Annotated in this window: 49 protein-coding genes (1 of these 49 running past the window's edge); 34 read left to right on the top strand and 15 right to left on the bottom strand. The window is 70.0% G+C overall.

The features are described from left to right. From ACFVXA_RS20695 to ACFVXA_RS20680, 4 genes are all read right to left on the bottom strand, one after another. Positions 1-582, bottom strand: the 5' portion of a protein-coding gene (locus ACFVXA_RS20695; RefSeq protein ID WP_390025946.1) for a hypothetical protein. Its footprint begins 1107 nt before the window's first position; only the first 582 of its 1689 coding nucleotides appear in the window; it begins with the start codon at positions 580-582; its stop codon lies off the left edge, out of view. Beyond that, positions 564-1301: an ATP-binding cassette domain-containing protein gene (locus ACFVXA_RS20690; protein ID WP_362030446.1), complete on the bottom strand. Its 738-nt coding sequence runs from the start codon at positions 1299-1301 to the stop codon at positions 564-566. The genes ACFVXA_RS20695 and ACFVXA_RS20690 overlap by 19 nt, the downstream gene beginning before the upstream one ends. Before the next feature lie 303 nt (positions 1302-1604). Then, positions 1605-2987 carry an aspartate aminotransferase family protein gene (locus tag ACFVXA_RS20685; protein ID WP_362030444.1) on the bottom strand — a complete coding sequence of 461 codons (1383 nt, stop codon included), beginning with the start codon at positions 2985-2987 and terminating at the stop codon, positions 1605-1607. Beyond that, a complete protein-coding gene (locus ACFVXA_RS20680; RefSeq protein ID WP_362030442.1) occupies positions 2972-3487 on the bottom strand; it encodes an Lrp/AsnC family transcriptional regulator in 516 nt (171 codons plus the stop codon). The genes ACFVXA_RS20685 and ACFVXA_RS20680 overlap by 16 nt, the downstream gene beginning before the upstream one ends. A 165-nt stretch (positions 3488-3652) precedes the next feature. Here ACFVXA_RS20680 and ACFVXA_RS20675 point away from each other — a divergent pair, with 165 nt between their 5' ends. The 4 genes from ACFVXA_RS20675 to ACFVXA_RS20660 all read left to right on the top strand — a co-directional run bounded on the left by ACFVXA_RS20675 (position 3653) and on the right by ACFVXA_RS20660 (position 8355). Next, positions 3653-5092: a gamma-aminobutyraldehyde dehydrogenase gene (locus ACFVXA_RS20675; protein WP_362030440.1), complete on the top strand. Its 1440-nt coding sequence runs from the start codon at positions 3653-3655 to the stop codon at positions 5090-5092. A gap of 270 nt (positions 5093-5362) precedes the next feature. Beyond that, positions 5363-5734 (top strand): hypothetical protein, encoded by a 372-nt coding sequence (locus ACFVXA_RS20670; RefSeq protein ID WP_362030438.1) that lies wholly within the window; start codon positions 5363-5365, stop codon positions 5732-5734. 239 nt (positions 5735-5973) lie between these two features. Beyond that, entirely contained in the window at positions 5974-7164 is a 1191-nt protein-coding gene (locus ACFVXA_RS20665; protein WP_390025944.1) for a spermidine/putrescine ABC transporter substrate-binding protein, read from the top strand. Positions 7165-7437: 273 nt separating this feature from the next. Continuing rightward, positions 7438-8355 (top strand): endo-beta-N-acetylglucosaminidase H, encoded by a 918-nt coding sequence (locus ACFVXA_RS20660; RefSeq protein WP_390025942.1) that lies wholly within the window; start codon positions 7438-7440, stop codon positions 8353-8355. A 241-nt stretch (positions 8356-8596) separates the two neighbouring features. Here ACFVXA_RS20660 and ACFVXA_RS20655 read toward each other — a convergent pair whose 3' ends face one another. Both ACFVXA_RS20655 and ACFVXA_RS20650 read right to left on the bottom strand, forming a co-directional pair. Continuing rightward, positions 8597-9550 (bottom strand): 5'-nucleotidase, encoded by a 954-nt coding sequence (locus tag ACFVXA_RS20655; protein WP_362030432.1) that lies wholly within the window; start codon positions 9548-9550, stop codon positions 8597-8599. A 29-nt stretch (positions 9551-9579) separates the two neighbouring features. Continuing rightward, the gene (locus ACFVXA_RS20650) at positions 9580-9825 is read right to left on the bottom strand and encodes a TerD family protein (RefSeq protein ID WP_390025940.1); all 246 of its coding nucleotides are present in this window, start codon (positions 9823-9825) and stop codon (positions 9580-9582) included. Positions 9826-10611: 786 nt separating this feature from the next. Here ACFVXA_RS20650 and ACFVXA_RS20645 point away from each other — a divergent pair. The 5 genes from ACFVXA_RS20645 to ACFVXA_RS20625 all read left to right on the top strand — a co-directional run bounded on the left by ACFVXA_RS20645 (position 10612) and on the right by ACFVXA_RS20625 (position 21449). Further along, the gene (locus tag ACFVXA_RS20645; protein WP_390025938.1) at positions 10612-13800 is read left to right on the top strand and encodes a discoidin domain-containing protein; all 3189 of its coding nucleotides are present in this window, start codon (positions 10612-10614) and stop codon (positions 13798-13800) included. A gap of 352 nt (positions 13801-14152) precedes the next feature. Further along, positions 14153-17713, top strand: a complete 3561-nt coding sequence (locus tag ACFVXA_RS20640) for a choice-of-anchor D domain-containing protein (protein WP_390025936.1) — start codon at positions 14153-14155, stop codon at positions 17711-17713. A gap of 153 nt (positions 17714-17866) precedes the next feature. After that, the gene (locus tag ACFVXA_RS20635) at positions 17867-19840 is read left to right on the top strand and encodes a discoidin domain-containing protein (protein WP_390025934.1); all 1974 of its coding nucleotides are present in this window, start codon (positions 17867-17869) and stop codon (positions 19838-19840) included. A gap of 166 nt (positions 19841-20006) precedes the next feature. Further along, positions 20007-20510: a LuxR C-terminal-related transcriptional regulator gene (locus ACFVXA_RS20630; protein WP_390025932.1), complete on the top strand. Its 504-nt coding sequence runs from the start codon at positions 20007-20009 to the stop codon at positions 20508-20510. 210 nt (positions 20511-20720) lie between these two features. Next, entirely contained in the window at positions 20721-21449 is a 729-nt protein-coding gene (locus ACFVXA_RS20625) for an alpha/beta fold hydrolase (protein ID WP_390025930.1), read from the top strand. A 154-nt stretch (positions 21450-21603) separates the two neighbouring features. Here the strand turns inward: ACFVXA_RS20625 and ACFVXA_RS20620 are convergent, their stop codons facing one another. Then, positions 21604-21954, bottom strand: a complete 351-nt coding sequence (locus tag ACFVXA_RS20620) for a hypothetical protein (RefSeq protein ID WP_390025928.1) — start codon at positions 21952-21954, stop codon at positions 21604-21606. A 429-nt stretch (positions 21955-22383) separates the two neighbouring features. Here ACFVXA_RS20620 and ACFVXA_RS20615 point away from each other — a divergent pair, with 429 nt between their 5' ends. From ACFVXA_RS20615 to ACFVXA_RS20600, 4 genes are all read left to right on the top strand, one after another. Beyond that, on the top strand, positions 22384-23082 hold the full coding sequence (locus tag ACFVXA_RS20615; RefSeq protein WP_362029299.1) for an SDR family oxidoreductase: 699 nt from the start codon (positions 22384-22386) through the stop codon (positions 23080-23082). Between the two features lie 260 nt (positions 23083-23342). Further along, positions 23343-24317: a zinc-dependent alcohol dehydrogenase family protein gene (locus ACFVXA_RS20610; protein WP_390025926.1), complete on the top strand. Its 975-nt coding sequence runs from the start codon at positions 23343-23345 to the stop codon at positions 24315-24317. A 242-nt stretch (positions 24318-24559) separates the two neighbouring features. After that, on the top strand, positions 24560-25177 hold the full coding sequence (locus ACFVXA_RS20605) for an NADPH-dependent F420 reductase (protein WP_390025925.1): 618 nt from the start codon (positions 24560-24562) through the stop codon (positions 25175-25177). A gap of 45 nt (positions 25178-25222) precedes the next feature. Further along, complete coding sequence (locus tag ACFVXA_RS20600; RefSeq protein ID WP_390025923.1) at positions 25223-26230, top strand: zinc-binding dehydrogenase; 1008 nt, start codon at positions 25223-25225, stop codon at positions 26228-26230. A gap of 252 nt (positions 26231-26482) precedes the next feature. On the opposite strand, the gene ACFVXA_RS20595 is transcribed toward ACFVXA_RS20600, so the two are convergent. Both ACFVXA_RS20595 and ACFVXA_RS20590 read right to left on the bottom strand, forming a co-directional pair. Then, positions 26483-27115, bottom strand: a complete 633-nt coding sequence (locus ACFVXA_RS20595) for a TetR/AcrR family transcriptional regulator (RefSeq protein ID WP_383906431.1) — start codon at positions 27113-27115, stop codon at positions 26483-26485. 70 nt (positions 27116-27185) lie between these two features. Next, complete coding sequence (locus ACFVXA_RS20590; RefSeq protein ID WP_390025920.1) at positions 27186-28166, bottom strand: aldo/keto reductase; 981 nt, start codon at positions 28164-28166, stop codon at positions 27186-27188. 200 nt (positions 28167-28366) lie between these two features. Between ACFVXA_RS20590 and ACFVXA_RS20585 the strand changes: the two genes are divergently transcribed. From ACFVXA_RS20585 to ACFVXA_RS20575, 3 genes are all read left to right on the top strand, one after another. Continuing rightward, positions 28367-28993, top strand: coding sequence for a TetR/AcrR family transcriptional regulator (locus tag ACFVXA_RS20585; RefSeq protein WP_383740095.1), 627 nt, complete (start codon positions 28367-28369; stop codon positions 28991-28993). A 235-nt stretch (positions 28994-29228) separates the two neighbouring features. Then, positions 29229-29873, top strand: coding sequence for a DUF2975 domain-containing protein (locus ACFVXA_RS20580; RefSeq protein WP_362029279.1), 645 nt, complete (start codon positions 29229-29231; stop codon positions 29871-29873). Continuing rightward, the gene (locus ACFVXA_RS20575) at positions 29873-30100 is read left to right on the top strand and encodes a helix-turn-helix domain-containing protein (protein WP_390025918.1); all 228 of its coding nucleotides are present in this window, start codon (positions 29873-29875) and stop codon (positions 30098-30100) included. Before ACFVXA_RS20580 ends, ACFVXA_RS20575 begins: the two co-directional genes overlap by 1 nt. Positions 30101-30215: 115 nt before the next feature. Here the strand turns inward: ACFVXA_RS20575 and ACFVXA_RS20570 are convergent, their stop codons facing one another. After that, positions 30216-31127: a serine hydrolase gene (locus ACFVXA_RS20570; protein ID WP_390025916.1), complete on the bottom strand. Its 912-nt coding sequence runs from the start codon at positions 31125-31127 to the stop codon at positions 30216-30218. A gap of 407 nt (positions 31128-31534) precedes the next feature. Between ACFVXA_RS20570 and ACFVXA_RS20565 the strand changes: the two genes are divergently transcribed. The 6 genes from ACFVXA_RS20565 (at position 31535) to ACFVXA_RS20540 (ending at position 34670) form a co-directional block, all read left to right on the top strand. Next, positions 31535-31936: a sortase-dependent protein gene (locus ACFVXA_RS20565; protein ID WP_362029272.1), complete on the top strand. Its 402-nt coding sequence runs from the start codon at positions 31535-31537 to the stop codon at positions 31934-31936. Continuing rightward, positions 31933-32640: a class F sortase gene (locus tag ACFVXA_RS20560; protein WP_390025914.1), complete on the top strand. Its 708-nt coding sequence runs from the start codon at positions 31933-31935 to the stop codon at positions 32638-32640. Before ACFVXA_RS20565 ends, ACFVXA_RS20560 begins: the two co-directional genes overlap by 4 nt. A 160-nt stretch (positions 32641-32800) precedes the next feature. Further along, the gene (locus ACFVXA_RS20555; RefSeq protein ID WP_362029266.1) at positions 32801-33298 is read left to right on the top strand and encodes an RNA polymerase sigma factor; all 498 of its coding nucleotides are present in this window, start codon (positions 32801-32803) and stop codon (positions 33296-33298) included. Further along, complete coding sequence (locus tag ACFVXA_RS20550; protein WP_383740083.1) at positions 33282-33803, top strand: hypothetical protein; 522 nt, start codon at positions 33282-33284, stop codon at positions 33801-33803. Before ACFVXA_RS20555 ends, ACFVXA_RS20550 begins: the two co-directional genes overlap by 17 nt. Positions 33804-33858: 55 nt before the next feature. Next, positions 33859-34386 (top strand): hypothetical protein, encoded by a 528-nt coding sequence (locus tag ACFVXA_RS20545; protein WP_384398916.1) that lies wholly within the window; start codon positions 33859-33861, stop codon positions 34384-34386. 140 nt (positions 34387-34526) lie between these two features. Further along, positions 34527-34670, top strand: coding sequence for a hypothetical protein (locus ACFVXA_RS20540; protein WP_383740077.1), 144 nt, complete (start codon positions 34527-34529; stop codon positions 34668-34670). A 62-nt stretch (positions 34671-34732) separates the two neighbouring features. Here the strand turns inward: ACFVXA_RS20540 and ACFVXA_RS20535 are convergent, their stop codons facing one another. Continuing rightward, the gene (locus ACFVXA_RS20535; protein ID WP_362029256.1) at positions 34733-35416 is read right to left on the bottom strand and encodes a glycerophosphodiester phosphodiesterase; all 684 of its coding nucleotides are present in this window, start codon (positions 35414-35416) and stop codon (positions 34733-34735) included. Positions 35417-35441: 25 nt separating this feature from the next. Next, positions 35442-36557 carry an adenosine deaminase gene (locus tag ACFVXA_RS20530; protein ID WP_383906480.1) on the bottom strand — a complete coding sequence of 372 codons (1116 nt, stop codon included), beginning with the start codon at positions 36555-36557 and terminating at the stop codon, positions 35442-35444. Between the two features lie 488 nt (positions 36558-37045). Between ACFVXA_RS20530 and ACFVXA_RS20525 the strand changes: the two genes are divergently transcribed. After that, positions 37046-37975 carry a DUF4190 domain-containing protein gene (locus ACFVXA_RS20525; RefSeq protein ID WP_390025912.1) on the top strand — a complete coding sequence of 310 codons (930 nt, stop codon included), beginning with the start codon at positions 37046-37048 and terminating at the stop codon, positions 37973-37975. A 195-nt stretch (positions 37976-38170) separates the two neighbouring features. On the opposite strand, the gene ACFVXA_RS20520 is transcribed toward ACFVXA_RS20525, so the two are convergent. Then, positions 38171-38791, bottom strand: a complete 621-nt coding sequence (locus tag ACFVXA_RS20520) for an NADAR family protein (protein WP_384398912.1) — start codon at positions 38789-38791, stop codon at positions 38171-38173. Between the two features lie 177 nt (positions 38792-38968). Between ACFVXA_RS20520 and ACFVXA_RS20515 the strand changes: the two genes are divergently transcribed. The 8 genes from ACFVXA_RS20515 (at position 38969) to ACFVXA_RS20480 (ending at position 48832) form a co-directional block, all read left to right on the top strand. Then, complete coding sequence (locus tag ACFVXA_RS20515; protein WP_389513950.1) at positions 38969-40495, top strand: gamma-aminobutyraldehyde dehydrogenase; 1527 nt, start codon at positions 38969-38971, stop codon at positions 40493-40495. A 76-nt stretch (positions 40496-40571) separates the two neighbouring features. Next, positions 40572-41819 (top strand): spermidine/putrescine ABC transporter substrate-binding protein, encoded by a 1248-nt coding sequence (locus ACFVXA_RS20510; RefSeq protein ID WP_383906462.1) that lies wholly within the window; start codon positions 40572-40574, stop codon positions 41817-41819. Beyond that, positions 41816-42976: an ABC transporter ATP-binding protein gene (locus ACFVXA_RS20505; RefSeq protein ID WP_362029242.1), complete on the top strand. Its 1161-nt coding sequence runs from the start codon at positions 41816-41818 to the stop codon at positions 42974-42976. Before ACFVXA_RS20510 ends, ACFVXA_RS20505 begins: the two co-directional genes overlap by 4 nt. Further along, the gene (locus tag ACFVXA_RS20500; RefSeq protein WP_383740059.1) at positions 42976-43899 is read left to right on the top strand and encodes an ABC transporter permease; all 924 of its coding nucleotides are present in this window, start codon (positions 42976-42978) and stop codon (positions 43897-43899) included. Before ACFVXA_RS20505 ends, ACFVXA_RS20500 begins: the two co-directional genes overlap by 1 nt. Continuing rightward, positions 43900-44700, top strand: a complete 801-nt coding sequence (locus tag ACFVXA_RS20495) for an ABC transporter permease (protein ID WP_384020141.1) — start codon at positions 43900-43902, stop codon at positions 44698-44700. Between the two features lie 30 nt (positions 44701-44730). Beyond that, on the top strand, positions 44731-46158 hold the full coding sequence (locus ACFVXA_RS20490; protein ID WP_362029235.1) for an FAD-dependent oxidoreductase: 1428 nt from the start codon (positions 44731-44733) through the stop codon (positions 46156-46158). Positions 46159-46429: 271 nt separating this feature from the next. Further along, a complete protein-coding gene (locus ACFVXA_RS20485) occupies positions 46430-46882 on the top strand; it encodes a hypothetical protein (RefSeq protein ID WP_362029232.1) in 453 nt (150 codons plus the stop codon). A 129-nt stretch (positions 46883-47011) separates the two neighbouring features. Beyond that, a complete protein-coding gene (locus ACFVXA_RS20480; RefSeq protein ID WP_384398908.1) occupies positions 47012-48832 on the top strand; it encodes a chitinase in 1821 nt (606 codons plus the stop codon). A 170-nt stretch (positions 48833-49002) separates the two neighbouring features. On the opposite strand, the gene ACFVXA_RS20475 is transcribed toward ACFVXA_RS20480, so the two are convergent. Together ACFVXA_RS20475 and gabT are read right to left on the bottom strand one after the other, a co-directional pair. After that, complete coding sequence (locus ACFVXA_RS20475; RefSeq protein WP_362029227.1) at positions 49003-49851, bottom strand: phosphatase PAP2 family protein; 849 nt, start codon at positions 49849-49851, stop codon at positions 49003-49005. Positions 49852-50041: 190 nt separating this feature from the next. Next, positions 50042-51376 (bottom strand): 4-aminobutyrate--2-oxoglutarate transaminase, encoded by a 1335-nt coding sequence (gabT, locus tag ACFVXA_RS20470; RefSeq protein ID WP_362029224.1) that lies wholly within the window; start codon positions 51374-51376, stop codon positions 50042-50044. A gap of 380 nt (positions 51377-51756) precedes the next feature. Here gabT and ACFVXA_RS20465 point away from each other — a divergent pair, with 380 nt between their 5' ends. From ACFVXA_RS20465 to ACFVXA_RS20455, 3 genes are all read left to right on the top strand, one after another. Then, positions 51757-53904: an ATP-binding protein gene (locus tag ACFVXA_RS20465; RefSeq protein WP_362029221.1), complete on the top strand. Its 2148-nt coding sequence runs from the start codon at positions 51757-51759 to the stop codon at positions 53902-53904. A gap of 226 nt (positions 53905-54130) precedes the next feature. After that, positions 54131-55789, top strand: a complete 1659-nt coding sequence (locus ACFVXA_RS20460; RefSeq protein ID WP_389469488.1) for a PucR family transcriptional regulator — start codon at positions 54131-54133, stop codon at positions 55787-55789. Positions 55790-56100: 311 nt separating this feature from the next. Then, positions 56101-57546, top strand: coding sequence for an aldehyde dehydrogenase family protein (locus ACFVXA_RS20455; RefSeq protein WP_362029216.1), 1446 nt, complete (start codon positions 56101-56103; stop codon positions 57544-57546). The last annotated feature ends 125 nt before the right edge of the window (positions 57547-57671 follow it).

Here is a 57671-nt window from a genome sequence, read left to right as displayed (position 1 = left end):
GTGCCGCGTCGCGCTCTGTCGCGCGGCCATCCAGGTGCGGCCGTACGACCGCACGGCGCTCCGCGGCTTCCCGCCCCGGGGCCGCAGGGCCGTCGCGACCGCAGCGGAGGCCGCGATCGGGACCAGGGCCAGCAGCGTGAGGGCCGCGGGCAGGGGGAGGGACTCGTCGACCGCGAGGAACTCCGCCGCCGCGCCGTCGAAGGGGATGCCCGTCAGGTCGCCGCGCAGGTGGAGGAAGAGCAGCAGGGCGAGCAGGGAGCCGAGGGTGGTGGAGAGGGCCGTGGTGGCGGCGGAGATGGCCATCAGGCGACCGTTGCCCAGACCGATGGCCGACAGGCCGGGGCGGGGGCGGGTGCCGGGGTCGGTGCGGGCGACCGCGAGCGCGAAGTAGACCGTGGCGGCGAGCGGGACGACGCACCAGGCCAGGCGCAGGACGCTGGCGGCCGAGGCGTCCGGATGCGACATCGCGTACCCCAGCGTGCACAGCAGCAGGAACCCGGTGCCCCCGGAGGCGGTGGCGACCAGGAGCCGGCGGAGCTGGACGAGGGGCTGGGCCCCGCGGGCTAGGCGGAGAGCGAGCACGCGGCCCGGCCTTCCGTCTCGACGACCGGGGGCAGGTGGACGGTGTTCACGCGCCGTCCGTCGAGCAGCGACACCGTGCGGTCGGCGAGCGCCGCGGTGTCGGCGTCGTGGGTGGCCAGGACGACCGTGATGCTGTGCGAGCGGGCCGCCGTGGTGAGCGTGCGCAGGACATGGGCGCGGTCGGCGCGGTGCAGCGGGGCGGTCGGCTCGTCGGCGAAGAGCACGGTCGGGGCGGGGACCAGCGCGCGGGCGATGGCGACGCGCTGCCGCTCGGCCTGGAGCAGGGCGTGCGGGCGTTTGCGGGCGCAGCCGCCGATGTCGAGGCGTTCCAGCCATTCCAGGGCGGCGGTCTTGGCGGCCCGGCGGGCGCAGCCGCGCAGCATCAGGGGCAGCGCGGCGTTCTCCCAGGCGTTCAGCTCGGGGACCAGGATGGGCGCCGGGTCGATCCAGCCGAAGCGGTCGCGGCGCAGCCGTTCGCGGGTGAGCGGGCCCATGGTGTGCACGGGCGTGCTGTTGAACCACACCTCGCCCTGCTGCGGCAGCAGCTGGCCCGACAGGCACCGCAGGAGGGTCGTCTTGCCGCTGCCGCGCGGGCCGCCGACGGCCAGGATCTCGCCCTCGCGGATGCCGAGCGAGACACCGCTGAGCGCGGGCGAGCCGTTGTGCGTGACGTGCAGGGCGCGTGCCCAGAGCACGTCGTTGTCCGGCGGGGCCACCATCGCGTACACCTCGTTCAGATCTGATTTGCCGAGCCGAGTCCCCCGGTCGGGGGAACGAAGGCAGGGCCGATCGGTCACTGGGCACGCTAGGGAGTCGGGGGCGGGAGGCCGGACAGCACGCGGCCCCGGGCCGCCCATTCTCACTCGAACGGGCGGCCCGGGGCCGGTGTCGATCACAGGTTCAGCTCATCGGAGCGTTGCCGGAGCCGCTGTGTACGGAGCCGCTGTGTACGGAGCCGCTATGTACGGAGCCGCTATGTACGGAGCCGCCGTGTACGGATCCGCTGCGCACGGCGCCGTGACTCAGAGCTTGGTCCACGCCTCCGTCAGCACCTGACGGACGATCCCCTCGATCTCGTCGAAGGTCGACTGGTCGGAGATCAGCGGCGGCGACAGCTGGATGACCGGGTCACCGCGGTCGTCGGCGCGGCAGTAGAGGCCGTACTCGAAGAGCTTTTTGGAGACGAAGCCGTAGAGCACGCGCTCCGACTCCTCGTCCGTGAAGGTCTCCTTGGTGGCCTTGTCCTTCACCAGCTCGATGCCGTAGAAGAAGCCGTTGCCGCGGACGTCGCCGACGATCGGCAGGTCGTGCAGCTTCTGCAGCGTCGAGAGGAAGTTGGCCTCGTTGTCCAGCACGTGCTGGTTGAGGTTCTCGCGCTCGAACAGGTCGAGGTTGGCCAGACCCACCGCGGCCGACACGGGGTGGCCGCCGAAGGTGTAGCCGTGCAGGAAGGTGTTGTCGCCCTTGTAGAACGGCTCGGCGACCTTGTCGGAGACGATGCACGCGCCGATCGGGGAGTAGCCCGAGGTCATGCCCTTGGCGCAGGTGATCATGTCCGGGACGTAGCCGAACTTGTCGCAGGCGAACATCGTGCCGAGGCGGCCGAAGGCGCAGATGACCTCGTCCGAGACGAGCAGTACGTCGTACTGGTCGCAGATCTCGCGCACGCGCTGGAAGTAGCCGGGCGGCGGCGGGAAGCAGCCACCGGCGTTCTGCACCGGCTCCAGGAAGACGGCCGCGATCGTCTCCGGACCCTCGAAGAGGATCTGCTGCTCGATCTGGTCGGCGGCCCAGCGGCCGAAGGCCTCCGGGTCGTCGCCGAAGATCGGGGCGCGGTAGATGTTGGTGTTCGGGACCTTGTGGGCGCCCGGGACCAGCGGCTCGAAGGGGGCCTTCAGGGCCGGCAGGCCGGTGATGGACAGGGCGCCCTGCGGGGTGCCGTGGTAGGCGACCGCGCGCGAGATGACCTTGTACTTGGTGTGGTGGCCGCGCAGCTTCCAGTACTGCTTGGCGAGCTTCCAGGCGGTCTCCACGGCCTCGCCGCCACCGGTGGTGAAGAAGACCTTGTTCAGGTCACCCGGCGCGTAGTTCGCGAGGCGCTCGGCGAGCTCCACCGCCTTCGGGTGGGCGTAGGACCAGATCGGGAAGAAGGCCAGCTCCTGCGCCTGCTTGAAGGCGGTCTCGGCCAGCTCGGTGCGGCCGTGGCCGGCCTGGACCACGAACAGGCCCGCGAGACCGTCGAGGTAGCGCTTGCCCTTGTCGTCGTAGATGTAGGTGCCCTCACCACGGACGATGGTGGGAACGGGCGCGTTCTCGTACGAGGACATGCGGGTGAAGTGCATCCACAAGTGGTCGTACGCGGTCTTGCTGAGGTCCTGGGTGCTCACGGCTATCGGGTTCCCCACATGTAGGTCTGCTTCTTGAGCTTCAGGTAGACGAAACTCTCGGTGGAGCGCACCCCGGGCAGGGCCCGGATGCGTTTGTTGATGACGTCCAGCAGGTGGTCGTCGTCCTCGCAGACGATCTCGGCGAGGATGTCGAACGAGCCCGCGGTCATCACCACGTACTCGACTTCCGACATGGCCGTCAGCGTGTCCGCCACCGGGTCGAGGTCGCCCTCGACATTGATGCCCACCATCGCCTGCCTGCGGAAACCCACGGTGAGCGGGTCCGTCACGGCGACGATCTGCATCACGCCCTGGTCGAGCAGCTTCTGGACGCGCTGGCGCACGGCCGCCTCGGAGAGGCCGACGGCCTTGCCGATCGCGGCGTACGGGCGGCGTCCGTCCTGCTGCAGCTGCTCGATGATGGCGAGGGAGACGGCATCCAACTGGGGACTGCCGTTCCTGGACTCGCGGGAGTCCCTGGGGTCTGCGCTTCGACTGGCCACGACCTCACTGTGCACGACGTCTCGACAGTTCCGCAAGGCCATGGCGATGAAATTCGTTGTTTACGGGTACGCGTCTTGCGGATTTCGCAGATCTGGGGCGTGCGGGGGTGTTGAAAACGTGGGAGCACGGATTAGGGTGGGTGTCTCAGCGATTGGACATCTCTACTTGGAGGGCCGGCAGTGAGCACCGAGCTGCGTCGTCTGCGCAACTACATCGATGGCGAGTTCCGGGACGCCGCCGACGGGCGGAGCACCGAGGTCGTCAACCCCGCGACCGGTGAGGCGTACGCGACCGCGCCGCTCTCCGGCCAGGCGGACGTCGACGCCGCGATGGCGGCCGCCGCCGCGGCCTTCCCCGCCTGGCGCGACCAGACCCCGGCCGAGCGCCAGAAGGCCCTCCTGAAGATCGCGGACGCGTTCGAGGAGCGGGCCGAGGAACTCATCGCGGCCGAGGTGGAGAACACCGGCAAGCCGATCGGGCTGACCCGGTCCGAGGAAATCCCGCCGATGGTCGACCAGATCCGCTTCTTCGCGGGCGCCGCCCGCATGCTCGAGGGCCGCTCGGCCGGCGAGTACATGGAGGGCATGACCTCGATCGTCCGCCGCGAGCCGATCGGCGTCTGCGCGCAGGTCGCGCCATGGAACTACCCGATGATGATGGCGGTGTGGAAGTTCGCCCCGGCGCTCGCCGCGGGCAACACGGTCGTCCTGAAGCCGTCGGACACCACTCCGGCCTCCACCGTCCTGATCGCCGACATCATCGGCGGCATCCTTCCCAAGGGTGTCTTCAACGTCATCTGCGGCGACCGTGACACCGGTCGCGCGATGGTCGAGCACCACACCCCGGCGATGGCCTCCATCACCGGCTCCGTGCGCGCGGGCATGTCGGTCGCCGAGTCGGCGTCCAAGGACCTCAAGCGCGTCCACCTGGAGCTGGGCGGCAAGGCCCCGGTCGTCGTCTTCGAGGACACCGACATCGCCAAGGCCGTCGAGGACATCTCGGTCGCGGGCTTCTTCAACGCCGGCCAGGACTGTACGGCCGCCACCCGCGTCCTGGTCCAGGAGTCCATCCACGACGAGTTCGTCGCCGCCCTCGCCAAGGCCGCCGCCGAGACGAAGACCGGCCAGCCGGACGACGAGGACGTGCTCTACGGCCCGCTGAACAACCCCAACCAGCTCAAGCAGGTCGCCGGCTTCATCGAGCGCCTGCCCGCGCACGCCAAGGTCGAGGCGGGCGGCCAGCAGGTCGGCGACAAGGGCTACTTCTACGCCCCGACCGTCGTCTCCGGCCTCAAGCAGGACGACGAGATCATCCAGAACGAGGTGTTCGGGCCGGTCATCACCGTCCAGTCCTTCACGGACGAGGCCCAGGCCATCGAGTGGGCCAACGGCGTCGACTACGCCCTCGCCTCCTCCGTATGGACCAAGGACCACGGGCGTGCGATGCGTCTGTCGAAGTCCCTCGACTTCGGCTGCGTGTGGATCAACACCCACATCCCGCTGGTCGCCGAGATGCCGCACGGAGGCTTCAAGAAGTCCGGCTACGGCAAGGACCTTTCGGCGTACGGCTTCGACGACTACACGCGCATCAAGCACGTGATGACGTCGCTGGACGGCTGATCGCCGAGGCGTGAACCGCGCGGCCCCGGACGGAATCACCTCCCGTCCGGGGCCGCGGTGTTCCCCCCTCCGTGGTGGTGTCTCCTCCCTCCTTGGTGGTCATCCCTCCGTGGTGGTCGGGCGTGGGTGGGCGGATGCTCTCGATGGCGTGTGCCGGACGCCGGCGGCGGCCAGGTGCTGATGCCCACCGCGCCCTGGGCGGTGGTCGGTCCGGTGGTGGGGCGGTGGTCGGTCCGGTCGTGAGGCGGTGGCCGGTCCGGTGGCGGGGCGGTGGTCGGTCCGGTCGCGGGGCTCGGGCTCGGTGCCGACGACTGTCTCTCGGAGGCGTTCGCGTTCGCCGAACTGGTCGCGCGGTTACGGGCGTTGGCGCGGCGTGCGCGGCTCGCACTGCCTCCTGCGCCGGTCCGCGGCCAGCTGCGCCTCGACCCGGCGCGGTGGCAGGCGACCCGGTTCGGCGGCGGACTCGCCCTGAGCCCCAGGGAGTTCGCCGTACTCGGGCTCCCGCCGCCCGCGCTGGGTGCCGTCGTCTTCATCGGGCAACTCCTGGAACGGGCCTGGGGCGAGGCGGCCCAACCCCTTCGGGCAGACCGTGAACGTGACCGTGAGCCGCCTGCTGCGCAAGCCGGGGGGAGCCGCCACTGATCGTGACGGTGGACCGGGCGCGCTCGGCCGTGAGGCCCCGCACCAACCGCTCGGCCGACTGGTCTACAGGCCGATCGTGAGGCCTTGTGCCCGCTGCTCGGCGGACTGGTCGGCAGGCCGGCCGTGAGGCCTCGTGCCCACCGCGCGACCGACCTGGTCGACAGGGTGTCGGGTCGCGGCGGCACCGCTCGACGCAGCGTCCATTGCCCGTCCGTGGGCAGGGGCGGCAAGCTGCCCGCGTGCCAGTGATTCGGAACGCCTCGCCTCTGTCCCGCCGGTCCCTGCTGCGCGCTCTCGGCGGTGGTGCCGCGCTCGGCGCGCTGGCCGGATGCGGGGTGCCCGCCGCGTATGTGTCGCCCGGCGACCGGGCCGGGGCCGACCTGTCCGCCCGCGACAAGCGGCTGACCTGGGCGAACTGGCCCCTCTACATCGACACCGACGACAAGGACCACACCAAGCGGCCCACGCTGGAGGCCTTCGAGAAGCGCACCGGGATCTCCGTCGACTACATCGAGGAGATCAACGACAACGACGAGTTCTTCGGCAAGATCAGCCCGTCCCTGATGAACCACCAGCAGACGGGCCGCGATCTGATCGTCATCAGCGACTGGATGTGCGCGCGCTTCGTCCGCCTCGGCTGGGTCCAGGAGATGGACCGGGCCAATCAGCCGAACGTCGTCAAGTACCTCGACCCGCTGCTGAGTTCGCCCGCGTTCGACCCGGGGCGCAAGTCCAGCGTGCCGTGGCAGTCGGGGATCACCGGCATCGCGTACAACCGCCGCAGGGTCGGCCGCGAGATCCGGCACGTCTCCGACCTGTGGGCCGACGACCTCAAGGGGCGCGTCACCCTTCTCTCCGGCCTGGACGAGGCGTTCGCGCTGCTCATGCAGGGCAATGGCGTCGACATCACCAAGTGGCAGGCGGACGACTTCCACAAGGTCTGCGACCAGGTCGAGAAGCATGTCCACAGCGGCCAGATCCGTCGCTTCACGGGCAACGACTACATCAAGGACCTCTCCAGCGGCGACGTCCTGGCCTGCCAGGCGTACTCCGGTGACGTGATCCAGCTCCAGGCCGACGACCCCGACATCCGCTTCGTCGTCCCCGAGGAGGGCGCCGAACTGTGGGCCGAGTCGCTGATGATCCCCAACCTGGCCCGCCACAAGGCCAACGCGGAGAAGCTCATCGACTACTACTACGAGCCCGAGGTCGCCGCGGAGCTGGCCGCCTGGGTCAACTACGTCTGCCCCGTCCCCGCCGCCCAGGACGTCCTCGCCTCCTCCAAGGACAAGGACACCGCCGCCCTCGCCGAGGACCCGCTGATCTTCCCCGACGCCACCATGCGGGGGCGCCTCGCCATCGCCCGCGACATCACGTCCACGGAACGCACCGAGTTCGCGAAGCGCTGGAACGCGATCGCGGGGCTCTGACCTCTCATGCCTGGTTCGTCCGCGCCGGTGGTGATCGCGTCGATGTCGATCTCCCATGGGTTCTGTTGGTCGCAGGCCTGGGACAGTGCGGCAGCGCGGCGTTCCAGTAACTCCTTTGCCCGGGCTCAGGGTTACCGCGCGAAGTGCGTGGGAGTCGTGAAAAGTTCTCGCATGGTTCTGGGGATTCGGTCACGGGAGCGGAAAGATCGGGGGCTCACTCGGCGCTTGCGAACAGGTCGGGCGCCGCTCCATGCGATGGGAGACCGATCAACGATGTTCACTCCGGTGCGGAGCAGAGTACGGACGGCCGCGCTCGCGCTCTCGGCCCTTACGGCCCTCGCCTTCGGCGCGACCGCCACGACCGGCGCGGCAGCGGCCCCCGCTTCCGTAAAACAAGGACCAACCTCGGTGGCGTACGTCGAGGTGAACAACAACAGCATGCTGAACGTCGCTAAGTACACCCTCGCCAACGGCGGCGGCAATGTCTTCGACGTCGCCGTGATCTTCGCGGCGAACATCAACTACGACACGGGCACGAAGGCGGCGACTCTGTACTTCAACGAGAACGTACAACGCGTCCTCGACAACGCCGCCAACCAGATACGGCCGTTACAGCAGAAGGGCATCAAGGTCGTCCTCTCGGTGCTCGGCAACCACCAGGGCGCGGGCTTCGCCAACTTCCCGTCCCAGCAGGCGGCTTCGACGTTCGCGAAACAACTGTCGGACACCGTGGCCAAGTACGGCCTCGACGGCATCGACTTCGACGACGAGTACGCCGAGTACGGAAACAACGGCACCGGCCAGCCCAACGACAGTTCGTTCGTGTACCTGGTGTCGGCACTGCGCGCCAACATGCCGGACAAGATCATCAGCCTCTACAACATCGGCCCGGCCGCGTCGCGCCTGTCCTACGGCGGTGTCGACGTCTCGTCCAAGTTCGACTACGCCTGGAACCCGTACTACGGCACCTGGCAGGTCCCCGGCATCGCACTGCCCAAGTCGAAGCTGTCGCCGGCGGCCGTCGAGATCGGCGGGACCTCGCAAAGCACGGCCGCCGACCTCGCCCGCCGCACGGTCGGTGAGGGGTACGGCGTCTATCTGACGTACAACCTCGACGGCGCCGATCGCAGCGCCGATGTCTCCGCGTTCACCAGGGAGCTGTACGGCAGTGACGCCGACTACGCGCCGTAGGCCGACCACACTCCCCGGTGGCCGGTGCTCCCTCGGGGCTTGCCGCATCCCGTAGGGCCGCGCCTGGGGCGGCCACGCTCTCGACAACGATGTCGAACGCGCGGTCGCCATAGGTACCGTGACCTGCGCTGTACCGAAGTGCCAACCATCTCTCTGATTCCGCGCTTCCGGCCGCTGAAGCAGTTGGCATCAGCGCAGGTCACGAACGAGGCCTGACGCGCGGCTTTACTTGCCGAGCAAGCTACTCGGACGTCTCGGTGCTCTCTCCTTGGTTGACAACCCCGAAGGGAATGTGGACGCTCGGGGTCGTCTGGGAGGTTCCTTCAAGATGGATTTTCTGGTCGTCGAAGAAGATGTGCGGCCTCAGTACATCCATGATCGAACTCTTGTCGATGCCCCCCAGGAAGAACGCGTCATTGACTGTCACTCCCCAGTTTTGCAAACTCATTATGGCGCGCTCATGTGCCGGCGCATTGCGTGCTGTGACGATGGATACGTGAACCCGGATCGTGTAGTCCTCGTTCTCCCTGCGACGTTCTTCCTCTCTTCGCTGCAGCTTGTTGATCTCGCGTAGGAAGTCCCGGAGGGGGCCTGCATCGTGAGGAGTGGCAACGTTCAGGGTCTCGTGAGTGCGGAATTCCTCTATGCCGTTCTGTTGGAAGACGCGCTCCGATTCATCGCCGGCGAGGACGCCGTCGAAGTCAAAGGCAATCCGTAGGTCCCTGTCCTCGGGGTCGTCGGCAACGGCGGAACCGAGGACCCGACCAGCAGGTAGCCCTGAGATCACGGCCTCTCGGACGTCCTTTTCATCTGCGGACAGGAACAGTGACATGTGTAGGGCGCGCATAAACTTGTACGGTGCCCGACCTTGCATGAAGATGGCGCGGCTTATAGGTAGGTCGTGTGATTTTATGGACCGCATGACCCGAAGTCCCGTGTCGGGGTCGTTGCGGGAGAGGATAATTACTTCGACCAAAGGGTCGCCTTCTGGGTTCAAGTCATTCAGCGATAGAATGCGGCGGATAAAAGAAAAAGCCACGCCGGGTCGGAGGGTGTTTTCCAGGTTCTCTCGCTGATAGATGCGATAGCCTTCCTCGCCTTCTTGTCGGAACACACCATCGGACTCTTTAAGGTCGAAGAGTGCGCTGGAGGCTATTCCGATGACCAGCCGGTTTTCGAGGCTATAGGTTGGCATGATGACTTCCCTTGCATGCGTCGGACCAGCTATTCGACGTTGACTCCATAGGCGCGAGCGAGGCCGTCGAGGCCGTCTGCCCAGCCCTGGCCGAGGGCCCGAAGCTTCCACACCGGATGGCCGTCGGCACTGTGCCGGTAGAGCTCGGCGATGACCATGGCCCGGATGGCGGGGTCGGCGGGAGGCTTAAACGTCCAGGCGGTGCCGCTCGTGTAGTCCAGGTCCAGGGCTGCGTGAGTGAGGGATCCGCAGGTCAGGCCGGTTTCGACGTCCATGGTGATGGCGACGGCCACCCGGTCCGCACACCGCGTGTGGACACACGCACACTCAGCCCAGGCACACCGACACGGAAACCGAACCCCATGGCCCACCCCCTTTCCCCGGGGGCACAGTGTGGCACTAACAGACGCTTCGAGAGCAGGTGCGAGGCTCATCCGCCCCTGGGACATTCGTCATCCGGGGCCGGGAGGTAGCGACTGCGGGCGGCTCAGGGTGCAGACCTGGTCTTCTGCAACCACCCAGCCCAAGACGCCGTGTCAGTCGCCGGGTCTGCGGTCACGGCCGGCCTTGGGCGCGTGCCGACCGACGTACACCGGGTGATCGTGGTGGCGAGCGCTGATCCGCTACAGCGGGGTGGAGTCTTCACTCGGGCACCTCTCTTGACGATTACGCAGGCCGTCACCACAGGTCCCGCGCGGCCGCCGGAGCGGGCGCCGCGGCGGCCGCTTGCGCGACACCCATCGTGACCTGCGGTGACACGGCGAGGTAGGGCAATCGCGGCAGCGCGGTCCGCCCGCCTGACGCGCCCACCCCGCGAGCACGGGCCGTTCGCGACCTTCTGCAGGTGCAGTCCTTGGACGGGAGTTTCCGCACCGGCACCGGCACCGGCGAGGTGCCGCGGGACCGTGCCACGCTTGTTTCATCTGAGATTTGCGGATTTTGGCCAGAAAGTTGCATTGATCTGCATGATTCATTCTTTGCTTCGTCAGAATCTAGCGGGGTGGATGTCGGCTCTGTACGGTCGGGGCGCCGGTTTCCCGTACTCCTTGAAGGAGCATCAGATGCTGACGATCCCCAGACCCCGGCGCGGCATCCGCAGCGCCGGGCGCCGACTGGCGGTGGCCGCCGTCGTCGCGGTCGGTGCGATGTGCGTGTCCGTCTTACCGGCCGCCGCCACACAGGGGGCGCCGCCGTCCAAGGCGCTCCGGGCCGGCCCGACGGCCCACGCTCTCCGGCAGGCGCAGGCGCAGGCGCAGGCGCAGGCGGCAGCGAGCGCGGCGGTGGGTGCGACGACGCCGTTCTCGGTCTACGAGGCCGAGGCGGGAACGCCGGGCGGGGGTGCGGCCGTCCGGTCGCTGTCCTCGGCGCCGACGACGCAGTACTCGAGCGCTGCCCTGGAGGCTTCGGGCCATTCCTATGTCCACCTGGGCGGCACGGGTCAGTCGGTGCAGTGGACCAACACGACCGGGCAGCCGATCTCCTTCCTCAACGTCCGCGCGAGCATCCCGGATTCGGCGTCCGGCGGCGGCATCACCGGAACGCTGAACCTGTACGTCAACGGGGTGTTCCGGCAGGCGCTGAACCTCAACTCGAAGCAGACCTGGGTGTACGAGGGCAACGGCAACTACAACACGAGCGACAACCAGAACCCGGCCGACGGCGACCCGAGGGTCTTCTGGGACGAGTCGCACACCTTCGTCACCGGGTCCCCGATCCCGGCGGGCGCCACGTTCTCGCTGCGGAAGGACTCCGACAACAGCGCGTCCTTCTACGACGTGGATTCCATCGATGTGGAGAACCCGCCCGCGCCGCTGACGCAGCCGGCGAACTCGATCTCGATCACGAGTTGCGGTGCGGTGGCGGACGACAATCCGACCAATGGTGGGGCCGACAGCCAGTCGGTGGACAGCCGGGCCGCCATCCAGAACTGCGTCGACCAGGCCCAGCAGCAGGGAAAGACCCTGTGGATCCCTCAGGGCACCTTCTACGTGAAGGGCACCGCGGGACTGAACGCGCGGGGGATCACCATCGCGGGCGCGGGCCTTTGGTACAGCACGATCTACCGTGACGTCCCGGTCCCCAACAGCACGCCGCTGGCGGCCCTGTTCGACCTGACCTCCTGCACCGTGCGGAACTTCCACATCGACGCCAACGCCGTCAGCCGGAGCACCATCGGCGGGGACGGCGGCGCGATGGACACCACCGGCACCGACTGGCTGGCCGACGGCATCTGGACCCAGCACACCATGTCGGGCTTCTGGGCCTCCGGCACCGGCGGGAAGGTGCAGAACAGCCGGCTGACGTCGATATGGGCGGACGGGATCAACGTCAACAACGTGTCCCTGGGCGCGGACACCGGCAACAACCTGACGGTCACGAACAACTTCGTCCGCGGCACCGGAGACGACGCGATCGCCATCAACTCGGTGAACTACAACACCAACAGCGACGGTTCCAAGACGTACTACAACCCGATGAGCGATGTCACCGTCCGCAGCAACACCTCGATCGCACCGTGGGGCGGCAAGGGTGTCGGGATCTACGGGGGCAGCGGCCACCAGGTCAAGGACAACTACATCAGCGACACAGCCCGCTACATCGGTCTGGGAGCCGGGCGCTTCGGTGTCAACGGCAGCGACCTGCTGTCCGCGACCGTGACGGGCAACACCGTGGTCCGCTCCGGCGGCAACGCCTACAGCCAGGGCCAGCCCGCCCTGCACATCGGCAACGGCGGCGACGGACAGAACACCGGGATCGTCGACAAGGTCACGGTGACCGGCAACACCGTCACCGACTCCCTCTACGACGGGATCGCCTTCTCCACCTCGACCGACACCCTGTTGCAGGACAACACGGTCAGCAATCCTGGCCGCAACGGCATCGCGATCTCGCCGTCGTTCTACCCCGCGCCCACCGGTTCCGCGACGATCACCGGCAACACGGTCACCGGGCTCGACCCCGGCGCGTCGGCCTTCGTCAACAACTCCACCGGGTTCGTCGCGACGCTGAGCGACAACCACTGGCCGCCGCCAGCTCCCGAGGGCCCGTACGGCGGCACCCCTGCCGCCGTGCCCGGCACGGTGCAGGCGGAGAACTACGACACCGGCGGCCAGGGGGTCGCGTACAACGTCACCTCCGTCAACGGCAACGCCAACTCCTACCGTGCCGACGGCGTGGACCTGGACAACACCTCGGACACCGGCGGCGGTTACAACCTGGGCTGGACCGGCGCCGGACAGTGGTTCCGCTACACGGTGGACGTCGCCACGGCCGGCACCTACACCGTCAGCCTGCGCGTCGCGGCCCCGGCCGCGGTGACAGGCGCGCTGCACCTGTCGGACGCCTCCGGTGCCAACCTCACCGGAGCCGTCGACCTGCCCGCCACCAGTGACTGGCAGACCTGGGGCACCGCGACCACCCGCGTCACCCTGCCCGCCGGCCGGCAGATTCTGACTCTCCACCAGGACAGCGGCGGCTGGAACATCAACCACCTCGGCTTCGCCGCGGGGAGCGGCTCACCGCAGGCCACCCTGACCGCGTCTCCCGGATCACTCACCTTCGCCGACCAGGCGGTGAACACGACCAGCGCTGCGCAGACCGTCACCGTCACCAACTCCGGCTCCGCCACCGCCTCGATCACCGGGGTCACCGCCGGCGGTGACTTCGCCCAGACCGACACCTGCGGCACCTCCCTGGCCGCCGGAGCGCACTGCACGGTCGCCGTCACCTTCAGACCCACCGCCTCCGGCACCCGCACCGGCACCCTCACCCTGACCGGCAACCAGTCCGACAATCCCACCACGGTGGCCCTGTCGGGCACGGGCACCGACACCATCGGGACCAACCTCGCCGCCGGCAAGCCCACCAGCGAGTCCAGCCACACCGACGTATACCCGTCGTCGAACGTGACGGACGGCAACCAGGGCTCCTACTGGGAGAGCGCCAACAACAGGTTTCCGCAGTGGGTCCAGGTCGATCTCGGCTCGGCCCGCAGCGCCTCGCGCGTGGTCCTGCAACTGCCCGCCACCTGGGGCGCCCGCACCCAGACCCTGACCCTCGGCGGCAGCACGGACGGCACCACCTTCACCACCCTGAAGTCCTCGGCCGCCTACACCTTCGACCCGAGGTCCAAGAACACCGTCACGCTCACCTTCCCCGCCACCACCCAGCGCTACTACCGCGTCACCATCACGGCCAACGACGGTTGGCCCGCGGGCCAGGTGTCCGAATTCCAGATCTGGAACACCTGAGGGCCCCCCCCCCCCCCCCCCCCCCCCGCGGGGGCCCCCCCCCCCCCCCCCCCCCCCCCCCCCCCCCCCCCCGCCCCCCCCCCCCCCCCCCCGCCCCCCCCCCCCCGCCGCGTGCGCGGCCCGCGCAGCCCGGTGCTGGACGCAGCCCCGAGACGGCGCATTAGATCTTGCGGGCTGAATTTTTATTGTTGCAATGTTCTGTCTAGTTCTTGCGTGTTCATGTCGACGATATTACGGTCCACCACGCGTCGTTACCGCCCCCTGTCTCCCCCCTCCCCCTTAGAGCCCGTCCCTCCCATCCTGGCGGCGTCAGCGGCACAGTTCCGGCATTTCGTGATGAAAGGAGTGGTACGTGTTCCATTCCATCCGAGATCTGAGACGCGCCCTCGTCTGGGCCGTCAGCACCGCGATGCTGGCCGCCGTCGGCGTCGTCGCGCTGGCCGTCCAACCCGCCTGGGCGGCGTCCACCGCCACCGGCGGCAGCGGCGCGAGCCTGCCGTACGTCGAGGTGCAGGCGGAGAAGTCCGACACCAACGGCGCACCCATAGGCCCGAGTTACACCCAGGGCCAGCTGGCCGACGAGGCGTCGTACCGCAAGGCGACGACGCTGCAGGGCACCGGCAAGTACGTCACGTTCACCACGCCGGTGGCGACCAACTCGATCAACTTCCGGTACAGCATCCCCGACACCTCGAACGGCTCGGTCTACACCGCCTCGCTGTCTCTGTACATCAACGGCGTCAAGCAGCCCGACTTCACCCTGACCAACGCCTACAGCTGGTACTACGGCAGCTACCCCTTCACCAACACGCCGGGCAGCAACCCGCACCACTTCTACGACGAGGCCCACCGCCTGTTCTCCACCACCTATCCGGCGGGAACGACCTTCAAGCTGCAGGTCGATTCGGGAGACACCGCCTCCTCGTACACGATCGACTTCGCCGACTTCGAGCAGGTCGGCGCCGCGCTGACCGCACCCTCGGGGGCGGTGTCGGTGACCAGCAAGGGCGCCGACTCGACCGGTGTGGCCGACGCGACCAGCGCGTTCAACGCCGCGATCAGCTCGGCCGGACCCGGCGGCACCGTGTGGATCCCGCCGGGCACCTACAACATCCCCGGCCATATCAGCGTCAACAACGTCACGATCGCCGGCGCCGGCATGTGGTACTCGACCGTCACCGGCACGGCACCCGGCTTCTACGGCAACTCCGCGCCCAACGCGAGCACCAGTGTGCGCCTGCAGAACTTCGCGATCTTCGGCAATGTGCAGGAACGCAACGACAGCGCCCAGGTCAACGGCATCGGCGGCGCGATGAGCAACTCGACCGTCTCCAACCTGTGGATCGACCACATGAAGGTCGGCGCCTGGATGGACGGGCCGATGGACGGGCTGACGTTCACCGGCATGCGCATCCGTGACACGACCGCGGACGGCATCAACTTCCACGGAGCCGTCACCAACTCGAAGGTGACCAACAGCGACATCCGCAACACCGGCGACGACGGCATCGCGACCTGGGCGGACTCCGGCATCGGTGCCGACGCCAACGACACGATCTCCAACAACACCGTGTCACTGCAGATCCTCGCCAACGCCATCGCGATCTACGGCGGCCACGACAACACCGTCAGCGGCAACCGCGTGGTGGACACCGGCCTCGCCCAGGGCGGCGGCATCCACGTGGGGCAACGCTTCACGTCGACGCCGGTCGGCCTCACCACGATCTCCGACAACACCATGATCCGGGCCGGCAGTCTCGACCCGAACTGGCAGTTCGGGGTGGGTGCGTTGTGGTTCGACGGCAGCCAGGGCGCGATCACCGGCCCCATCAACGTGACCAACGCGCTGATCCAGCAGAGTCCGTACGAAGCCGTCCAGTGGGTCGAGGGGACCATCAGCGGGGTCAACCTCAACAACGTGACCATCGCCGGCACCGGAACCTTCGCCCTGCAGGAACAGACCGGCGGCGCCGCCAAGTTCACCAACGTCACGGCGACCGGCGTCGGTTACTCGTCCCCGGTGTACAACTGCTCGGGCGGCAACTTCGTCGTCACCGACGGCGGCGGCAACTCCGGCATCAGCGGCACGCCGTACTGCGGGGGCTGGCCGGCTCCGGTCTACCCGCCCTACCCGTCGGAGGGCGTGACGGCCACCCCCGGAGCGCTCAACTTCGGTTCGGTCGCGACCGGTTCGACGAGCGCCGCTCAGACAGTGACGGTCTCCAACCCGACCAACTCCGCCGCGTCCGTCTCGTCGATCTCCACCAGCGGCGACTACTCCCAGACCAACACGTGCGGCTCGTCGATCGCGGCGAACGGCTCGTGCACCGTCAGTGTGAAGTTCGCGCCGACCGCGACCGGCAGCCGTAACGGCACTCTCACCGTCAACGCGGGCGGGGTCACCAACACGGTCAGCCTCTCCGGAACCGGCACCGCGCCGGGCCCGGTGCTGAACACCGACCCGGCGAGCCTCTCCTTCGACGGCACGGTGGTCGGGTCGTCGGCCACCGCGCAGACGGTGAAGGTGACCAACTCGGGCACCGCATCGGCGAACATCTCGGGCGTCGCGGCGACCGGCGACTTCAGCCAGACCAACAACTGCTCCACCCTCGCGGTCGGCGCGTCCTGCACGGTGAGCGTCGGGTTCAAGCCCACCGCGGGCGGATCGCGCACCGGCAACCTGACCGTCACCAGCAACGCCAACAACAGCCCGACCACCGTCTCCCTGTCCGGCAGCGGCATCGACAGCAGTACCGACATCGCCGCCGGACGGCCCGCGACGGCGAGTTCGAGCAGCAGTCCGTACGTCCCCTCGAACCTCACCGACCCGGACGCGTCGACGTACTGGGAGAGCGCGAACGGCTCGTTCCCGCAATGGGCCCAGGTCGACCTCGGCCAGAACTTCAGCGTCGGCAAGGTCGTGCTCAAGCTCCCGCCGGCGACGGCATGGTCGGCTCGCACACAGACCCTGTCGGTGCAGGGATCCACGGACGGATCCAGCTTCTCGACGATCAAGGCCTCGGCCGGGTACACCTTCGACCCGAACGCCAACAACAACACGGCGACGATCACGTTCAACGCCGCCACCGCGAGATACGTGCGGGTGAACATCACCGCCAACACGGGCTGGAACGCCGCCCAGTTGTCGGCCCTCCAGGTGTTCCCCAGCGGCGGCGGCTCCTCGCCGGCGACCCTGTCGGCCAACCCGACGTCGCTGTCGTTCCCCAGCCAGGCACTCAACACCGCCAGCAGCGCGCGGACGGTGACGGTGACCAACACCGGTACCGCGGCCGCGACCGTCTCCGGCATCACCGTCACCGGCGACTTCTCGCAGTCGAACACCTGCGGGACGTCGATCGCGGCGGGCGCCTCCTGCACGGTGGACGTCACGTTCAGGCCCACCGCGTCCGGCACCCGCACCGGCGACCTCAGCATCGCCAGCAACGCGTCGAACGGCACGACCGCTGTCGCGCTGACCGGCACCGGGGCCGGCGCGGCAAACCAGAACCTGGCGGCCGGGAAACCCACCACCGAGTCCAGCCATACCGACGTGTACGCGTCGTCGAACGTGACGGACGGCAACCAGGGCAGCTACTGGGAGAGCGCCAACAACGCCTTCCCGCAGTGGGTGCAGGTGGATCTCGGTTCCGCGCAGAGCGCCGGCCGAGTCGTCCTCCAGCTCCCGGCCGGCTGGGGCGCCCGTAACCAGACGCTGTCCCTGTCGGGCAGCACCGACGGCGCCGCCTTCACCACCATCAAGTCGTCGGCCACGTACACCTTCGACCCCGCCACCAACAACACGGTCACCATCACGTTCGCGGCGACCACCCAGCGCTACTTCCGGGTGAACCTCACGGCGAACACCGGCTGGCCGGCCGGCCAGATCTCCGAGTTCCAGGTCTGGAACACCTGATCCGACCCGTGGGTGCCGCCGGGCGCGCTCGTGCCCGGCGGCACCCATCCGATCCGACGGGCTCGGCCCCCCACAGGGTCACGGTCGGCGCCGGTCACCCCAGTCCGCACGCCCGTGGTCGACGGAAGTCGACAGCCGACCGGAGGAGTCCAGATGGGTGTCACACGCAGGGTCTTCCTGCAGGCCGCGATCGCGGCCACCGCGGTGGGAACGGTGGGAGTCGCCGAGACCGTACTCGCCGCACCCGCGTCAGCGGCCAGCCTGCCGGGCGACGTGGTCGGCAAGATCAGCGTCGGCTACCAGGGCTGGTTCGCCTGCACCGGCGACGGCGCGCCCATCAACGGCTGGTGGCACTGGAGCCAGAACTGGGGCCAGTCGCCGTCCCCGTCCAACACCGCCATCAACTGCTGGCCCGACGTGCGTGACTACACCAACACGTACCAGACGTCGTACGCCGCCCTGGGCAACGGCCGGCCCGCCAAGCTGTTCTCCTCCTACGACCAGCAGACGGTGAACACCCACTTCCTGTGGATGCAGCAGAACAGCATCGACACGGCCGGCCTGCAACGCTTCAACCCCACCGGCGGCGAGGGCCCCACCCGTGACGCCATGGCGACCAAGGTGCGCAGCGCCGCCGAGTCGTACGGGCGGAAGTTCTACGTCATGTACGACGTGACCGGCTGGACGAACATGCAGTCCGAGATCAAGACGGACTGGACGAACAAGATGTCCGCGCACACCGCCTCCTCGGCCTACGCGAAGCAGAACGGCAAGCCGGTCGTCTGCATCTGGGGCTTCGGCTTCAACGACAGCAACCACCCCTTCACCGCCGACGCCTGCCTCGACGTCATCAACTGGTTCAAGGGTCAGGGCTGTTACGTCATCGGAGGCGTCCCGCGCGAATGGCGGACGGGCACCGGGGGCTCACGGGCCGGCTACCTGGGCGTCTACCACGCCTTCAACATGATCTCGCCGTGGATGGTCGGCGCCATCGGGAATGTGACAGACGCCGACAACGCCTACAACACCTACACCCTCGGCGACCAGGCCGACTGCAACGCCAACGGCATCGACTACCAGCCCTGCGTCCTGCCCGGCGACGTTTCCGCCCGGCAGCGCGCGCACGGCGACTTCATGTGGCGGCAGTTCTACAACATGGTGCGGGCCGGGGTGCAGGGCATCTACATCTCGATGTTCGACGAGTACAACGAGGGCAACCAGATCGCCAAGACCGCGGAGACCCAGGCATGGGTGCCCACCAACTCCGGATTCCTCGCCCTCGACGAAGACGGCACCGCCTGCTCCTCCGACTATTATCTGCGCCTGACCGGCGACGGTGGCCGCATGCTCAAGGGCCAGATCGCGCTGACCGCTACCCGTCCCACCCAGCCGACCGTCCCCACCGGCGGTGACACCACACCGCCCACCGCGCCGGGCGCCCTGACCGTCACCGGGCACACCAGCAACTCCGTCTCGCTGTCCTGGAGCACATCGACCGACAACGTCGGTGTGACCGGCTACCGCGTCCTGCGGGTGTCCGGCTCGACCAGCACACAGGTGGGCACCACCGGCGCCGCCTCCTTCACCGTCACCGGACTCGGCGCGTCCACCGCGTACACCTTCGACGTCGTCGCCTTCGACGCGGCGGGAAACGTGTCGGGGCCCTCCAACCAGGTCACCGTCACCACCGACCCCCCTTCCAGCACCACCGACCTCGCCCTCCACCGCCCCACCTCGGAGAGCAGCCACACCCAGACATACGCCTCGGGCAACACGACCGACGGCGACACCAACACCTACTGGGAGTCCGCCAACAACGCCTTCCCGCAGTGGGTCCAGGTCGATCTGGGCACCACGACCGGCGTCAAACGGATCGTCCTCCGCCTTCCCCCGGCCACGGCCTGGGCGACCCGTACCCAGACCATCTCCGTCCAGGGCAGCACGGACGGCGGCACCTTCGCCCAGCTTCTGTCCTCAGCGGGCTACACCTTCGACCCGGCGACCGGCAACACCGCGACCCTCACGCTCCCCTCCACCGTCACCACCCGCTACGTACGACTCACCTTCACCGCCAACAACGGCTGGCCGGCCGGGCAGGTCTCGGAGTTCCAGGTCTTCGGCGCCTGATGGGCACAGGGCCTCGACCTTGGGGTCGCGGTCCTCTGCCTGCCTTCCGGGCAACTGGCCAAGGGCTCCGGCGCTGGCCAGTATGGAACCTTGATCCGGTGATCGGACTCACGCGTGCCAGGGAGCAGCGCAAGCCGGCCCCTCTTGAGCGCCTTGGGGTTGACCCGTGGATGAGCCGTTCGGGCGGGACGAGGAATGCGATCGGCTGACGGCAGCCCTCGACGCCGCCCGGCGGGGGATGAGCGCGGTCGCCGTGCTGCGGTGGCTTCGTCGGGAGCGCAGAACCAAGGAGGCCCGTGACGAGCTGAGGGTGGCCTACGAGCTCTTCGGCGCCATGGGCGCTCAGGGCTACGCCGCCAGAACGGCACAGGAGCTGTCGGCGGCCGGTGACCCGGCTCAGCCCGGCGCGCGAGCCCGGAGCGGCGGCGGCGACCTGACTCCCCAGGAGGCCCGTGTCGCCCGTCTGGCAGCCGGCGGGGCCACGAACGCGGAGATCGCGGCCCAGCTCTATCTCAGCGTGCACACGGTGGACTACCACCTGCGGAAGGTGTTCCGGAAGCTCGACGTCCACTCCCGGCGTGAGCTGTCGGACCAGCGAGATCGCCTCACCATCGCCTCACCTCGGCATAGCGGGCGTGCCGCCGGTCAGCGGCAGATGCCGCGGGGCTGAGGCGTCACGCGTCACGCGACCGGGACCCCGCGTAGTGGAATCGGCTGCCGACTACGGATCGCACGGGATGCCCCGGCGTGCCCTTCGTCGGAGTGTGGTCTTGAGGGCGGCCTCCACCCGGCAGCGAACGGGGACCGCCTACACGCCTACACCCGCCCGGGGAACCGCCGCACGGCCGCGGCCGCCGGGAGAACCGAGAGGAAGAGGACCATGACATCACCCGCGTCGTCCGCCACCGTGGTGCTCGTGCACGGTGCGTTCGCGGACGCTTCGAGCTGGTCACGCGTCGTACGCCGTCTGAGTGCGGCGGGCGTGACGGCGGTCGCGGCAGCCAACCCGCTACGGGGGCTCACTGCCGACGGAGAGTACATCGCGAACCTCGTGAGCCACATCGAGGGATCTGTGCTGCTGGTCGGCCACTCCTACGGCGGCCCGGTGATCACCTACGCGTCGGCCAAGGCCGAGAACGTCGAGGGCCTGGTCTTCGTGGCCTCCTTCGGCGTCGACCAGGGCGTGTCCGCCCTGGGATCGAACGAGAACTTCCCTCCCGCCGAGTTGGACACCGCTCTCCTGCCACGCACGTTCCCGCGCGGCGAGGAGACCGGTACGGAGTTCTACATCCAGCCCGAGCACTTCCACTCGGTGTTCTGCGCGGACCTGCCCGACGACGAGGCCGCCGTGCTCGCGGTCAGCCAACGGCCCGCCGCCGACGTGGCGTTCGGCGAGCCCCTGGCGGTCGAGCCGGGCTGGAAGAAGCTCCCGAGCTGGTTCGTCGTCGCCGGCGCGGACCATGCCATCAACCCGGATGCCGAGCGTGCCGCGGCCAAGAGAATCGGGGCGACCGTGACCGAGATCGACGGCGGCTCCCACGCGATCGCGCTCTCCCACCCGGACGAAGTGGCCCAGGTCATCCTCGGAGCCCTCGGCGAGGTCGGGTGATACCCGGTTGAGTCCCGCGGCGGAGCCGGGCTCTGTGTCCTGCTGATGTCAGTTCCGAGGATGTCAGTCCTTGCCGAGGAGCGCGCGCACGTGCCGGACGATCTCGTCGTTGGCGTAGGCGTGACCGCCGATGCCCCAGCCCCCAGGGACCGCCTCAGCCCCCAGGGACCGCCTCGGTCAAGGCGACCCAGGTGCGTCCGGCGAGCGAGGGATCGCCGGACGCCTTGGCCACCAGCTCGGAGATCTCCTTGACCAGGCCGAGTTGCTGCTCCCGGTTCAGGGCATCGGCGTTGGTGGTCACCGTCACGCGGACGTGGTCGGTTCCGCCACCGGCGGTGGATAAGGAATCCGTCTCCAGTTCGTGGACGAAGGCGGCCGTATTGTCGGTGAAGAACGGGATGGCGGGCACTTTTTCCCAGCGCATGACGGCTTGGGTGAGCTCCTGTGCCAGTCCCTTGCGGTTCTCGATGACTCCCCGGGCGGCGTACACGTCGATCATGGGCATGAGAAATCCTCGCTTCGGCGAATGCCTGCCGTCTTGGCTCCACAGGGTCGCGGAACTGCGATCATGACCGTCCTTGGCGGCAGCCGGCATCACGCGACGCACGTAGTCCTGGCGAACCGGCACGTAGGGTGCCGCGGGTGCGAGACCGGCAGGCGGGCATCCGCGGAGTCCGGAAGCAGTCGCGTAGTCGTGTGCTCCACGCCACCACGCGCCCCACGTGATGTGGTACCGCGCCACAGGCGCCAGCATGAGTAGCAGGGCCGTGCCTCGGCAGCGACGCCTAAGTCCGGACCCCACGTCTTGGTTCGGACCGTACGCCTTGGTTCGGACCGCACGTCTTGGTTCGGACCGCATGCCTTGGTTCGGACCGCATGCCTTGGTTCGGGCCGCACACGCCCGGACAGGGGAAACCGTGGAACGAGGTGTCCGATGGAGATAGCAGGGTCAGTTGCGCTGGTGACAGGCGCGAACCGGGGAATCGGCCGGGCGTTCACGCGCGCTCTGCTGGCCCGGGGCGCCGCCAAGGTCTACGCGGGCGTCCGCAGGCCCGAGGACTTCAAAGAGCCCGGACTGGAACCGCTGCGCCTGGACGTCACCGACCCGGACCAGATCGCGGCCGCGGCGATGACGGCGTACGACGCGACCATCGTGATCAACAACGCCGGCATCCAGGCCGGTCCTGGCCTGCTGGAGGGCTCTTTGGAGGGTGCGCGGCAGGAGCTGGAGGTGAACTATCTGGGCACCTGGGCGGTGTCGCGGGCTTTCGCGCCCGTCCTTGCCGCCAACGGTGGCGGAGCCCTGGTGAACATGCTGTCGGTGGCCTCATGGCGGGCGAACAACCGGTTCCCCGGTTACGCGGCATCGAAGGCTGCCCAATGGTCACTCACCAACGCGCTGCGCGTGAGGCTGCGTGAGCAGGGGACGCTGGTCGTCGGTGTGCATGTGGGCTATGTGGACACCGATGCCACCGTCGGGGTCGACGCTCCGAAGGTGGATGCCGCGGACGTGGCGGCACAGACCATGGACGCGATCAGCCGCGATGAGCCGGAGGTGCTCGTTGACGAGACCGCCCGCCGGGTGCGCGCCGCCCTCTCCGGCCCCTTGGAACTCCTCTACCCGACCGCGTGAACGAGATGGCCCGCGCCCGGTTGGGCGCGCCCCGCTCGGGGTGCGCACCCTGGCCGGTTGCGGCACCCAGGTTCGGGTTATTTACTAGTAGGTACAGAACCTGATCAGGTACAGAAGCTGATGAATGCCGCATCCCCTTGGGCGGGAATACCGAAGACTCCCGCTCGCGTCGGCCATGGCAGTAAGGGCCCCGGGAGCGGAGGCCGAGGCGGCTGCTCACCCTGTTCTTCGTCCGCGCTCACTGCGAGGAGTCGAGTTTCATGCTCGCAATTCACCTCACCCAGTTCGGGGAGCCTGAGCAGAGCCTGAAGGTGGTCGATGTTCCCGAGCCTCCGGCTCCTGCCGCCGGGCAGGCCCTGATCCAGGTCGAGTACGCCCCACTCGACCACCATGACCTGTTGTTGGCGAAGGGCGTCTATCCGGTACGCCCCGAACTGCCGAGCGTCATCGGCAATGAGGGAGCCGGCACGGTCCTGGCCGTCGGAGCGGACGTCACCCACGTCCGCTCGGGCGACACGGTCCTGCTTCCCTTCGGCACCTTCGCCTGGTCCGAACAGGTTCTGGCGGAGGCCGCGAAGCTGACCGTCGTGGACAAGTCCATCAGCCTCGACCAGGCGGCGATGCTCAGCATCAACCCCGTCACCGCGGGGCTGCTGGTGGAGTCGCGTGACCTTCCGGCCGGCTCATGGGTGCTGCAGAACGCGGCGAACAGCGGGGTCGGCCGGTCCGTCATCGCCTTCGCCAAGGAGCGCGGGCTGCGCACGATCAACATCGTCCGCCGCGAGGAGCTCGTCACCGAGCTCGAGGAACTGGGCGCCGACATCGTGCTGATCGACGCGCTCGACGTGGCCGCACGCGTGCGAGCGATCATCGGCGACGATCCGGTGCTGCTGGGGCTGGACGGCGTCAGCGGAGGGGCCACCTCGCTGCTGCTGGACGTGCTGACCGAAGGCGCCCTGCTGGTGATCTACGGCTATATGAGCGGCGAGCCCTTCACCCCCGACCAGAACGTGCTGAAGGCGAAGAACATCACCCCGACGGAGTTCTGGATGTACCAGGACGAGTACCTGCCCCGTCATCCGGCCCTGGGCGCGGAGTCGGCGCGACTGGTCGCCGGGGGAAGGCTCACGTTGCCCTCCGCCCGCGTCTACCAGGCCAAGGACTTCGCCGAGGCCCTCGCGTACCTGCGGAAGAACGGCAAGGTCCTCCTGGACTTCAACCCGCACCGCGGGTAGCCGCGTCATGGCGGCGCCTTGCCTGCGGTGCGGCTTGGGGCGGGGTACACGGGCAGGTACGCATCCCGCCGATCCACCACCCCCGGGCCGGGTTGTTTACCATCCAGTACAAAAATCCGTCACCCGGAACGGGAACGCCGAAGTCCGCTGCCTGCAGCGACGGCGTCGGTGCGGGCGGTGGATCACTTGAGCCGATGCCGGGCAGCCCGCGGACTCTCTGCACACGATCAAGGAAGAACATCATGAACACACACGGCGTTATCGGCGTAGTCGGCGCGGGAGAGGTGGGACAGGCGGTCGCCGACCAGGCCATCCGCCACGGCCATGAGGTACTCATCGGCAACAGCCGGGGCCCCGGGACTCTCGAAGCCCTCGTCGACAGGCTGGGGCCGAAGGCCCGCGCGGTGACGGCCGAGGAGGCAGCGAAGCCGGAGCTCGTCTTTCTCTGTGTGCCGTTCTTCGCCGTGCCGGAACTGAGTGACCTCACCACCTGGGACGGGAAGATCGTTGTCGATACGACGAATCAGTTCGCGGCGGCCAACCCCTGGCGCGGCCGGTACGACGTCGGTGACCTCACCGGCAGCGAGTGGGTCGCCCGTCACCTTCCCGGCGCCCGGGTCGTGAAGGCTCTCAACACCCTGTTCGGGCCGTTCATCGCCGCGGACCCCCGGCATGCCGAAGGACGGCTGGTGGCCTTCTACGCGGGCGACGACTTCGACGCGAAGGCGGCCGTGGCCGGCTTGCTGGACGAATTCGGGTTCGCCGCCCTGGACCTCGGCGGTCTGCGTGAGGGCGGTCGGCTGATGCAGCTCGACGGTGCGCTCAGCGCGAAGCACCTGCTGCTGCAGGACGTCGGCTGACGCCCCGGCCGAGCCCCACACACACCCGCGTGCACGAGGAGCGTCATGAACCGTCGTGTCGTCTACACCCGTGGCGGGTCGCCCGCCGACGTCGTGACCGTCATCGAGGAGCCGGAGCCGGCAGCTCCCGGGGGCGGCCAGGTCCTCGTCCGCACCACGGCCTTCCCGGTGCACCCTGGTGATCTCCAGGCCATCGAGGCCTACCCGGGGGAGGCCGCGAAGCCGGTTCCGGCCGGCGTGGAGGCCACCGGCGTGGTGGAGGCGATCGGCCCGGGAACGCGCGTGGCGCCGGGCGTCGAGGTCGGCGGCCGAGTAGCGGTCTTTCCCCAGCCGGGGGCGTGGTCGCAGTGGATCGTGGCGGATGCCGAGGTGGTGGTGGCCGTACCGGACGAGCTGTCGGACGAGGTCGCCGCGCAGATGCTGGTGAACCCCCTCACCACGGTGATGCTGCGCCGTGAGGCGGAGGAGCACCCGGCCTTCGGTTACGACGGTCTTCTGGTGCAGACCGCCGCGGGCTCGTCGGTCGGGCGGCTGGTGACGGGCGCGTCGCAGATCCACAACCTGCCGCTCGTCAACGTGGTCCGCAGCGCACGCGGTGCCGAGGAGCTGCGCAAGCGGTTCCCGGACGTGCCGGTCGTGTCGACGGAGCATCCGGGCTGGGCCGACGAGGTCCGCGAGGCGGCAGGCGGCCGTCCGGTAAGTGTGGCCTTCGACCCGATCGGCGGGAAGCCGGCGGAGAGTCTTCTGGACCTGTTGGCGCCGGGCGGGAAGCTGGTCGTCTACGGGCAGATGGCCGAGGAGGCGATCTCGGTACCTGCGTCGACGCTGCTGCACAAGTCGCTGACGCTGCGGGGCAAGAACATCGGCCGGTGGATGTCGGAGGCCTCCGCCGAGCGGCGGGCATCCGACGTCGCGGCCGCGAAGCTGATCGCGCTGGCGCTCAAGGACCAGTTCGACGTGGCCGCCGCGTACGCCCTCGACCAACTGGCGAACGCCGTGGAGCACGCGGTACGTCCCGGCAAGGTCGGCACCGTCCTCGTCCACCCCTGGTAGCCGCAGCTACCCGCGGGAAGTCCTGGGGTAAGCCTGCAAAAAAGCCGGCAAGGGCCAGGCGCTGTATGCCTTGACGCCACACACGTCGTGCGGCGTCAGGCCGGCGGCTGTTGCGGCCGTCGTGGCTACTGCGGCCGTTGCCGGTAAGGCGGACAGAGGCCGCCGAGGGTGGTCGCGGCCTGGCAGGCACAGCGCCGGCGGGGAGAAGTTGACCGCGCCGGCGTCCGCGGCCCGGTGGCGCCGAAGCGACGATCAGGCCCCGGTCGAGAACGTGGTGTCCGGCACACGCTCGTCCGTCGAGACGCGGGGAAGAAGCGCCAAGGCCTGCTCCGCAGCCCCGTTGACGACCTCCGGAGCGGCTCCCGCCTTGCCCAGGGCCTCAAGCCCCCGGAGCACGGCGAGCAGGAGGGAGGCGAGGCTGTCCGCGTCCGCGTCGGCGTCCAGTGAGCCTTCGGCCTGGGCCCGTGCGATGCAGCCCCGTAGCGCGCTGTGCAGCCCGCGGACGACCGCGGCGGTTCGCTGGGCAACACCCTCGTCGACGGACGCCAGTTCCGCCGCGCTCTTGGCCATCATGCAGCCGCGCCGTTCCACGTCCCAGGTGATGCCTTCGGCGACGTTACGTACATGGCGCTCCAGCTTGGGCATGGCCGGGCCGGGGCCTCCCAGAGCTGTGCGCCAAGCTCCCAGCGCGTCGCTGTTGTAGCTGTCGAGAGCCCGCAGGAACAGCGCGTGCTTGTCCCCGAAGGCTCCGTACAGGCTCCCTCGGCCCAGGCCTGTCACGGCGCTCAGGTCGTCGATGGAGGTGCTGTTGTAGCCCTCGGACCAGAACTGGTCGCGGGCAGCCTGCACAACCTCTTCTTCGTCGAACTGTCGAGGCCGGGCCATGGAGCAACTGTACGCCGCGTGCAATGGCCGGCCTCAGCGACAGCCGGCCTCAGCGATCACGTGGAAGGGCTCAGTTCCAGGTCGGCATCATGGCTTCGGGGTAGCGGGCGCCGTAGCCTCCGGTGGGCAGGATCTCCTTGATGCGGGCGAGGTCGGCATCGGTGAGGCCGACGTCGGCGGCGCCGACGTTCTCCTCGAGCCGCTCCAGGTTGCGCGTGCCGGGGATGGGAACGATGTCCTCGCCCTGGGTCAGGAGCCAGGCCAGGGCGAGCTGGGCCACGCTGATTCCCTTGGCGGCCGCCAACTCGCCGAGCAGGCGGGTGGCTTCCTGGTTCTTCTCGTAGTTGCCGGGCTGATAGCGGGCGTCCCACTGGCGCATGTCGCCATCGGGGTAGTCGGCGCCGGGCTTGGCCTGTCCGGTCAGGAAGCCCCGGCCGAGCGGGGAGTAGGGCACGAAACCGATGCCGAGTTCCCGCAGGACGGGAAGCAGCATCTCGACGTCCCGCTCGAACAGGGAGTACTCGGTCTGCAGGACGGAGACCGGATGGACGGCGTGGGCGGCACGGATGGTCCGCTCGCCTGCCTCGCTCAGGCCGAAGTAGCGGACCTTGCCCGCGTCGACGAGTTCGCCGACGGCGCCCGCGACCTCCTCGATCGGCACGTTCGGGTCGACGCGGTGCTGGTAGAGGACGTCGATGTGGTCGCTGCCCAGGTGGCGCAGGCTGTTGTCGGTGACCTCGCGGATGTGCTCGGGGCGGCTGTCGACGTTGCCCTCTCGGGTGCCGGTGAAGTCGAAGCCGAACTTGGTGGCGACGACGACCTCGTCGCGCACTGGCGCCAGCGCCTTGCCGACGATGCGCTCGTTCTCGCCCTGCCCGTACAGCTCGGCGGTGTCGAAGAACGTGACGCCCAGCTCCTGGGCCCGACGGATGGTCGCGATGCCCTCCTGTTCGTCGGAGGGGCCGTAGGCAAGGGAGATGCCCATCGCGCCGTAGCCGAGGGCGGAGACGGTCAGGCCCTGCCGGCCCAGGTGTCGCTTCTGCACGCTCATGCGCCTTCTCTCGGTGATCCGGTCGCCCGCCTGGAACGGGCAGGCCGCGCTGCGGTCGTGGCGGCCGGCGCCGTTTCGGCGCGGTTTCCCGCTCCTGGGCGGGCGTGGCCACCGGGAGTGGACCAGCGTCCCCACCCGAATGTAAGAGTACTCTCACGCGTGAGAGTACTCTTACATTCGGGTGGGGAACAATGGGCGACGTGAGTGACAACACCGCCCGGCGTGGCTACCACCACGGCGACCTGCGCGCCCAACTGATCCGCGACGGTCTGGCCGTCCTGGCGGAGACGGGTGCGCTCGGTTTCTCGGTGGCCAAGGTCGCCGCCCGCGCGGGTGTTTCCTCCGGCGCCCCCTATCGCCACTTCCGTGACCGTGAGGCCTTGCTCGCCGCCTGTGCCGCCACCGTCGCGCACGAGCTCGCCGACCGGCTGGCCGAGTCCGCGAGGGCGGCCGGGGACGACCCCGTGGAACAACTCGCCGCCACCGCGGGCGCCTACGCGCTCTACGTCGCCCAGCACCGCGTCGGCCTCGAACTCATCTACGCCGACGGCTTCCAGGACCCCCGCTACCGCGAACTCCACGAAGCGGGCCGCCACTTCGTCGACGTCCTGCTCCCGCTGGCCACCGCGGCCTCCACCGCCGACACCGTCCTCGGGGTGATCGAACTCCTCGAAGCCCACCTCTCGCTCGCCCACGGCTACGCCACCCTCCAGCTCCAGGGAGCCTTCGGCCGATACCGCCGCAGCCCCGGGGACCTCCCCCGTCTCGCCACCACCGCGGCCCGAGCCCTCATCACCGGCAGGAGTACGGCCGTCGCGACGGGCTGAGTGCACCCCGCGCACCAGCCCGAGGGGCGGCCTTGGTCACGGACCGCCGGCGGAGCGAAGGCGGTGAATCCGACCGTTCCGAAATGATCGACGCCGCCGCGCCCAACGCCGTCGTTGCCGCCTGGCCGGATGTGTCAAGAAGGGAAATGATCACGCCTGATCTCGGGGGTTGCCGAGCGCCCGCCGGGCTCTGTATCGTTTTTCGATAACATCGATAATCGATACGGGGGCTGTCATGGCGAGGGTACGCAATCCACTGGAGCCGATGTCGACGGCGGTCACGGCCATCGTGACGCTGATCGGGGGGCTGATGATCGCCGGCCTGGTCGCCCTGCCGTTCGCGGACGGCGTGTCCGTCCTCGGTATCGGCGACGAGAACGTGTGTGTCACGGATACGACCACGACGGCCGGCGTCGGCGCGGAGTCGACCTTGGGCTTCAAGCCCGCGCCGGGAGCCACGGTCGGCCTGGACGCCCGACCGAACTACTGCACGGAGGCGCCCAGTACGGTCCAGAGCCTGCTCAACACCGTCACCCAGCTCGCCCCCTTCGTCTTTACCGTCGGGGCCCTCCTGCTCGTCCTCCAGCTGATCCGACGTGCGGACCGCGACGGCCTCTACACCGCGCGGACCGCGGAGCGACTGCGCAGTCTGGGCTGGTGGCTGCTGGCCGGCAGCGTGCTCGCCGCGATCGCGGTGTCCATGGCCGAGAAGGCTCTCATCGACTCCCTGAGCCGCGGCAGCGGCGTCAGTGCCGTCTCCGGGCTGTGGTCGTGGGACATTCCCTACATGGCGATCCTCACCGGCCTCGGCGTCCTCTCCTTCGCCCGGGTCATGCGCGTCGGCGTCACCATGCGCGAAGACCTCGACGGAACGGTCTGATGTCCGAGGAGAAGCAGGAGCACGCGATCGAGGTCCATCTCGACCAACTGCTCGAGGAGCGGGGGATGACCTTGGCGGAGCTCGCCGACCGGGTCGGAGTCACCCACGTGAATTTGTCGATCCTCAAGAACGGCCGGGCGAGGGCCGTACGGTTCACCACCCTGACCCGTCTGTGCGAGGTATTGGAGTGTCAGCCGGGCGACCTCCTCAGTCACCGGCCGCGCTGAGCACCTGGCCCACGAGGGCACCGGCTCCGGTGACCGTCACCCTCGCGCGGCCGGAGCCCCCTGATGCCACGTCAGCACGCCGGACGAGCCACACCGCTCAACGGGTGGGCCGTCGTCAGTGGGCGGTCGCCGAGGTGACAGCCGCCCGGGCCTCACGTTCCACCAGCGCGACGCCGTCCTTCATCGACGTGTTGCCGTCCGAGAGGACGGCGACGAGATAGTGGTGTCCGCCCGCCGTGATCCGGCCGACGCTGTTGACGTCCCACAGCCCGGTCGTGTTGCGCTGCAGCCAGCCGTTCTTCAACGCCCACCCGGAGCCGCCGGCCGCGGAGACGCCCCACGCCTGTTCGCCGACGACGCGCGTCATCAGCGTACGGAGGTAGCTGCGCGACGCGGCGTTGAGCGCCGTGGACCCCGCGGGTGAGGCGGGGCGGGTGTCGAACACCGCGCGCAGCAGCCGTATCTGGTCGCTCGCCGTCGTCCGCGTCAGCCCCCACTTGACGCCGGGGCCGCCCTTGGTCGACGTCAGTCCCAGCCGCTTGTTCGCAGCTTCCAGGCCAGGCGCCAGACCGATGCGCCGCCACAGCGCGTTCGCCGCCGTGTTGTCGCTGCGCCTGATCATCGCCTCCGCCTGGGCGCGCTCCTGTGTGGTCAGGTCGTGTCCGCTGTCCTGCGCCTGGAGCAGCGCCGTGGCGAGGATGTCGACCTTGACGATGCTCGCGGTGTCGTAGGGGGTGTCGTCGCCGTGGACCGCGGGCTCCCGGCCCGTGCCGTCCAGGTCGACCACCGCGGCCGTCACCCGGGCCTTCCCCTGGGGCCGCGCGACCGCGAGGGCGTCGGCCGTGGCGGTGCCGGGTCCCATCGACGCCGACGCCGGATTCGCGGCCGCGGGTGCGAGCGAGCCGGCCGCGAAGAGCGTCGCCAGAGCGGCCGCGAGAACGCCGGCGCGGACGGCGGCGTGTCCGCCGTGCGGCCTGCGTCTTCCCGCACTCTGCGGGTGCGGCAGGGGGGACGGTCGGTGCGGCATGGTGACGGGCCTCGGCAGTTCGTGGGGGGCGGGACGGAACTGCGAAGGTATATAAAACGCCCGCCCCGCGAGGTGACCGCCGCCACGACAGGGCCCATTGGGTGCGAAATGTGGCGAGAAGCACAGGCTCGGGCGGGGGTGATTCCATGCCGTGCCCGGGGCATGGCGCCGGCCAGGTGAGGCCCGTCCGGGCGCGAGCCGTAGCGCGTCCACGTGCCTCAACTCCCGCACCGCGAGCAGCGGCCGGCCCCACCGTGCCTTCGAGGACCCGCCCCGGTGCCCGTCAGCCATTCCGACGGCTTTGCCATCCCTTTACAACTCGCCCCGGCGCTGCCTCGTCTCTCCGCTCGATCCGTAACTCAGCCCGCCGCCGCACCGGGCGGGCGACCGACGAAAGAGAGCGATTCATGCGTCGAACTGTCCTCAGCGCCATGGCACTCGCGTGCACCGCCGTACTGGCGGGCACGGTGCCCGCGTTCGCCGACGGGGCGACCCCCACCCCCACGAGCCGCCCCACCTCCACGGCCGCACCGGCCCCGAGCGCGGTCCCGACCACGGCCCCCTCCACGGGCCGTACGCCCACCGCCGCACCGTCCAGCACCCCGGTCTCGAGTGCCACGCCGACCCGCGCGCCGGCCCCGAGCCAGGTCGCCGTCGTACCGAAGGGAGCGCCCGACACCGGTCGGGCGTCGGCGTCGGCGAAGTCCGGAGGGGAGGGCGGGCTGATCGGCGGCGGTGCTGCCGCGGCTGTCGCCGTGGGCGGCGCGGCCGTCTATCTCGTACGTCGCCGGCGGGCGACCGGGGCATGACCCTGCTCTCCAGGCGTGCCTTCGCCACCGCGGCGATGGCGGCCCTGCTCGTGGGCTGCGGCGGCCACCAGGACGGACCGGCAGGCGAGTCGGGGCAGTCCGGGCAATCCGGGCAGTCCGGGCAGTCCGGGCGGGACGCGACCGCACGGTCCGGGAGTACGCCACCGCCCTCGCGGTCCTCCGCCACGGCGGCCCTGCGGCGTTCGGTCCCGGTCCGGTTGCAGATCCCGGCCATCGGGGTCGACACCCCGGTCATACGGCTGGGGCTGGCCTCGGACGGCAGCGTGCAGGTGCCCCCGATCACGGCGCACGACCGTGCGGGCTGGTACGGGCACTCGCCGACGCCGGGTCAGACCGGCCCGTCGGTCATCCTCGGCCATGTCACGGTCGGCACCTATGGGGACGGGGTCTTCCGGCACCTCGCGCGGTTGCACCCGGGCGACCGGATCACGGCACGCCTGGAGAACGGCACGCGGGCGACCTTCGCCGTCACCACCGTACGGACCGTTGCCAAGGCGGACTTCCCGGCGGACGAGGTCTACGGGAACGTGGACCGTCCCGAGCTGCGGCTCATCACGTGCGGCGGCCCCCGGACCGGGGACGGCTACCTCGACAACGTGATCGTCTTCGCCGCGCTGACGTCCGCGACGACGGGCACGAACAAGGGCACGAACACGGGCGCCAGCACAAGCACCAACCCCTGACCCGCCCGCCTGGATCCCGGGCCGATGGAACGTACGCCGTCGGTCCGGGGTCCTTCCCTACGAGTCCACGAGTCCACGAGTCCACTCGCCCGCTCGCCCACGAGTTTCACGAGATTCACGAGTACACGAGTTCACGAGTGCCCCACGACCATGGAGAGCGTTGAAACGGTCCCGCGAGAAGGCGGCGGCAGCGTCCGAGCTGTTCGCCGCCGTCTACCCGCGTCTCGCCGGCTGGTGCCGCCGGCTGGTCGACGACGACGAGACGGCCCACGAGATCGCCTCGGAGGCGTTCACCCGGCTCTGGGCGCGCTGGACATCCGTAACGGAGCCCCGGGGTTTCCTCTACGTCACCGCGGCCAACCTCGTCCGGGACCACTGGCGCAAGCTCGAGCGCGAACGCAGAGCCGTGCGCCGCGTCACCACCGAAGAAGCCGTCCGTCCGCCGACCGAGCAGGCCGACCCGTCCGTACGGCTGCTCGTGCAGTCGCTGCCTGAACGACTGCGCGTCCCGATCCTGCTGCACTACTACGCTGACATGCCGATCCGGGAGGTGTCCGTGCTGACCGGGCGCAAGGAAGGAACCATCAAGGCCGATCTCCACGCGGCCCGCGAACTGCTCCGCGCCCACCTGAGGAGAAGCCTTGATCACACACTCTGACGAGGGTCCGGACTTCGAACCCGACGACCCCCTCGCCGTCATCCTGCGGCCCTCCTCCGACTATCTCGGCCCACCCGCCGGCCGGTACGAGGCGATCCGCCGCGGTGCCGCCCGCCGCAGGCTGCTGCGCACCGCGGCCGGGGTCGGCCTGTCGTGCGCCGTCGCCGCCCTCGTCGCGCTGCTGCCGCTCCGCCTGGCGACATCCGAGGCGCCGGCGTCCCCGACGGTCCCGCTCGCCCCGCCACCCGCGAGCAGCCCTTCGGCCGTGCCCTCCCCGTCGGCGTCGCCGGAGCCCGGCAGGCCCACCCCCACGCAAAGGTCCCGGACCAACGGCCCCGCCACCCCGACCAGTCCCACCGGCACGGCCGTCCCGAGGACCGCCCCCGCCACCCCGACGAACGTCTCGGCCGTCCCCACCCGCGCGCCGTCGGCGACACCGACCTCGCCGACCGCCGAGCCCTCGACGGCCCGGAGCTACGGGGCCACCGACGCCGCACCGCGCTGACCCTCGTACGGGAATCGTTTTTGAACATGTTCAAGACTGGGCGTACGCTCCTGCCATGAGCGACAGAGCCGCCCTCCTGAAGGGCATCCGCGCATGGCTGGTCTTCTTTGTCGTCTGTCTGGTCCTCAGCGGCGCGACGGCCTTCCCCTTGGTGCACGAACTGCGCTGGACCGAGGACCTGTTGCGGTCCCTCCCCGTGTCCGAGCACCTGCCCGCACTGACGGACTGGATCGAGCGCGTGCGCCGCGGGCTCGACACCGCAGACGCCGACTACCCCTTCGTGCTGTACGGCACGGACTGGCTGGCGTTCGCGCATCTCGTGATCGCGGTCGCCTTCTACGGGCCCTACCGTGACCCGGTCCGCAACATCTGGGTCGTCGAGTTCGCCATGATCGCCTGCGTCGGCATCCTCCCGCTCGCGCTGATCTGCGGACCGATCCGCGGAATTCCCTTCTGGTGGTCGGTCATCGACATGTCCTTCGGCGTCATCGGGGTGATCCCGCTCTACGTCGTACGGAGGAAGATCAAGCGGCTGGAGGCGCTCGCGCCGTATCCCGGTCCGGCCCCCGTCCTCGCTACGTGAGCGCCGTCGGCGCGATCCGCCGGGCGACCGGTTTCATCGACTGGTCCGACCCACCCCGGCGAGGCGGTCACCCCCACCGGTCAGGGCTACTTCCGGGCCCGCCGGCAGATCCCGTTCGGGAACGCCCCGGTGACGTCGTCATGCCGGCCTGGACCGGGCTGCGCGGCAGGCTCTTCCACGTCGCCTCGGGCGGTGGTCACCGCATGGACGACCGGAGCGGCGCGGCGGACGGCACGACCTGGATGGGCGGCCCCTCCACGGACCTCGACGTGGTCACTCCCTGACGCCGAGATGTCGGCCCCGGCAGGCGTTCAGCCGAGGGCGGCTCGCCCTGCCGGTCGCCGCGTCAGCCCTTGCGCAGGGCGCACAGCGTGTCGATGCGGTTCGTCGTGATCGAGTCGACGCCGAGGTCGAGCAGCCTGCGCATGGACCGGCGTGTGTCAGGGGTCCACACGGAGAGCAGACAGCCGTCACGGTGGACGCGGGCGGTGAGGTCCCGGTCGACCAGCCCGAAGCGGTAGTTGAGCCAGCGCGGCCGTACGGCTTCCAGCAGCGCCGGCCGCGGCGGTGCGAGGGTCGACCAGGTCAGCGCGATCTCCGCGCCGGGGTCGGCGGCGCGCACCGCCAGCATGGCCGGTGCGCCCGCGCAGTAGTAGACCCGCTCCTGCGCCCCGCACTCCCGGACGACGTCGACGATCCGGCGGACGGCCCTGGCGTCGGGCGCGCCCGGCAGGTCCACCATGATCCGGCTGTCGTCGGTCTCCTTGAGGGCCTCGACCAGCGTCGGCACCCCGCCGGCCGTGAGCCCGCGCACCTCGTCCGAGGAGAGCGAGCGCAGCGGCCGGTCCTGCTCCCAGAGTCGTTTCAGCGTCTCGTCGTGCAGCAGCACGGGCACGCCGTCACGGGTCAGCCGTACGTCGATCTCGACCGCGTCCGCGCCCAGTTGGAGCGCGGAACGCAGCGAGTCGATCGTGTTCTCGCGGGCGCGGTAGGGGGCGCCGCGATGGGCGACGGCGGTCACGGTACGCATGCGCCCATTGTGCTGGTCCGGCATGTCAGGGCGCGAGCCACGTCGAGGCGTAGGTGTCGATCTCCGCGGCGAGCTTCGCCTTGCCGGGCTCGTCGAGGAACGACGCCTCGACCGCGTTCCTGGCGAGCGCGGCGAGGCCCTGCTCGTCGAGGTCGAGGAGGCGGGCGGCGACCGCGTACTCGTTGTTGAGGTCGGTGCCGAACATCGGCGGGTCGTCGGAGTTGATGGTGACGAGAACCCCGGCCCGCACGAACTCCTTGATGGGGTGCTCGTCGAGGGTGCGGACCGCGCGGGTGGCGATGTTGGAGGTCGGGCAGACCTCCAGGGCGATCCGGTGCTCGGCGAGGTGGGCGAGCAACTCGGGGTCCTGCGCGGAAGTGGTGCCGTGCCCGATGCGCTCGGCGCGCAGGTCGTTCAGCGCGTCCCAGACCGTCTCCGGGCCCGTCGTCTCACCGGCGTGCGGCACCGACCGCAGCCCGGCCGCGATCGCCCGGTCGAAGTAGGGCTTGAACTGCGGTCGCGGTACGCCGATTTCGGGTCCGCCGAGCCCGAAGGAGACCAGCCCTTCCGGCCGCAGCCGGTCGTCGGTCGCGAGCCGTACGGTCTCCTCGGCGGCCTCGAGCCCGGCCTCGCCCGGAATGTCGAAGCACCACCGCAGGACGACACCGAGCTCGGCCTCGGCCGCCTTGCGCGCGTCCTCGATCGCCTCCATGAAGGCGCCCTCGTCGATACCGCGCCGGGTGGAGGACCACGGGGTGATGGTCAGCTCGGCGTAACGCACCTGCTGCCGGGCCATGTCCCGCGCCACCTCGTACGTCAGCAGCCGTACGTCCTCTGGGGTGCGGATGAGGTCGACGACGGACAGATACACCTGGATGAAGTGGGCGAAGTCCGTGAACGTGAAGTAGTCCGCCAGGGCCTCGGGGTCGGTCGGCACCGAGGAGTCGGGGTGCCGGGCGGCGAGGGCGGACACGATGCGCGGGGAGGCGGAGCCGACGTGGTGCACGTGCAGTTCGGCCTTGGGCATACCGGCGATGAAGGCGTGCAGATCGCGGGCGTCTTCGCGGGCGGTGTGCTGGTCGGTCAAGGGTTCCTCCCCGGAACGGCGTCCCGGGACCGTGGTCGGCGGGACGCGGGTGATCGGCTGATCGGTGACTCAGGGATCATCGTAGGCGGCGGCCTTTGCGGCTCGGCCCGGGCCTGTCCTCCGGGCGGCATCCCCGCTTCCCGGGCGGGACCCGAGTGACACCGGCCTGTCCTCCGGATCCGGGCGGCGTCCCCGCTTCCCGGGCGGGATCCGAGTGACACCGGCCTGTCCTCCGGATCCGGGCGGCGTCCCCGCTTCCCGGGCGGGATCCGAGTGACACACCCTGGGGCCGTAGCATGACGGAACGTACGACAGAGGGGACCCCGCGCATGTCCGACGACGCCGGGACGCCGGAAGCGCCACGCGACGCTGCCGCGTGGGCTCCGCCGGGCCAGGGGACTCCGCCGGACCGGGGAGCCCCTGCGGACCAGGGAGCCCCTCCGGCCGAGGGGGTTCCGCAGGACCAGCGGGTTCAGGCTGCTCCGCAGAATGCGGGGCCCGCGGAGGGCGCCCCTGCGCCGGGTGGCGAGCCGGAGGATGCGGTGCCGGCGGAGCACCCTACGCCGGGTCCCGAGCCCGCCCCCGCGGCGAACCGCACGCCGGCTCCCGAGCCCGACCCCGCGGTGCCCGCGGAAAGCCGTACGCCCGGTTCCGAGCCCGCCCCTGCGGAGAACCGTACGGCTGGTTCCGAGGCCGCCCCCGCGGCGAACCGCACGCCGGACCCCCGTCACGAACCCGCGGCCCCCGCTCCCAAGGTCCCCCTGGACAAGGCCATCGCCGAGCCGCGCCCGGGAAGTCCCTCGCCGAACCCCTGGGCACCGCCCGCGGACACGGCCCCCTCCACCGGAAGGGCCGCCCCCGCGCCTCCCTCCGCGCATGACCAGCCGACACTCGCCTCCGCCCACCGGCCCTGGGACAACCCCTTCGCACCGCCGGCCGGCCGGCCTCCCATAGCCGACAATCCCTTCGCACCCCCCGCCGCCTCCACCCCCTACCCTTCGCCCGCTCCAGGAGAGCCCGTCCCCCCGCCGCCCATCGCCCCCGATGGCCCGGGCCCGCTCCCGTACGGGTACGGCTATCCGCAGTACGCCCCCGCCCCGCCGCACGGGGCCTACCACGGTGGCCCCGGTTACGGCTGGCCCGCGATGCCGATGGCGCCGAGCAACGGGATGGGCACCGCCGCCCTGGTGCTCGGCATCCTCGCGGCGGTCGTGTTCTGTCTGTGGCCGCTCGCCATCGTGCTGGGCATTCTCGGTGTGATCTTCGGGGTGATCGGCCGCCGCAAGGTACGCCGGGGTGAGGCGACGAACCCGGGTCAGGCGCTGGCCGGGATCATCTGCGGAGCGGTCGGTATCGCCCTCGGCATCGCGATGCTCGTGATCCTCATCGTCGTCCCCGACGACACGGGCAACAGCAATACAGGCGGTGGCGGCGACGGCTTCTCCACGTCCCTCGTCACGGAGCGGTTGTAGGGGAGTAGCTGTACAGGGGCAGCCGCACAGAAGCAACGCACAGAAGCAGCCGTCCAGAACCAGAAGCAGCCGCACCGAAGCAGCCGTCCAGAACCAGAAGCAGCCGCACAGAAGCAGCCGTACAGAGGTAGCCGTAGGCAGAGGCGCCCCCGTAGGGGCCAAGCCCCCGCAGGGGCCCGCGTCTCTCCTGGACGGCTAGCCCAGCCGCCCCCGCGCCTCCATCAACGCGAAGCCGAGCAGATTCGGCCCCCGCCACCGCTCGGGATCCGCGGCCCGCTCGTCGTCCGCCGCGAGGCCGATGCCCCATATACGGTCCATGGGGCTGGCTTCGACCAGCACCCTCCCGCCGCCTTCGGCCGAGGGGACCCCCGTCTCGCTTCGTGCGCCCGTGCCCAGCAGAAACTCCCGCAGGTCGGCGTGGGCGGCGAACTTGTGGACGCTGCCCTCGACCACGATCCCGAACCGCTCGCGCTCCCACCGGGCGTCGTCGAAGCCGCGCACCAGCCGCCCCTCCTTCTTGGCGAGCGCGGGGCTCGCGGCGCCGAGAACCCGGCGCTCCGCCTCCTCGTCGCCGAAGAGCCGGGCCTTCGACGCCATCATCCAGTGCTCCGCCGTCGCGTACTCGACGTCGTCGACCACGAATGGTGACGGCCACCACTGGCTGAGACAGCTCGCGCTCACCTGGCCGTCCGGCCGCGGGCGGTGCCCCCAGAAGTGCAGGTACTTGACCTTCGCCCCCGAGTGGACCGCGCTGACCAGCGCTTCCCAAGAATCGATCTTCCCCATGCATGCCACTGTGGCACGCACCACTGACATTCCGTCCCGCCTTTTCCATGAGGACTCGACACCTGGTCGACAGATTCCGTCGCGTAACCAAAAGGCAACAACGGAATCACTTGTTGGAGTCCCTTTGCTCTGTCAGGATCGGCACTCAAATCGAGCTGGAGCTACGCCGACCCCCGGAAAACGGGGAGGACGGCGGAGGAGAGCGACATGCACAATCCGGGCCATCGCTTCCAGGCGCAGGACCGCTTCGCGGACGGCGCGCAGTACATCGCGGGCCGGCTGACCAAGGGCACCTCCGGCCGCACGCACGCGGTCGTCGACCCCGCCACCGGCGACGAGGTGTACACCTACGAGCTGGCGAGCACCGTCGACGTCGACGCGGCCGTCGCCGCCGCCGTCGAGGCGTTTCCCGGCTGGTCGGGCGCGACCCCGGGCGATCGCTCCGACGCGCTGCACCGCTTCGCCGCCGTGCTCGCCGAGCGTGCCGAGGAATTCGCCCAGGCGGAGTCGCTCCAGTGCGGCAAGCCGCTCAAGCTGACGCGCGAGTTCGACGTGCCGGGCACCATCGACAACACCGCCTTCTTCGCGGGCGCGGCCCGGCACCTTCAGGGTCAGTCAGCGGGCGAGTACTCCGGCGACCACACCTCGTACGTACGCCGTGAACCCATCGGTGTCGTCGGCTCCATCGCGCCCTGGAACTACCCCCTCCAGATGGCCGCCTGGAAGATCCTCCCGGCCGTCGCCGCCGGCAACACGATCGTCCTGAAGCCCGCCGAGCTGACCCCGCTCACCTCCCTGCTGTTCGCCGAGGCGGCCACGGAGGCGGGGATCCCGGACGGTGTCATCAACATCGTCACGGGTCGGGGCAAGGAGGTGGGTGAGCACCTCGTCGGCCACCCCGACGTCGTCATGACCTCCTTCACCGGGTCCACCGCCGTCGGCAGGCGCGTCGCCGAGATCGCCACCGCGACCGTCAAGCGGCTCCACCTGGAGCTGGGCGGCAAGGCTCCTTTCGTGGTCTTCGACGACGCGGATCTGGACGCCGCGGTGAACGGCGCGGTCGCCGGTTCGCTGATCAACACCGGGCAGGACTGCACGGCCGCCACGCGCGCGTACGTACAAAGGCCTCTCTACGAAGAGTTCGTGTCGAAGACGGCCGCCCTGATGGCGAGCGTCCGGGTGGGCGACCCGTTCGCGCCGGACACCGACCTCGGCCCACTGATCTCGCACGCCCAGCGCGACCGCGTCGCCGGATTCGTCGACCGGGCCCGCGACTACGCGCGCGTGGTCACCGGCGGAGTCGTCCCGCAGGGGGACCTCAAGAGCGGCGCGTTCTACGCCCCGACTCTCGTCGCCGACGCCGCCCAGGACAGCGAGATCGTGCAGGCCGAGATCTTCGGCCCGGTCCTCGTGGTGCTGCCCTTCGACACCGACGACGAGGGCATCGCACTCGCCAACGACACCCCGTACGGACTCGCCGCCTCCGCCTGGAGCCGCGACGTCTACCGCGCGGGCCGCGCGACCCGCGAGATCAAGGCGGGCTGCGTCTGGGTCAACGATCACATCCCGATCATCAGCGAGATGCCGCACGGCGGCTACAAGGCGTCCGGCTTCGGCAAGGACATGTCCGCCTACTCCTTCGAGGAGTACACGCAGATCAAGCACGTCATGTTCGACAACACCGCGGTGGCCAGGAAGGACTGGCACCGCACGATCTTCGGGGACCGCCCCTAGCCGACCGCCGGCTGGGGCCCAGTGCCAGACCAGGCCGCGACCACGGCCGCGACCCTCCCGAAAGGGCACCACGAGCATGGAGCAGTACGAGCCCGAACGCCTGACCCCGGCCCAAGTGGCCGCCATGCGGCGCAGCTTCAGGAACGGCAGGGCCTCCCTCAGCCGTCGTTCGCTGCTGCGCGCCTCCGCGGGCGGCGCGCTCGCCGTCGGCGGTCTCGGGGCGCTCAGCGCCTGCGGGATCCCCGCGGCCGGCAAGACCCAGGGCGGCGTCTCCGCCGAGGACCACTCGGCCAAGGAGAAGACGATCAACTTCTCCAACTGGACCGAGTACATGGACGTCGACGACAGCGGGAAGCACCATCCCACGCTGGACGTGTTCACCAAACGGACCGGTATCTCGGTCAAGTACACCGAGGACATCAACGACAACGTCGAGTTCTTCGGCAAGATCAAGCCGCAGCTCGCGGCGGGCCAGGACACCGGGCGCGACATCATCGTCGTCACCGACTGGCTGGCCGCGCGGCTGATCCGTTTCGGCTGGGTGCAGAAGCTCGACGCCTCCAACCTGCCGCACGCGTACGCGAACCTGTCGGGCCAGTTCCGCGATCCCGACTGGGACCCGGGCCGCGCCTACTCGTACCCCTGGCAAGGCATCTCGACCGTCGTCGCCTACAACAAGAAGGCGCTGAACGGCGTGGAGGTGAAGTCCATCTCCGACCTGCTCGACAACCCCAAGCTCAAGGGGCGCGTCGGCTTCCTCTCGGAGATGCGCGACAGCATCGGCATGACGCTGCTCGACATGGGCAAGGACCCGGCGAAGTTCACCGACGACGACTTCGACGCGGCGATCGCCCGGCTCCAGAAGGCCGTCGACAAGGGCCAGATCCGCCGCTTCACGGGCAACGACTACACCTCCGACCTCACCAAGGGCGACCTCGCGGCCTGTGTCGCCTGGGCCGGTGACGTCGTCCAGCTCAAGGCGGACAGCCCGGACGTCGACTTCATCATCCCGGACAGCGGCTATCTGACGTCCACGGACAACATGCTGATCCCCAACAAGGCACGTCACAAGACGAACGCCGAACGGCTCATGGACTACTACTACGAGCCCGAGCCGGCCGCCGAGCTCGCCGCCTACATCAACTACGTCTGTCCCGTCGACGGAGTGAAGGACGCGCTCGCCAAGATCGACAAGTCGGCGGCGGACAACCCGCTGATCATTCCCGACAAGGCCATGCAGGCCAAGTCCCACGCCTTCCGCTCGCTGACGCAGAAGGAAGAGACGGCCTACGAAGAGAAGTTCGCGAAGCTCACAGGGGCGTGACCACGATGACCAACGACAGCAGCGGCGACGTCCGCCTCTCCGGGATCAGCAAGACCTACGGCGCCTTCACCGCCGTACACCCGCTCGACCTGACGGTGCCCCAGGGCTCGTTCTTCGCCCTCCTCGGCGCGTCGGGCTGCGGCAAGACCACCACCCTGCGGATGATCGCGGGCCTGGAGGAACCTTCCTCCGGCACCGTCTTCCTCGGCGACCAGGAGGTCACGAACCTGCCGCCCTACAAGCGGCCGGTGAACACCGTCTTCCAGTCGTACGCCCTCTTCCCGCACCTCGACATCTTCGAGAACGTCGCCTTCGGCCTGCGTCGGCGCGGCATCAAGTCGGTGAAGAAGCAGGTCGAGGACATGCTCGATCTCGTACAACTCGGTGAGCAGGCGCGCAAGAAGCCGCACCAGCTCTCCGGCGGCCAGCAGCAGCGCGTCGCGGTGGCCCGCGCGCTGATCAACCACCCCAAGGTGCTGCTCCTCGACGAGCCGCTCGGCGCCCTCGACCTCAAGCTGCGCCGCCAGATGCAGCTGGAGCTCAAGCGGATCCAGACCGAGGTCGGCATCACCTTCATCCACGTCACGCACGACCAGGAGGAGGCCATGACCATGGCCGACACGGTCGCCGTGATGAACGCGGGCCGTGTCGAGCAGCTCGGTGCGCCCGCCGACCTCTACGAGAACCCGAACACCACGTTCGTCGCCAACTTCCTCGGCACCTCGAACCTCATCGAGGCCGAGGTCGACTCCAAGAGCGGCGACGAGATCGTCCTCAAGGCCGGCGGCGGCAAGCTCAACCTGCCCCAGGCGCGATGTTCCGCCCCGACGACGACCGGCGGCAAGGTCCTGGTCGGCGTCCGCCCCGAGAAGATCTCCCTCACGCACGCCGACGACGCGGGCGAGATCCCGGCGGGCCGCAACCGGATCACCGGCAGGATCGCCGACTCCAGCTTCATCGGCGTCTCCACGCAGTACGTCATAGACAGCGCCGTCTGCCCCGAGTTCGAGGTCTACTCGCAGAACATCGACCGCGACGCCCGGCTCACCCCCGGCGCCGAGGTCGTCCTGCACTGGAGCCCCGCGCACACCTTCGGCCTGGACGCGGCGCAGGACATCGACGCGGGCGTCGAGACGGTGGACGAGGAGGCCGCCTGATGGCCGCCGTCACCGAGGCGCCGCCGCTCGCGCCGCAACCCGCCGAGAAGCCGCCCAAGAAGCGCGGCCGGCTCGTCCCGTACTGGCTGCTCCTGCCCGGCCTCCTCTGGCTGGTCGTCTTCTTCGCGCTGCCGATGATCTACCAGGCCTCCACGTCCGTGCAGACGGGTTCCCTGGAGGACGGCTTCAAGGTCACCTGGCACTTCCAGACGTACTGGAACGCACTGGCGGACTACTGGCCGCAGTTCCTGCGTTCGGTGCTCTACGCCGGTGCCGCGACGATCCTGTGCCTGGTGCTGGGCTACCCGCTGGCGTATCTGATCGCCTTCCGTGCGGGCCGCTGGCGCAACCTGATCATGATCCTGGTGATCGCGCCGTTCTTCACCAGCTTCCTGATCCGTACGCTCGCCTGGAAGACGATCCTCGCCGACGGCGGCCCGGTCGTCGGAGCCCTGAACTCGCTGCACGTCCTGGACGTCACCAACTGGCTGGGCTTCACGGCCGGCGACCGCGTCCTCGCCACACCGCTCGCGGTGGTCTGCGGACTCACGTACAACTTCCTGCCGTTCATGATCCTGCCGCTCTACACCTCGCTGGAGCGGATCGACGGACGGCTGCACGAGGCGGCCGGCGACCTGTACGCGGCGCCCTTCACGACCTTCCGGAAGGTCACCTTCCCGCTCTCGATGCCGGGTGTCGTCTCCGGCACGCTGCTGACCTTCATCCCGGCCAGCGGTGACTACGTGAACGCCGATCTGCTCGGCTCCACGGACACCCGGATGGTCGGCAACGTCATCCAGACGCAATTCCTGCGGATTCTCGACTATCCGACGGCCGCCGCGCTCTCCTTCATTCTCATGGCCGCGATCCTCATCATGGTCACGCTCTACATCCGCAAGTCCGGGACGGAGGATCTGGTTTAAATGGCCTTCGTACGCTGGCTCAAGCGTCATCTCGTCGTCATCGCGGGACTGCTGACGCTCGGATATCTGCTGCTGCCCAACGTCATCGTCACGGTGTTCTCCTTCAACAAGCCGAAGGGGCGCTTCAACTACGAATGGCAGCAGTTCTCGACCGACGCCTGGCGCGACCCGTGCGGGGTCGCCGACATGTGCGGCTCGCTCTCGATCAGCCTGCAGATCGCCGTCTGGGCGACCATCGGAGCCACCATCCTCGGCACGATGATCGCCTTCGCGCTGGTCCGCTACCGCTTCCGCGCCCGCGGCGCCGTGAACTCGCTGATCTTCCTGCCGATGGCGATGCCCGAGGTCGTCATGGCCGCCTCGCTGCTCACCCTCTTCCTCAACATGGGTGCACAGCTGGGATTCTGGACGATCCTCATCGCCCACATCATGTTCTGCCTCAGCTTCGTCGTGACGGCCGTCAAGGCACGCGTCATGTCGATGGACCCGCGCCTGGAGCAGGCCGCACAGGACCTGTACGCCGGTCCCGCGCAGACCTTCCTGCGGGTCACCCTGCCCATCGCGGCCCCCGGAATCGCCGCGGGCGCGCTGCTCGCCTTCGCGCTCTCCTTCGACGATTTCATCATCACCAATTTCAACGCGGGCTCGACCGTCACCTTCCCCATGTTCGTCTGGGGTTCGGCACAGCGCGGAACACCCGTTCAGATCAATGTCATCGGTACGGCCATGTTCCTCGTCGCCGTACTGTTCGTCCTGGCCGGAATGGTCATCGGCAATCGCCGGAACAGGCAAAAGGCATAACGCTCGTCACCCTTGTAGGGAGTTGAAATCATGGCCCCAAGCGCCATGACAAGTGGGAATCATTGGACGAAGTCTCTCTCCGACGCCCAGCCGGTGTCCTACTGGCTGGACGACCCCGGCAAGCCCCACCCCGAGCCCGCGCTCACCGGCGCCGAGACCTGCGACCTGTTGGTCGTCGGCGGCGGCTACAGCGGGCTGTGGACCGCGCTGATCGCCAAGGAGCGCGACCCGGCGCGCGAGGTGGTCCTCGTCGAAGGCCGTGAGGTGGGCTGGGCCGCCTCCGGCCGCAACGGCGGCTTCTGTGCCGCCTCCCTCACCCACGGCCTGGCCAACGGTCTCACCCGCTGGCCGGGCGAGATCAAGAAGCTGGAGGAGCTGGGCGCCCGCAACCTCGAAGAGATCGAGGCGGCCGTCGCCCGCTACTCCCTCGACTGCGACTTCGAGCGCACCGGCGAGATCGACGTGGCCACCGAGCCGCACCAGGCGGCCGAACTGCGCGAGTGGCACGAGGAGCTGGAGCGCGAGGGCCTCGCGGACGGCGTCGAGTTCCTCGACACCGACGCCGTACGGGAACAAGTCGACTCACCGACATTCCTCGCCGGGTTGTACGACCGCCGCGGCGTCGCCATGCTCCACCCCGCCAAGCTCGCCTGGGGTCTGAAGCGGGCGTGCCTGGACCTCGGGGTGCGGGTGTACGAGCACACCCCCGCGCTCCAGCTGAAGCCGCACGGCGCCGGCATGGCCGTACGCACCCCGTACGGCTCGGTCCGTGCCCGCCGGGTCGCCCTCGGCACCAACATCTTCCCGAACCTGATCAAGCGGGTCCGCTCGTACACCGTCCCGGTCTACGACTACGCGCTGATGACCGAGCCGCTCAGCGCCGACCAGCTGGCGTCCATCGGCTGGAAGAACCGCCAGGGCCTCGGGGACTCGGCGAACCAGTTCCACTACTTCCGGCTGTCCGCCGACAACCGGATCCTGTGGGGCGGCTACGACGCGATCTACCCGTACGGCGGCAGGATGCGCGCCGAGTACGACGACCGCCCGGAGACCTACGCCAAGCTCGCCGGGCACTTCTTCACCTGCTTCCCGCAGCTGGAGGGCGTCCGCTTCACCCACGCCTGGGGCGGCGCGATCGACACCTGCTCGCGCTTCTCGGCCTTCTTCGGCACCGCCCACCAGGGCAAGGTCGCGTACGCGGCGGGGTACACCGGCCTCGGCGTGGGCGCCACCCGGTTCGGCGCGGACGTGATGCTCGACCTGCTGGCGGGCGAGCGCACGGAACGCACCGAGCTGGACATGGTCCGCAAGAAGCCGCTGCCGTTCCCGCCCGAGCCCCTCGCCTGGACCGGCATCGCGCTCACCAAGTGGTCGCTGGCGCGGGCGGACACGCACGGAGGCCGGCGCAACCTGTGGCTGAAGACGATGGACAAGCTGGGGCTGGGCTTCGACAGCTGACAGCCGTGACCGCAGCGCTGACAGCTGTGACCGCAGATCGCTGACAGCCGTGACCGCGCGCTGACAGTCGCGGCCGCGGCTCGGTGGCAGCCGTGACAGCTGACAGCCGTGGCCGCCGCTCGGTGGCAGCCGTGACAGCTGACAGCCGACAGCGTTCCAGTGTGACCCGCCTCACTATCAACAATTGTTCAGAACCCGCGTAATGCCCGGCCCGAACCTCGCTCTCCCCTGTGACGCGACCAGCGTCGACACGAGAGAGGGAGGTTCCGCCATGACAGGGGCTAAGACGGCGGTCGAGTGGCTGGCATCCGTGGCTCCGGATCCCGAGGCCTGCCGGTGGGAGTGGGAGCGCAATCCCCTGGGGGTCGCGCTCCTGCCGGCGGGCAAGGCCTGGGACGTACTCATCCTGCCGGGCGAGCTCGGCTATCCGACGCTCGACGTGCTGACCCGCGTGATCGACCAACCCGGCCCGGTGCTGGTCGACTTCGGGGACGCCCGGATGGGCTTCTTCGTCCCCGCGGGGACCGCGGCCCGGTGGCTCGGGACGGGGGTGCGCACAGCGGGTCGCGGTACATGGATCGTGGTGCCCTACCCGGGACGGTCGACCGGCGGGGTCCGCTGGCTGGTCCCGCCGGACGGGTCCGGCACGCTCACCGATCCGGCACTGCTGGAGTTGGCCATGCACGAGGCGGCGGCGGGTCTCGCCGGAAACGAGGACCGGTAGCCGTGCCGGGGCCGGACCCCGGTGGGAGTGGGCGGTCCGTTGTCCGTCAGAGGTCTTGACAACAGAATTGGTCTGGACCAAGTTGGGCGCGTTCCACCCTCCTGAATTCCCCCATGCCTGGAGGCAGTTGTGGACCGCTCCGGACGCGTCAGACCGTTCCTGCGTCGCAGACTCATCGCCGTGTGCACGGCCACCGTCCTGGCCGTACCCGGCCTTGCCGCGCTCTCGTCGGCCGCCCGTGCGGCCGACGCGGACCTCGCCAGGAACGGTGGGTTCGAGTCGGGCCTGGACAGCTGGACCTGCACGGCGGCCAGTACCGTCAATTCACCGGTGAGGAGCGGCGGTTCCGCGCTGAAGGCGACCCCGGCCGGCAGCGACTACGCGCAGTGCTCGCAGACGGTGACCGTCAAACCCGACTCCCAGTACACCCTTTCCGGCTACGTCCGCGGCAGCTACGTCTATCTCGGCGCGAGCGGCACCGGCACCACCGACGTCTCCACCTGGACCCAGTCCGCGACCGACTGGCAGCAGCTCACCACCACCTTCCGCACCGGCGCGTCCACCACCAGGGTCACGATCTACACGCACGGCTGGTACGGCACCGGCACCTACTACGCGGACGACCTGTCCCTGGTCGGCCCCGGCGTCGACGCCGGGCAGCCCCCGGCCGCCCCCACCGGCCTCGCGGTCGGCACGGTCACGTCGTCCTCCGTCGCCCTGTCCTGGTCCGGGGTGGCCGGCGCCACCGGTTACGCCGTCTACCGCGACGGCGTCAAAGTCCAGACGGCCACGGGCACTTCGGCGACGGTGAGCGGCCTCTCCGCCTCCACGGCGTACTCCTTCCAGGTCGCCGCGACGAACGACGCGGGCGAGTCCGCGAAGTCGGCGACGGTGACCGCGACCACCTCCGCCGGCTCGGGCGGCGGCTCCTCCGACCTCCCCGCCCACGCCCTCGTGGGCTATCTCCACGCGAGCTTCGCGAACGGCGCCGGCTACACCCGGATGGCAGACGTCCCCGGCAGCTGGGACGTCATCGACCTGGCCTTCGGCGAACCCACCTCCACCACCTCCGGCGACATCCGCTTCACCCGCTGTCCGGTCACCGAGTGCCCGACGGTCGAGAGCGACGCCGACTTCAAGGCGGCGATCAAGGCCAAGCAGGCGGCCGGCAAGAAGGTCCTGATCTCGATCGGCGGCCAGAACGGCCAGGTCCAGCTGACGACGACGGCGGCGAGGGACACCTTCGTCTCGTCCGTCTCGAAGATCATCGACACCTACGGCCTGGACGGCCTGGACATCGACTTCGAGGGCCACTCGCTCTCCCTGGACGCGAGCGACACCAACTTCAAGAGCCCGACCACCCCGGTGATCGTCAACCTCATCTCCGCGCTGAAGACCCTGAAGGCCAAGTACGGCTCGAAGTTCGTCCTGAGCATGGCCCCGGAGACCTTCTTCGTCCAGCTCGGCTACCAGTACTACGGCACGGGGAAGTGGGGCGGCCAGGACCCGCGCGCGGGTGCGTACCTCCCCGTCATCTACGCCCTGCGCGACGACCTGACCCTGCTGCACGTCCAGGACTACAACTCCGGCTCGGTCATGGGCCTCGACAACCAGTACCACTCCATGGGCGGCGCCGACTTCCACATCGCCATGACCGACATGCTCCTGACCGGCTTCCCGGTGGCGGGCGACGCCAACAACGTCTTCCCGCCCCTGCGTCCCGACCAGATCGCCATCGGCATGCCCGCCTCGACCAACGCCGGCAACGGCTACGTACCGCCGACAGAGGTGAACAAGGCCCTCGACTGCCTGACCAAGAAGACCAACTGCGGCTCGTACGCCACCCACGGCACCTGGCCCGGCCTGCGCGGCCTGATGACGTGGTCGATCAACTGGGACCGGTACGGGAGCTGGGAGTTCCAGAAGAACTTCGACGGCTACTTCGGCTGAGACCTCGGTCCAGCACGGCCCTGAACATCGTCGCGAGCACCACCGTCCGCTCGGCGCTCCCCGGAGCGCCGAGCACCGACGTCGGACCCACCGACACCGATACCGACAACGACGCCGGCACCGAACCGATGCCGACGCGGACGCGGACGCCGACGCCGACGCCGGCCGGGCTATCCCTCCGCCGCATCCCGACCGTAGCGCCCGACGACCAGGACCATCAGCCGAAGCAGGATCACGGACAGGCACCAGCTCGCCACCACGTCCAGTGGCCAGTGGTAGCCGCGGTGGATCAGGCCGAAGGCGACGAGGGCGTTGAGGGCGAGGCAGGTGAGGATCAGGACGCGGCGGGCGTACGGGGTGCGCAGCCGGGGGAGGAGAAGCAGCGTCGCGGCGCTGTAGGCGATGGCGGCGGTCGCGGTATGGCCCGAGGGGTAGAAGCCCGTGCCCGGGCCCATGACCGGAGGGCCCGTACGGGCGACGGTCTCCTTCAGGGGCACGATCAGCGCCGGGACGGCGGCCATCACGGCCGCCGCCGCGGTGGACGGCAGCCACCAGCGCTCCGTACCGGCGCGGCGGGCGCGGACGGCCACGTACGCGAGGACCACCGCGAGGACCGGGACGGCGACCGTGACGCTGCCGAGGTCGGCCAGGAGTTCGGAGAGACGGTCCGGGTGGACCAGGGAGTCGCTGAGGCGGGCGTCCGCGCGGGCGAGGGGGCCGTGGGCGGCGACCTGCCAGGTGATCAGCGCGAAGAGGAGGCCCGGGAGGCCGAGGAGGAGGACCTGGAGGCCGGGGAGGAAGGTCGGCCGCCCCGGAACAGGGGGGGTGGTTCCGAGGCGGCCGTCCAGATCGGAATGTCGCGCGCCCCGGGGGGTTTGGGGCGAGCGACTGTCCGATCGGTGAGGAGAACCGGAGCCGGAAGCTCCGGGTGTGTGCGCGAGGGCACGACCAGAGCGAAGCTGGGGAGGCCTCGACCCGGTGTCGCCCACAGTCCCCTGTGGGCGGGGTGTATCTCTCATCTGGGTAGAACCTACGGCAGGGGCTGGGGCTCCGACAGACGGAATCGCGTCCCGTCATCCACCTCGCACACGTTCTTCACACGCTCTGACCGCCGCCGCCCCAGCACCGGAATCAAGTGGAATCCGCCGAGGTGGCGGCCGGATCGCGGTACTGGGGCGGGTGGGGCGTCTGATGCGTGTCAGACGGGCGTCAGATGCGGGCGAAGGCCTGCTCGATGATGTCGAGGCCCTCGTTGAGGAGGTCCTCGCCGATGACCAGCGGGGGCAGGAAGCGGAGGACGTTGCCGTAGGTGCCACAGGTCAGGACCAGCAGGCCCTCCTGGTGGCAGGCCTTGGCGAGCGCGGCGGTCGCCTCCGGGTTCGGCTCCTTGGTGGCGGCGTCCTTGACCAGCTCGATGGCGATCATGGCGCCACGGCCGCGGACGTCGCCGATGATGTCGAACTTCTCCTGCATCGCGGAGAGGCGGGACTTCATCGTGGCCTCGATCGCCTTCGCCTTGGCGTTGAGGTCGAGCTCCTTCATCGTCTCGATGGCGCCGAGCGCACCGGCGCAGGCCACCGGGTTGCCGCCGTAGGTGCCGCCGAGGCCGCCCGCGTGCGCGGCGTCCATGATCTCGGCGCGACCGGTGACGGCGGCCAGCGGGAGGCCGCCGGCGATGCCCTTGGCGGTGGTGATCAGGTCCGGGACGATGCCCTCGTCCTCGCAGGCGAACCACTGGCCGGTGCGGCAGAAGCCGGACTGGATCTCGTCCGCGACGAAGACGATCCCGTTGTCCTTGGCGAACTTGCTGATGGCCGGAAGGAAGCCCTTCGCAGGCTCGATGAAGCCGCCCTCGCCGAGCAGCGGCTCGATGATGATCGCGGCGACGTTGTCGGCGCCGATCTGCTTGTTGATCATGTCGATGGCCTGCGCGGAGGCCTCGGCACCGGCGTTCTGCGGGCCGGTCAGCCAGCGGTAGCCGTAGGCGACCGGGACGCGGTAGACCTCGGGCGCGAACGGGCCGAAGCCGTTCTTGTACGGCATGTTCTTCGAGGTCAGCGCCATCGTGAGGTTCGTACGGCCGTGGTAGCCGTGGTCGAAGACGACGACGGCCTGGCGCTTGGTGTACGCACGGGCGATCTTGACGGCGTTCTCGACGGCCTCGGCGCCGGAGTTGAAGAGGGCGCTCTTCTTGGCGTGGTCACCCGGCGTGAGCTCGGCCAGCGCCTCGGCGACGGCGACGTAGCCCTCGTACGGCGTGACCATGAAACAGGTGTGGGTGAAGTCCTGGAGCTGGGCGGAGGCCCGGCGCACGACGGCCTCGGCGGACGCGCCGACCGACGTCACGGCGATGCCGGAACCGAAGTCGATCAGGCGGTTGCCGTCGACGTCCTCGATGATGCCGCCGCCGGCGCGCGTGGTGAACACAGGGAGCACGGACCCCACACCGGCCGCGACCGCGGCGGTACGGCGGGCCTGCAGCTCCTGCGACTTCGGGCCGGGGATGGCGGTGACGACGCGGCGCTCCTGCGGAAGTGCGGTCATGAGGGGCTCCCTGATGATCTTGCGAACCGGAGGGATCCGGTGAGCCGGTTGTTCCGGCCGGCCGGGTGCTCCGGGCGGGGGTGTTTTCGGACGCTTGACTTCTTTCTTCGCAGGCTAGGGCCGGGGATGGGGGGTGGGCATGCTCCATGTGGGCGTTGTCGGCGGATTCGGTTGTCCGTGGTGGACATAGAGAGACGGGTGTCCGACGCTCTCGCCGCTACGCGGACCCGGCCCGATCTCTACGCGGACCCGGCCCGATCTCCACGTGGATCCGGCCCGGTCTACATGCGGACCCGGCCCGGTAAACGGTGAACTCGCCCCGCAGGGGCACTAGATTGACTCGCGGAACGCACGGAGCGGCTGGTCAGGGGGCAAGGGCGATGGACAGCGACGGGACGCAGGACGCGCGGGGCACGCATGCCAATCCTGTGCCGCGTCCGGCGGGGCCGCCGGACGAGCGGCTGGCGCCGCCCGACGTGCCTGCCGCACCGCCCCGCCCCACCCGGGCTCCCGGGGTGCCGCCGTTGCCGGACGGGTCCGCCTTCCTGGCATGGCTGCGGGCACCCCGGCCCGAGGCGGCGCCCGGCGTGTGGCGGTTCGGGCACCGGCCGCGGCCGGAGGAGGAGCCGGAGCGGATTCCGGCGCGGCAGCTGCTGAGCGGTGCCGTGATCGCGTTCCTGGTGGGGTGGCTCATCTGGTCGCTGCTGTGGAACGGATATCTGGGCGGCTGGTGGGTGCTGCCGCTGGAGCTTTTCACCCCCGATTCCTGGCGGCACAGCGGCGACCGCGTCGGGAACGCGTTCCTCTGGTACGGCTACTACACGCTGATCGCCCTCGTCATCATGATCGGGGTCGGGCGACTCGGCCGTTGGGGTGAGGTGTGGCGGCGTTACGGACTGCCCGCCTGGCAGCGCGCCGCCCCCGTGACCGAACGGCCGCCCGCGCCCGAGGAGGACCCCGCCCAGTGGAACCAGCTCCGCGCCGCGGGCGCGAGCGACGCCGCCGACCGGCTCGCCGCCGAAGCCCACGCCGGGCTGATGCGCGACGTCGACCACGCCCGGATCGCCCGCGCCTGGCAGGGCGTCCGCAGTGGACGGCACAGCCTCGCCACGTTCACGGGGGCCGTGCTGAAGGACGGGGCCGCCGCCTGTGTGCACCCCTCCGGTGAGCGCGACCTGCCCGGGCGGCTCGCACGGCACGACCTGGTGACCGGACAGGTGCGGCTCGGCACCACGGCCGACGACCCGCGCAATCCGTACGCCTATCGCGGCACCGGACTCGCCCTCGGACCCGATCTGCTGGGCACCTCACTGCTCGCCGTCGGACCGGCCGGGTCGGGCAAGACCGGCGGCATCGTCTGGCCGCTCGCCGAGTCGCTGTGCCTGCACGCGCTCGCCGGGCGGGCCGCGGTCGTCGTGGTGGGTGCCGCGGGCGCCGGGCTCGGGCCCGTCGACGCGTACGACGTCGTCGTACGGATCGGACATCCCGAATCCGTCTACGACCTCGATCTGTACGGCGGGACCACCGACCCCGACGAAGCCGCGGCCGTGCTCGCCGAGGCGCTCGTCGGAGACCTCGCCGATCCGCACCCCGGCGGTGACAGCCGCCGGTCGACGACGGTGCTCGCGCAGCTGCTGGGGCCCTTCCAGGCCGTCCACGGCCGCTTCCCGTCCGTGCCGGAGCTGCGGCAGCTGCTCGACGGCGCTCCCGGACCCCTCGGCGCGCTGCGCAAGGCGCTGGAGGACGGCCGGCAGGAGTCGCTGCTGCGGGAACTCGACGCGCGGGAGCGGCAGTTGGGGCATCCCGGGGATGTCGGGAGCGTGCTCGCGGACCGGGTGGCGCTGCTCGACCGGCCGGCCTTCGCCGGATTCTTCGACACGTCCGGGCAGTCCCGGCCCTTCTCGCTGCGGGCCCTCGATCACCCCGTGCGCGTACGGATCGATCTGCCCCAGCGCGGGCACGCCGACGCCTCGCGGATCCTGGCGCGGCTCGTGCTCGCGCAGTTCACGGCCAGCGTCGCCGTGCGGGAGGACCGCTCGCTGTTCGCCTGTCTGGTGCTCGACGACGCGACAGGCGTCGTGACACCGGAGGCCGTACGGGGGCTCCAGCGGCTGCGGTCCGGCAACGCCGGGGCCGTGCTGACGCTCCGTACCCTCGACGACGCCCCGCGCGCACTGCGCAGCCCGCTGCTGGGGGCCATCGGGTGCCGTATGGCGCTGTCCGGGCTCACCCCCTGGGACGGGCAGGACTTCGCCGAGGTCTGGGGCAAGGAGTGGACCGAGGCGCGGGACGTCACCGACCGGCAGATCATCGCCGAGACCCCGGCGGGCAAGGCGGTGCACATGCTGCGCAGGGTGATCACCGGACACGCGCCGACCGCCCGGGCCGTGACCGTGCGGCAGGTCGAGCGGGAGCGGTGGTCCGCGTCCGAGCTGGCACACGGGGTGCCCCCGGGGCACGCGGTGCTGTCGCTCACCAGCGTGAAGGGCGAGCACGCGCCACCGCTGCTGGTGGATCTGCGGGGCTGAGCGGCGCGTGCCGCAGGGGCCGGGTTCGTGAAGCTGAGCGGCGCGTGCCGCAGGGGCCGGGTTCGTGAAGCTGAGCGGCGTATGCCACGGAGGCCGGGGCCGCCGGGCTGAACAGGACGTATGGACATGCGGTCACCCGGTGACCGTACGGTGAGGCAGAATCGACACAGGCCGTTCATACGTCGCGGCCAAAAGATCACAAAGATCACACAGACCAGAAGGCCTCATGCCCCCCACGCTCGCCGCGCTCGTCCACCATTCCGCGCTCAAGCTGACCGTGCGCGCGGGCGAGGACCGTCTGGACGTGCCCGTCCGCTGGGCGCACGCCAGCGAGCTCGCCGACCCCGTGCCGTACATGGAGGGCGGGGAGCTGCTGCTGATCACCGCGCTCAAGCTGGACGCGGAGGACCCCGAGACCATGCGGCGCTATGTGAAGCGCCTGGTGGGAGCCGGGGTGGTCGGGCTCGGCTTCGCCGTGGGGGTCAACTACGAGGAGATCCCGAAGGCGCTCGTCGACGCCGCCCAGGAGGAGGGACTGCCCCTGCTCGAGGTGCCCCGGCGGACACCCTTCCTCGCCATCAGCAAGGCCGTCTCGGCCGCCATCGCCGCGGACCAGTACCGCGCGGTCACGGCCGGCTTCGCCGCACAGCGCGAGCTGACCAAGCGGGCGCTGAACGACGGACCCGAGGGGCTGCTCGCCGCGCTCGCCGGGCAGGTCGACGGATGGGCGGCGCTGTACGACGCGTCCGGTTCCGTCGTCGCCTCGGCGCCCGAGTGGGCGGGGCGCCGGGCCGCGCGGCTCACGCCCGACGTGGAGCGGCTGCGGGAGCGGCCCGCGCCCGCCAGCTCCGTCGTCGGTGGCGAAGACCGGGTGGAACTGCACTCCCTCGGCACCGGGCGGCGCCCGCGCGCCGCGCTCGCTGTCGGAACGGCCGCCGCCCTCGGCACCGCCGAGCGGTACGCGGTGCACTCCGCCATCGCCCTGCTGACGCTCACCACGGAGCGGTCGCGGTCGCTGCACGCGGCCGAGCAGCGGATCGGCGCGGCAGTGCTGCGGATGCTGCTCGCCGGGGAACCCGATCATGCCCGGGCCGTCGCCGGGGACCTGTACGGCGCGCTGCTCGACGCGCCCTTCCGGCTGATCCTCGCCGAGTCGGCGTCCGCGTCGGCCGCGCGGGTGCACGCGGACGGGCACGCGCGCGTGGCCGCGCCGGCCCTCTCGGCCGCCGCCGTCACCGTCCCCGAGACCAACGGTGACCCGCTCGGCGGGCTGGCCGAGGTCGTCGAGTCCGCGGCGGCCCGGTCCGGTGAGTCCGTGCTCGTCGTACCGGACGGTGAGCGGCTCGTCGTACTCGCGGTGGACGGGGGCGCGGCGGTCGCCGCGTGCGGGGAGTACGCGGTGGCGCTGGAGGCCGCGCGGACGGCTGCCCGGGAGCAGCCGGGCGGTGACGAGGACGAGCTGGTGGTGGGTCTGTCGGCGCCCTCCGGGCCGATCGCCGCGGGGGCGGCCTACAAGCAGGCCGAGCAGGCCCTGTCCGTGGCGCGACGGCGCGGGCGCTTCCTCGTGGAGCACGAGGAGCTCGCGGCCGGGTCCGTGCTGCCGCTACTCGCCGATGACGCCGTACGGGCCTTCGCGGACGGGTTGCTGCGCGCGCTGCACGAGCATGACGCCACCGGGCGGGGGGATCTGGTGGCCTCGCTGCGGGCGTGGCTGTCGCGGCATGGGCAGTGGGACGCGGCGGCCGCGGATCTGGGTGTCCACCGGCACACGTTGCGGTACCGCATGCGGCGGGTCGAGGAGATCCTCGGGCGGTCGCTGGACGATCCGGATGTGCGGATGGAGCTCTGGCTGGCGTTGAAGGCCACGGCGGGGACGGAGGAGTAGGCGGTTTTTTCGCCCCTCCGCCCCTACCCTTCCCCACTCTCGGCTTCGCTCGAGCGGGGGGACCCCCATGGTCCCTGGAGGCCGCGCCCCCAGACCCCCTGGGTTGTCTTATGGGTGCGGGGCAGTGGCTTGTCGCGCAGTTCCTCGCGCCCCTCACGGGGCCGGTGGCTCCTTTCCGCCCCTGCCAAAGCGGCGCACCTCCCACCTCGACTGCTACGAGTCGGACAAACGTCCCCCGGCCACCCCGGCCCTACCGTGGGGGTGGAAAACCAAGAACGACACCCCCAACGCGGAAGGGCCGGACTCGCACAATGACTTCCACCCACGCTTTCTGGCTCGCCGGCCGCCAGGCCACCGGTGAGACCACCTTCGACGTCACCTCTCCGTGGGACGGCCGGCTCGTCGGCCAGGTCAGCGTCCCGACGGAGGCCCAGGTCGAGGAGGCCGTGGCCGCCGCGTACGCCGTGCGGGACGAGTTCGCCGCCACCCCGGCCCACGTACGCGCCGCCGCCCTCGACCACGTGTCGCGCCGCCTCGTCGAGCGCACCGAGGAGATCGCGCAGCTCATCTCCGCCGAGAACGGCAAGCCGATCAAGTGGGCCCGCGGCGAGGTCGGCCGCGCGGTGTCCGTGTTCCGGTTCGCCGCCGAGGAGGCCCGCCGGTTCAACGGCGGCGAGGCGCAGCGCCTCGACACCGACCTCGGTGGTCAGGGCCGGCTCGCGCTGACCCGCCGGTTCCCCAAGGGTGTCGTGCTGGGCATCGCGCCGTTCAACTTCCCGCTGAACCTGTGCGCCCACAAGATCGCCCCGGCCATCGCCGCCGGCGCGCCGATCATCCTGAAGCCCGCGCCCGCGACCCCGCTGTCCGGCCTCATCATCGGTGACCTGCTCGCCGAGACCGAGCTGCCCGCCGGTTCGTGGAGCATCCTGCCCGTCTCCAACGAGCGGATGCCCGCCCTGGTCCAGGACGAGCGGCTGCCCGTCATCTCCTTCACCGGGTCCGAGAAGGTCGGTTACGCGATCATGGACTCGGTGCCGCGCAAGCACTGCACCCTGGAGCTGGGCGGCAACGGCGCCGCCGTCGTGCTGGCCGACTTCGCGAGCGACGCGGACCTCGACTGGGCCGCGACCCGCATCGCCACCTTCTCGAACTACCAGGGCGGCCAGTCCTGCATCTCCGTGCAGCGCGTGATCGCCGACGCGTCCGTGTACGAGCGGCTGCTGCCCCGTATCGTCGCCGCCGTAGAGGCCCAGGTCACCGGTGACCCGTCCGACGCCACGACGGACGTCGGGCCGCTGGTCAGCGAGGACGCCGCCAAGCGTGTCGAGTCGTGGGTCGACGAGGCCGTCGAGGCCGGTGCCGCGCTGCTCGCCGGCGGCAAGCGCGACGGTGCCTCGTACGCGCCGACCGTCCTCGCCGACGTGCCGGCCGACGTGACCGTCTCCTGCGAGGAGGTCTTCGGGCCCGTCCTCACCGTGCAGAAGGCCGACGGCGAGGCCGCCGCCTTCGCCGCCGTCAACAACTCCAAGTACGGGCTCCAGGCCGGTGTGTTCACGCACGACCTCCAGGCCGCCTTCCGCGCCCACCGCGCGCTGGAGGTCGGCGGTGTCGTGATCGGTGACGTGCCGTCCTACCGCGCCGACCAGATGCCGTACGGCGGTGTGAAGCAGTCCGGAGTCGGCCGCGAGGGCGTGAAGTTCGCGATGGACGACTACACCTACGAGCGGGTGCTGGTGCTGACGGGCCTCGCCCTCTGACCGAACCCTTCGACGAGCCGGGGGGGGGGGGGCCCCCCGGGGGGGGGGGGGGGGCCCCCCGGGGGGGGGGGGGGGGGGCGTTGGGGGGACCACCCGTTGGCCGGCCCCCGGGCTGAGGTCGCCGC

The sequence above is a fragment of the Streptomyces sp. NPDC058246 genome, assembly GCF_042881985.1.
Classification (GTDB): domain Bacteria; phylum Actinomycetota; class Actinomycetes; order Streptomycetales; family Streptomycetaceae; genus Streptomyces.
This window is presented reverse-complemented; position numbering and strand designations above follow the sequence as displayed.

Coding starts and splice junctions, on each gene's coding strand:
- ACFVXA_RS20690 (WP_362030446.1), bottom strand. CDS start 1,301: ATGGTGGCCCCGCCGGACAACGACGTGCTCTGGGCACGCGCCCTGCAC.
- ACFVXA_RS20660 (WP_390025942.1), top strand. CDS start 7,438: ATGTTCACTCCGGTGCGGAGCAGAGTACGGACGGCCGCGCTCGCGCTC.
- ACFVXA_RS20655 (WP_362030432.1), bottom strand. CDS start 9,550: ATGCCAACCTATAGCCTCGAAAACCGGCTGGTCATCGGAATAGCCTCC.
- ACFVXA_RS20650 (WP_390025940.1), bottom strand. CDS start 9,825: ATGGACGTCGAAACCGGCCTGACCTGCGGATCCCTCACTCACGCAGCC.
- ACFVXA_RS20645 (WP_390025938.1), top strand. CDS start 10,612: ATGCTGACGATCCCCAGACCCCGGCGCGGCATCCGCAGCGCCGGGCGC.
- ACFVXA_RS20635 (WP_390025934.1), top strand. CDS start 17,867: ATGGGTGTCACACGCAGGGTCTTCCTGCAGGCCGCGATCGCGGCCACC.
- ACFVXA_RS20625 (WP_390025930.1), top strand. CDS start 20,721: ATGACATCACCCGCGTCGTCCGCCACCGTGGTGCTCGTGCACGGTGCG.
- ACFVXA_RS20620 (WP_390025928.1), bottom strand. CDS start 21,954: ATGCCCATGATCGACGTGTACGCCGCCCGGGGAGTCATCGAGAACCGC.
- ACFVXA_RS20615 (WP_362029299.1), top strand. CDS start 22,384: ATGGAGATAGCAGGGTCAGTTGCGCTGGTGACAGGCGCGAACCGGGGA.
- ACFVXA_RS20610 (WP_390025926.1), top strand. CDS start 23,343: ATGCTCGCAATTCACCTCACCCAGTTCGGGGAGCCTGAGCAGAGCCTG.
- ACFVXA_RS20605 (WP_390025925.1), top strand. CDS start 24,560: ATGAACACACACGGCGTTATCGGCGTAGTCGGCGCGGGAGAGGTGGGA.
- ACFVXA_RS20600 (WP_390025923.1), top strand. CDS start 25,223: ATGAACCGTCGTGTCGTCTACACCCGTGGCGGGTCGCCCGCCGACGTC.
- ACFVXA_RS20595 (WP_383906431.1), bottom strand. CDS start 27,115: ATGGCCCGGCCTCGACAGTTCGACGAAGAAGAGGTTGTGCAGGCTGCC.
- ACFVXA_RS20590 (WP_390025920.1), bottom strand. CDS start 28,166: ATGAGCGTGCAGAAGCGACACCTGGGCCGGCAGGGCCTGACCGTCTCC.
- ACFVXA_RS20580 (WP_362029279.1), top strand. CDS start 29,229: ATGGCGAGGGTACGCAATCCACTGGAGCCGATGTCGACGGCGGTCACG.
- ACFVXA_RS20575 (WP_390025918.1), top strand. CDS start 29,873: ATGTCCGAGGAGAAGCAGGAGCACGCGATCGAGGTCCATCTCGACCAA.
- ACFVXA_RS20570 (WP_390025916.1), bottom strand. CDS start 31,127: ATGCCGCACCGACCGTCCCCCCTGCCGCACCCGCAGAGTGCGGGAAGA.
- ACFVXA_RS20565 (WP_362029272.1), top strand. CDS start 31,535: ATGCGTCGAACTGTCCTCAGCGCCATGGCACTCGCGTGCACCGCCGTA.
- ACFVXA_RS20560 (WP_390025914.1), top strand. CDS start 31,933: ATGACCCTGCTCTCCAGGCGTGCCTTCGCCACCGCGGCGATGGCGGCC.
- ACFVXA_RS20545 (WP_384398916.1), top strand. CDS start 33,859: ATGAGCGACAGAGCCGCCCTCCTGAAGGGCATCCGCGCATGGCTGGTC.
- ACFVXA_RS20540 (WP_383740077.1), top strand. CDS start 34,527: ATGCCGGCCTGGACCGGGCTGCGCGGCAGGCTCTTCCACGTCGCCTCG.
- ACFVXA_RS20535 (WP_362029256.1), bottom strand. CDS start 35,416: ATGCGTACCGTGACCGCCGTCGCCCATCGCGGCGCCCCCTACCGCGCC.
- ACFVXA_RS20520 (WP_384398912.1), bottom strand. CDS start 38,791: ATGTCAGTGGTGCGTGCCACAGTGGCATGCATGGGGAAGATCGATTCT.
- ACFVXA_RS20515 (WP_389513950.1), top strand. CDS start 38,969: ATGCACAATCCGGGCCATCGCTTCCAGGCGCAGGACCGCTTCGCGGAC.
- ACFVXA_RS20510 (WP_383906462.1), top strand. CDS start 40,572: ATGGAGCAGTACGAGCCCGAACGCCTGACCCCGGCCCAAGTGGCCGCC.
- ACFVXA_RS20500 (WP_383740059.1), top strand. CDS start 42,976: ATGGCCGCCGTCACCGAGGCGCCGCCGCTCGCGCCGCAACCCGCCGAG.
- ACFVXA_RS20495 (WP_384020141.1), top strand. CDS start 43,900: ATGGCCTTCGTACGCTGGCTCAAGCGTCATCTCGTCGTCATCGCGGGA.
- ACFVXA_RS20490 (WP_362029235.1), top strand. CDS start 44,731: ATGGCCCCAAGCGCCATGACAAGTGGGAATCATTGGACGAAGTCTCTC.
- ACFVXA_RS20485 (WP_362029232.1), top strand. CDS start 46,430: ATGACAGGGGCTAAGACGGCGGTCGAGTGGCTGGCATCCGTGGCTCCG.
- ACFVXA_RS20475 (WP_362029227.1), bottom strand. CDS start 49,851: ATGAGAGATACACCCCGCCCACAGGGGACTGTGGGCGACACCGGGTCG.
- gabT (WP_362029224.1), bottom strand. CDS start 51,376: ATGACCGCACTTCCGCAGGAGCGCCGCGTCGTCACCGCCATCCCCGGC.
- ACFVXA_RS20465 (WP_362029221.1), top strand. CDS start 51,757: ATGGACAGCGACGGGACGCAGGACGCGCGGGGCACGCATGCCAATCCT.
- ACFVXA_RS20460 (WP_389469488.1), top strand. CDS start 54,131: ATGCCCCCCACGCTCGCCGCGCTCGTCCACCATTCCGCGCTCAAGCTG.
- ACFVXA_RS20455 (WP_362029216.1), top strand. CDS start 56,101: ATGACTTCCACCCACGCTTTCTGGCTCGCCGGCCGCCAGGCCACCGGT.